The organism is Amycolatopsis sp. NPDC051371 (genome assembly GCF_040682155.1).
GTDB lineage: Bacteria > Actinomycetota > Actinomycetes > Mycobacteriales > Pseudonocardiaceae > Amycolatopsis.
In genome coordinates this window covers 1-54,986 of the sequence record NZ_JBFBAG010000034.1, presented here as the reverse complement: position 1 = coordinate 54,986, position 54,986 = coordinate 1, and the positions used below count along the sequence as shown (strand labels likewise).

Below are 54,986 nucleotides of genomic sequence, written 5' to 3'. Positions count from 1 at the left end.
GTGTCCCGGCTGCTGGCGTCCCGGTACCCGGTGCGGGCGCTGCTGGGCGTCGAACGGCGGTACGCCGAGCTGGCGGACGACCTCGCCGGGAGCGACGCGCCCCGGTACGCGGCTTCGGCCGAGACGATGGCCGACGTCGTCGGCTTCCACCTCAACCGCGGGATCCTCGCCATCGCCGACCGGCCGGCGCCGCTGACGGTGCCCGAAGTCGTCGCCGACGCCGGTACGATCGCGGTCCTCGAAGGCGTGGGGGACCACGAAAACCTCGGCGCGCTCTTCCGCAACGCGGCCGCGCTCGGCGTCGACGGTGTGCTGCTCGGACCCGGCTGTTCCGACCCGCTGTACCGGCGCAGCGTGCGCGTGTCGATGGGCCACGTCCTGCGCGTGCCGTTCGGGCACCTCACGGACTGGCCGGGCGGGCTCGACGACCTGCGGGCGCGCGGGTTCGCCGTCGCCGCGTTCACCCCGCGGCCGGGCTCGATTCCCCTGCGCGAGCTGCGGGCGCACGCGCCCGGGCGGGTGGCGCTGCTGTTCGGCGCGGAAGGTCCCGGACTGACCGAAACGGCGCTGGCGGCGGCTGATCACGCGGTCCGGATACCCATGCCGGCCGGAGTCGACTCCCTCAACATCGCGACGGCCGCCGCCGTGGCCTTCTACGAACTGGCGCGGGCCGACTAAGGTTCTGGTCTCGGGACGAGCGGGCGGCGCGAAAGGACACCATGGAGCTGCGGATCCGCGGTGAGCGCGCGGTGCTGGCCGGACCCGGTGGGGAGCAGGCGCGCGAGGTCGACCCGCACAAGCTCGCGATCGGCTCGGACCTCGCGCAGGCCCTGCACGAGTGGGCGCGCGTCGCGTCCGCCGTCTCAGCCGACTCCGGGGCCGAAGCGGGCGCGGTCGTCTCGCAGCGTGGCCGTCAGCTCGCCGGCCGGCTCGCCTCGGTGATGGGCACGACCGTGCGGTTCGTGGACCCGGTGACCGGCGCCGACACGGTCGTCGAACCGGCTCCGCGGGCCGAGGCGCGCAGCCGCCGGTTCGTCCGGTCGGTGCTCGGCCCGTCCGGACCGCCAGGGGAGCCGACTCCGTGGCTGACCGGGCTGACCGTCTCGGCGTTCATCGCGGCGGTGGTCGTGGTGGCCATGCTGGCGCTGGCCTCGACCCTGGTCCGCCAGACCAGTGGCTGGCTGGCCCTCGCGGGGTCGGTCATCGTGACGGCCGGGATCGCGCCGTCGCTGTGGCTGATCCGCCGCACCCCGATCCTGCGCTGGGTCGCGTACGGCGCGGCGGGCGGCGTCGTGATCGCGTGGGTCGGCGTGCTGGTGATCGCCCTTTAGCGATACCGGACGTAAGTGACGAGCGTGCCTTGGGCCCGCGTCCGGGTCTGGGAGCGGAAGACGTAACCGTGGTGGGCGGCGATCCGGGCGACGAGCTCGGGGGAGACGTCGAACTGGCCGATGAAGAAGCTGACGCTGTTCTTCCCGGTGAACTCCCCGGCCAGCCAGCCGACGCGGGTGGAACGGGGGAAGACCCGCAGCACCCACAACAGCGGGGGCACGCCGAGCAGCGTGAGGCTGAAGCCGATCGCGAACAGGTGTTCGTCGCCGGTGACCGCGGCCGTCACGCCGCTGCCGCCGAAGCAGAGCAGGGCCCACGCCGCCGGGACGATGAAGCCGGCGAACGACATCCGGAACTTCCGTGGCGCTCGCGGTGGTGCCGATGGGCGGCGCAGCAGCAGGATCAGGTCGGTGGGGTCGGTGAACTCCGCGACGGGCGAGAGACCTTCAGCGCCGGCGATCGCCGCGATCCGGGCCGGCGGCAGCTTCGCGTGCCGGACGCTCACCCACAGCTCGTTGCGGCCGTCGAGGTGGTTGCGCAGCCACTGCTCCCGGCCGGCCGCTTCCGCCGGGGGCTCGAAGACGGGCGGGCCGGGGAGGGTGTGCGGAGTGCCGAACACCAGCCCGGGACGGCACTTCACGAAGAGGTGCGACGTCTCGTTTCGCCCGGTGGTGCCCGGGCCGCCGTAGAAGTAGCCGTACCGCGAGGCGACCTCGGCCAGCAACTCCGTGGACAGCGAGACCGGGTGGGGGACGGCGGCTTGCGGCCGGCCGTCGAACTGCGCGTCCAGCCAGGGAAGGCGCGGGGAGCGGCCGGCGAGGACCCGCATCGCGACCGCGCCGGCGAGCAGCGAAAGCACGGCGCCGCCGATCAGCAGCAGTGGTCCGAGCGCCCAGTGCGTCAGCTGCCCCCAGGCCGCCGCGGCCACCACGCAGGCGGCGAACAGGACGGTCAGGCCGAACCAGACTTGTTGCCGGGTGATCCGCTGCGAGGTGCGCGGCCGCAACTCTTCCTCGGGCAGACCGGCGCGGCGCAGGAGCAGGAGCCGGTCCGTGGGGTCGGCGACCTCGGCCACCACCGCCATCCCGGCGGCCGCCCCGACCTCGCCGACGTCCGCCCGGCCCAGCCGCAGCCGGCGCAGGCTCGCCCAGAACTGCTCCTGCCCGGTCAGCAGTTTCGCGAGCCGGCGCCGGTCGGCGTCCGTGCCCGGCCCGCGGTCGAAGTGCGGCGGGAAGAACTGGGGCGCGAACTCGAACCGCAGGGAGCCGGCCTGGCCGGGCGGGATCTCGCGGTACCGGCGGGCGGCCGCGGTCTGCCGGACGGCGGCGGGGTCGAGCGCCCACCGCCGCGGCGAAACCTCGACCACCGGCGCGCCGGAGAACACCCCGAACTCCAGCTCACCCCGGCGGAGCAGCCAGGCCTGCTCGCCGGGGGACGCCGTCGCCGTCAGCACCGGAAATCACGCTGCATAATCGATCCACCCCTCAGCGTGACATCGTAACCTGACGGCATGCGGCAGCTCGACGCGTTGCGGAAGTTGTGCCTGGCCCTGCCCGAGGCGACCGAGCGGCTCAGCCACGGGTCGCCGGCGTGGTTCGTGCGCGGCAAGAAGACGTTCGTCATGTTCGCCGACGACCACCACGGCGACGGCAGGCTCGCCTTCTGGTGCCCGGCGCCGCCCGGGGCGCAGGAGGAGCTGGTGCGCACCGAGCCCGGGCGCTTCTTCCGGCCGGCGTACGTCGGGCACCGGGGCTGGCTGGGCGTGCGGCTGGACGTCGACGTCGACTGGGACGAGATCGACCGGATCGTGCGCGAGGCCTACCGGCAGGTGGCCCCGAAGACGCTCGCAGCCCAGCTGGACTAGCGCCCCAATGTGGCCTTCGGTGCGTTCAACGCACCGAAGGGCCCCTTGGGTGCGTTCAACGCAACCAAGGCCACATTGGGGCGCTTGGCTCTAGCCGCGCTGGGAGCGGACCCCGAGCAGCACGTCCTCCCAGGACGGCACGATCGGGTGGTTCTTCTTGGCCTTCGGCCGCGGCTGGTCGGCGGCGGTGTCGTCCTCGGGATCCGCCGGGACGCGGGGGATCTCGCGGGTGTCGTCGTCCGGGTCCGGCTCGGCGGCCGGCAGCTCGGCGTGGTCCTGCGGCGGCACCGAGTCCAGCGTCGGCTGGAACTCCGCGTCGCGGGCCGGGTCGAGGGCGCGGACCGTGCGGGGCGCGCGGTAGGCGTTCGGGTCGAGCAGGACCTCGGCGTTCTCGTCGAGCGCCACGACCGTGCCGCCGTGCGCCCCGGGCGAGAACGCCCAGTGCGCGCGGTTGTCCGACCGCCCCGCCTTCCACTGGAGCACGACGACCCAGCGGCCGTCGTCGCCCTTCCAGGAGTCCCAGGTGGCCTGCGAGTAGTCGTGCCCGCGGACGCCGAAGCCGTACGCGACGACCTCGCCGAGCGTCTGCACGTCGGGGCCGTCCTCGCGGACCGGGTGGGCGCTCTGGGCGAGCTCGGCGGTCCGGGACCGTTCGAGCAGGACGGGGTAGGCGTAGCGCTCTACGCGCTGCTCCGAGATCCCGGCGCCGCTCGCCACCTGCTGGACTGATTCGCCGGCGCGGATTCGCGCCTGGATCTCGCGTGGCCGCATCTGGCTCTCCAACTCGATTTCGATCTGGCCGAGGCGGGTGAGGTCACCCCGCGCCGCAGCGCGCAGTCTTTCATCGGCCGGGAGGAGGAAGCGCGTACCGCTCGCCGAGTCTTCGCACACGATGGACTTACCGTCCTCGTGCAACCCGACTACCCGAAGCGTGCGCATTGTTCGCCTTCCCCGATGCTTCACCGTTGTGGGTGCCCACGTTAGAACGGCGCGTCGGCTTGACGTGAGAGGCGCGCCGAGTCCGTGCAGAACTGCCCACTGTTCACTTTGCGACGTCCGCATCATGGATCACCCTGGTCGGCGGCTGCCGGGTGACACGCCGGACACGGTAAGTCACGATCGAGTGGATCAAGAAGGCGGCAGGTGGACCGTCACCGTGAGACCGCCCCGGCGGCCGGGCTGGGCGTCCGCGTACCCGCCGTGGGCCTGGGCGACCGACCGCACGATCGACAACCCGAGCCCCGCGTTCCGCGTGTCCCCGGTCCGCTCCGAGCCGACCCGGCGGAACGGCTCGAACAACGTCGGCACGGCTTCGGGCGGCACCACCGGACCCGAGTTCCGCACCTCCAGGGCCGGATCGCCGCGCACCTCGACGTACACCCAGCCGCCCGAAGCGTTGTACGTGATCGCGTTGACCACCAGGTTCGTCACCAGCCGCTCGAGCAGCACCGGGTCGCCCGCGACGACGCGAGGCCGCAGCCGCGTCTCCACCTTCACCCCCGCCGACGCCGCCTGCGCGGACGTCGCCCGGACCACCGCCGCCACCACTTCGTCGAGGCGCACCGGGGCGCGCGCGGTGAGCCCGCGGTCGCTGCGGGCCAGGATCAGCAGGCCTTCGATCATCCGCTCGCTGCGCTCGTTCGTGTGCAGCAGGTGCGTGCCGAGCTTCCGCAGCTCCGGCGTCACTTCGGGGTCGGCCATCGCGACCTCGACCAGCGTCCGCTGTACCGCCAGGGGCGTCCGCAGCTCGTGGGACGCGTTCGCGACGAACCGCTTCTGGCTGTCGAACGACTCCGCGAGCCGGTCGAGCATGCCGTCGAACGTGTCCGCCAGCTCCTTCAGCTCGTCGGGCGGTCCTTCCAGGTTGATCCGCCGGTCGAGCTTGCCCGCTTCCAGCCGTCGCGCGGTCGACGTGATGTCGTGCAGCGGCCGCAGCGCGCGGCCGGCCATCAGCCAGCCGAACAGCACGGCCAGCGCCGCCGTCGCGACCAGCGCGATCGCCGAGCCGACGACCAGCGTGGACAACGTCGAGTCGCGGTACTCGTCCAGCGAGCCGCTGACCAGCCGCATCGCGACGCCTGCGGCGGGCACCGTCTCCGCCGGGACGCCGTAGGTCAGGTCGGCCGAGCCGACCGTCGACAAGGCGACCCGGGCCGGGTCCGGCAGCGTGCTCTGCACCAGCAGGTAGTTGATCACCACGAGCACCAGCCCGGCGAGCAGGAACAGCGCGCCGTACCAGGCCGTGAGCTTCGCGCGGACCGAGAAGCCGTTCACGGCGTGCCGAACCGGTAGCCCGCGCCGGGCACGGTCTCGATCACCGGCGGGTCGCCGAGCTTCCGGCGCAACGTCATCACCGCGACGCGCACCGCGTTCGTGAACGGGTCCGCGTGCTCGTCCCACGCCTTTTCCAGCAGGTCCTCGGCGCTGACCACCGCGCCCTCCGCCCGCATGAGCACCTCGAGCACGGCGAACTCCTTCGGCGAGAGCAGCAGGAACCGGCCGTCGCGCGCGGCTTGGTGTCGAGGCAGGTCGAGGACGACGCCGTCGCGCTCCAGCACCGGCGGCAACGCGGGCCGCGCGCGCCGCGAAAGCGCCTGCACCCGGGCGACCAGCTCGGCGAACGCGAACGGCTTCGTCAGGTAGTCGTCGGCGCCGAGGCCCAGGCCCGCGACGCGGTCGGTGACGTCGGCGGCCGCGGTCAGCATCAGCACGCGGGCCTCGCCGCCGGCCCGGACCACCGCGGCGCAGACGGCGTCGCCGTGCACCTTCGGCAGGTCGCGGTCGAGGACCACGACGTCGTAGCCGTGCACGCCGACCCGCTCCAGGGCCTGTTCGCCGTCGTAACAGACGTCGACGGCCATCGAAAACCGCCGCAACCCCTCCGCCACGGAGTCGGCCAGCAGCCGTTCGTCCTCCACCACCAGCACCCGCACCCGCACAGTCTGCGCAGAAGGGCCATAAGGACCGCATAAGCGACGTCGCTTAGCGCGCCCGAATCCCCCGCTCCGTAGACCTGGCACCCAACCGAAGGAGAAAGGAGCGAGCCATGCGGACACGGATCGTCGTCGCGGCGCTCGGGGCGGCCCTGCTGCTCGGGGGCTGCGGCGCCAAGGGGGACGACGGCGACAAGGTCGCGTCGATCTCGACCCCGCCGAAGTCGGGTGGCCCCACCGCCGCCGACAACAGCGGCAAGAGCGACGAGGACAAGATGCGCGACTTCGCCAAGTGCATGCGCGAGCACGGCGTCGACATGCCCGACCCCAAGCCGGCCGGCGACGGCGGCGGCATGGCGATCACCCTGGGCGGCGACGGCGCGGACGCGTCGAAGATCGAGACCGCGCAGAAGGCGTGCAAGCACCTCATGCCCAACGGCGGCGAGATGAAGCCGCCGAGCGCCGAGGAACTCGACAAGATGCGCAAGGACGCCAAGTGCATGCGCGACCACGGCATCGACATGCCGGACCCCGACCCGACCGGCAAGGGCGCGACGCGGCTGGGCGGGCCGGGCGACGACCCGAAGAAGTTCGAAGCCGCCGCGAAGGCGTGCGGGCTGGGCATGAGCGCGAAGGCGGCTCCCGCGAATGAATGATGTGACCCACCTCAAGTCCCGCCGCCGCGGCCGGACGCGCTGGTTCGTCGCCGGCGCGGTCCTCGTCGTGGTGCTGGGCACCAGCTCGGTCGTGATCTTGACCCGGGTGTCGAGCGCGACACCCGTCAAGGAGGCCGCGCCACCGTCGGTCGAGACCGCCGAGGTCGTCAAGACCGACCTCAGCGAGGAGGAGGAAGCCGACGGCACTCTCGGCTACGGCGACGAGGAGACCGTCCAGGGCCGCAAGCCCGGCACGATCACGTCGCTGCCCGACGCCGGCGCCACGATCACCCGGTGCAAGCCGGTGTACGGCGTGGACGCGAAGCCGGTGCCGCTGTTCTACGGCACGCTGCCGTTCTACCGCGACCTCGCCACGGGCGCGGACGACGGCGCCGACGTCAAGCAGCTGGAGGAGAACCTCAAGGCGTGCGGCTTCGGGGGATCCGGCACGCCGGACAAGAAGTTCACCTCCGCGACGGCGGCCGCGCTGAAGAAGTGGCAGAAGTCGCTGGGGCTGGAGCAGACCGGCGCGTTCGGCCAGGGCGACGTCGTGCTCGCGGCGGGCGAGGTCCGCGTGTCGGCGCTGTCGGCCAAGCCCGGGTCGCCCGCCCAGGGCGAGGTGCTCAAGACGACCGGGACCGTCCGCTCGGTGCAGGTCAAGCTCGACGCGGCGAAGCAGGATCTCGCGCAGCAGGGCGCGAAGGCGTCGGTGACGATCAACGGGAAGACGTCGAAGGGCACGATCACCGAGGTCGGGAAGTCCGCGGTCGAGGGCAAGGACGCGGCGGGCCAGGACGACGGCAAGCCCAAGATCACCGTCTCGGTCCAGCTGGACGACCCGGCCGTCGCCGGCACGCTCGACTCGGCGCCGGCGACCGTCCGGTTCACCAAGGACGTCCACGAGGGTGTGCTCGCGGTCCCGGTCGGCGCGCTGCTCGCGCTCGCCGAAGGTGGTTACGCCGTCGAGGTCGACGAGAACGGTCAACGCCGGTTGGTGGGTGTCCGAACAGGACTGTTCAGTGGTGGCAAGGTCGAGGTCACCGGAGCCGGCCTGACCGCGGGCATGCGGGTGGTGACGACGTCGTGACGCCCGTGCTGCGCGTCCACGAGGTCACGCGCTCCTACCCCGGCGGGGTCGCCGCGCTCGACGGCGTCTCGCTTTCGTTGGAGGACGGCGAAATGGTGGCGATCGTCGGGCCGTCGGGGTCCGGCAAGTCGACCCTGCTGCACCTGATGGGCACGCTCGACCGGCCGTCGTCGGGCCGCGTCGAGCTGCACGGCCACGACGTCGCCGCGCTGCCGGACCGCAAGGTCTCCGCGCTGCGCTCGCGCTGGATCGGGTTCGTGTTCCAGCAGTTCTTCCTCGACGAGGGGATGAGTGCGGTGGACAACGTGTGCACCGGGCTGCTGTACGCCGGGGTGCCGCGGCGGCGGCGTCGCGAGCGGGCCCTGGCCGCGCTCGACCGCGTCAAGCTGGGACACCGGGCGTGGCACCGGCCCGGTGAGCTGTCCGGCGGGGAACGCCAGCGCGTCGCGATCGCGCGGGCGGTCGTCAACGAGCCGTCGATCCTGCTGGCCGACGAGCCGACCGGCAACCTCGACACCGGCACCGGCGCGTCCGTGCTTTCGCTGCTCGGCGAGCTGTCCGCGGACGGCACCACGATCGTCGTGATCACCCACGACCGGGAGATCGCCGCGGGCATGCCACGCCGGATCGAGCTGCTCGACGGCCGGCTGCGGCTGGACACCGGTCTGGTGGGTGCGCGATGACCTTGGTGACGTTGCCGGAACCGGCCCGGCTCAAGCCGCCGGACGTCGTCGCGCTCGGCGCCCACGGCATGCGCACGCGGCCGGTGCGTGCGGTGCTTTCCGCGCTGGGCATCGCGATCGGCGTCGCGGCGATGGTCGCGGTGCTGGCGATCCCGGCGTCCGGCGCGCAGGCCCTGCACGACCGGCTGGCCGCGCTCGGCACGAACCTGCTCACCGCCGGGCCGGGGCAGACGCTGTTCGGCGACGACGCGACCCTGCCCGACGACGCGGTCCCGATGGCCAAGCGGATCGGGCCGGTCGAGGCGGCCAGCGGTACCGGGAACACGTCGGCGAGCGTGCGGCGCAGCGACAAGATCGCGCCGGACGAGACGTCCGGGCTCGCCGTGTTCGCCGCCCGGCCGGACCTGCTGGGCGTGCTCGGCGGGAGGGTGCGGGTCGGTGCCTTTCTCGCGTCGGCGAACCAGGACTACCCGGTGACGGTGCTCGGTGCGCAGGCCGCGGCCCGGCTCGGGATCGACCACATCGACCCGGCGCGGCCGCCGCAGGTGCTGATCGGGACGCAGTGGTTCACGGTGGTCGGCATTCTGGCGCCGATGCCGCTGGCGCCGGAAATCGAGCGGTCGGTACTGGTCGGCTGGGACGTCGCGAAGCGGCTCCTCGGGTTCGACGGCCATCCGTCCACTGTGTACGTCCGGGCGAAGGAGTCCAAGGTGGACGGTGTCCGGTCAGTGCTGGGCGCGACGCTGAACCCCCAGGCGCCGAACGAGGTCGAGGTCCGCCGCCCGTCGGACGCGCTGGCCGCACAGAAGCTGACGGACACGACGTACAGCGCGCTGTTCTTGGGACTGGGCGGCGTCGCACTGTTGGTCGGCGGGGTCGGGGTGGCCAACACGATGGTGATTTCAGTGTTGGAACGCCGGCGCGAGATCGGCCTGCGCCGCGCGCTCGGGGCGACGAAACGCCAGATCCGCGGCCAGTTCCTGGCCGAGTCGGTGCTGCTGTCGGGCCTCGGCGGGCTGGCGGGGGTGCTGGCCGGGGTCCTGGTGACGGCGGGCTACGCGCTCAGCCAGGGGTGGCCGGCGGTGCTGCCGTGGGCGACGCTGGCCGGCGGAGTCGGAGTGGCGGCCCTGGTGGGGGCGATCGCGGGGGCTTACCCGGCGGTGCGGGCGGCCCGGCTGGCACCGACGCAGGCGCTGGCCTGACGCGCTCCGGCTTTGGTGTCAGGTCCGTGAAGGCCACCTTGAGGAACTCTATGTTCCTCAAGGTGGCCTTCACGGCTTTCGCGCGTCCCGGCGCCTGCACCGCGGGTGCTACCTCCGAGCGTGCTGTCCGGGCGGTTGAATGGGCGGCGAACCCGGCGGATGGTGACCCGGGACGCGGCGGAGTATTTCGGGCGCGGGCCACGGCCGGCCCGATCACGCCGGGCGAGATGGCCGACGTCGAATCGGCGGTCGGCGGAGGCGAACACCAGGTCAGTGGGGTTGCCGGTGCGCAGCTGTTGCTGAGCGCCGGGTAATCTCGGCCGGTCGAACACCGGCGAGTGGGGGTAAGGCGTGTCGGGGTGGTCCGGGCGGAAGCTCGTGGCGGGGCTCGCCGTGCTCGAAGTCGCCGCCGTTGTGCTCGTCCTCCTTCTCAAGCGGTTCGACGGCCTGGACCTCGAGGTCTACCTCGGCGGGGCCAAGGCGCTGGCCGAGCACGGCTCGCCGTACGACGCCTGGGTGCCGACCACCCACCAGATCCTGCTGCCGTTCACCTACACGCCGTTCGCCGCGGCCGCGTTCTGGCCCGGCACGCTGCTGCCCTTCGCCGTGACGATGAAGCTGCTCAGCATCGCCTCGATCGTCGCGACCGGCGTCGTCGCCTACCTCTACGTCGCGACGCTCAACGGCTCGCTCACCGATCCCACGAAGGTCACCGGCCGGACCGCGGCGGTCCTCGTCGCCATCGGCGCGCAGCTCGCCGGGGCCCTGCTCGAGCCCGTGCGCTCGACGCTCGGCTTCGGCCAGATCAACGCACTGCTCATGGTCCTGGTCGTGCTCGACGTCCTGCTCCCCGGTGACCGCGCGCGGACCAAGGGCCTGCTCATCGGCGTCGCCGCGGCGATCAAGCTGACGCCGGCCGTCTTCGTCGTCTACTTCCTGGTCCGCCGCGACTTCAAGTCGGCCGCACGGGTGGTCGCCGGGTTCGTCGCGGCCGGGGCGCTGCTGTGGCTGGTCCGGCCGTCGGCGTCCTTCACGTACTGGACGAAGCTCGTCTTCGACGCGGGCCGCATCGGCGGCGTCGACTACGTCGGCAACCAGTCGCTGAAGGGCCTGGTGACGCGGCTCGGCCTGCCGGAGACCGCAGGGAACGTCGTCTGGTTGCTGGCCGCGCTCGCCGTGATGGCCCTGGTCGCGGTGGTGATCGTGCGGGCGGGCGAGCCGGTGCTCGCGCTGACCGCGTGCGCGCTCGGCGGGCTGCTGGTGTCGCCGATTTCGTGGACCCACCACTGGACCTGGTGCGTGCCGGTCCTGGTCCTGGCCGGCTACTACGGCGCCCGCGCGTGGCGGACCGACCGGGTCGTGACGTGGTGGTCGGGCGCGGTCGTCGTGGCCGGGCTCGCGCTGTTCATCTGGGGCCCGATGTGGTTCGCGCCGCGCCCGGCGCCGTCGGCCGGCTGGTGGCTGGCGACGGAGTCCTACGAGCTCTTCGGCCTCGCGCTGCTGGTCCTGGCCGCCTTCGCCGCGCGGCGCCTGGGCAAAGCGAAGGCCGCGCCGAGGGAGTCCCTCGACGCGGCCCTCACGGACGTCTAGGTCAGCGTTCGATCAGCTGAGGCGTTCGACGACGTACTCGATGCTCTGCGTGAGCTTCGTGATGTCGTCCGGGTCGATGGCCGGGAACAGGCCGACGCGCAGCTGGTTGCGGCCCAGCTTGCGGTACGGCTCGGTGTCGACGATCCCGTTGGCGCGCAGCACCTTCGCCACCGCGGCGGCGTCGACCTCGTCGGCGAAGTCCACCGTGCCGACGACCTGCGAGCGCAGGTCCGGGTCCTTCACGAACGGCGTGGTGTAGCTCGTCTTCTCGGCCCACTCGTACAGCCGCGAGGACGAGTCCTTCGTGCGCGCGGTCGTCCACCCGAGGCCGCCCTGGCCGTTCATCCACTCGATCTGCTCGGCGAGCAGGAACAGCGTGGCCACGGCGGGGGTGTTGTACGTCTGGTCCTTGCGGGAGTTGTCCAGCGCGGTGGTCAGCGACAGGAACTCCGGGATCCAGCGGTCGCCGCCGCCGATCTCGCCGATGCGCTCGACCGCGGCCGGCGAGGCCAGCGCGATCCACAGGCCGCCGTCCGCGGCGAACGACTTCTGCGGCGCGAAGTAGTAGACGTCGAAGTCCTCGGCCTTGACCGGGAGGCCGCCGGCGCCGGAGGTGGCGTCGATCGCGACGAGCGCGCCGTCGGAGCCTTCGGGGCGCCGGACCGGCACCGCGACACCGGTGGACGTCTCGTTGTGCGCCCAGCCGACCAGGTCCGCGCCGGCTTCGTAGGCGATCTCGGGCGCGCTGCCCGCGTCGGCCTTGACGACGATCGGGTCGGCCAGGAACGGCGCGCCCTTCGTGACGGAGGCGAACTTCGAGGAGAACTCGCCGTAGGTGAAGTGCTGCGAGCGCTCGCGGACCAGGCCGAACGCGGCCGCGTCCCAGAACGCCGTGGTGCCGCCGTTGCCGAGGATCACCTCGTAGCCCTCGGGCAGGGAGAACAGCTCGGACAGCCCGGCCCGGACGCGCCCGACGAGGGACTTGACCGGCTTCTGCCGGTGCGACGTGCCGAGGTAGGTGGAGCCGGACTCCGCCAGGGCGCTCAGCTGCTCGGCGCGGACCTTCGACGGTCCGCAGCCGAAGCGGCCGTCGGCCGGCTTGAGGTCTGCGGGGATGGTCAACTCAGCGTCGGTCATGTCGCCAGTCTCTCAGGTCGGGATGCGGCTGGTGAAGGCGGTTCTCAGGTGTCCGGTATGTGGAACAACGGCTGTTCCGGGCACCGGGACGCCCGCACCCGACTGTAGGCGGCTGGTCCGACCGGCGGCTTCTCGTGGCACGCCGTGGGGGTAAAAACACGGTTCCCGGACGCCGTCGCGGCTGGTTGGCTCACCCGTGGAGTGGGCTCCGGCCGGGCGCCCCGCTCACCCACCCTGGGGGTGTGAGCGGGGCCCGGCAGGTCAGCGCCAGCCCTCGACGCCACCCGGCACCGGCGCGGCCGGGTCGTACGGGGTGCGCGTGAAGACGAACGTCGCGAGGTCGAGGTGCGTGGCGACGCCGTCGGAGTCGCGGCCCACTTCGAGCGTCTCCCCGGCGTAGTAGCCGTCGAGGCCGACGTAGGTGTCCCGGCCGGTGGCGCGGAAGCGCGAGCTGCGCCCGGCACCTTCGGCCGGGGACAGCAGGAGCAGCCCGTCACCCTGGACGCGCAGGTGGTACGGCGTCGGGCCCCAGTGCCAGAGCCCGGTGAGGGCGAGCAGCGCGGGGTCGACGGCCGAGGGCTGCCACTCGGCGGGCAGGCGCGGCTCCCGCTCGTCGGTCATCGTGATCAGGTCCAGGCAGAGCTGGGTGATGCCGACGCCGGACGTCGAGTTCGTGAGCACGAGCGCGCCGGTCTGCGCGACCGGGTCCACCAGGGTGACGGCGAGGAAGCCGGGCATCGAGCCGGTGTGCCCGGCCAGCCGCCGGCCCTGGTAGCGCACGAGCATCAGGCCGAGGCCGAAGCCGGTCGTCCAGACGTCGGTGTCGTCGACGGTGACCATGGTCCGCATCTGCTCGATGGTCTCCGGCGCGAGCACGCCGCCGTCGTGGCCGCCGAGGAACGCCGTCCAGCGGGCGAGGTCGGTGGCGGTGGACCACAGCTGCCCGGCCGGGGCCATCGCGCCGGCGTCGGGGCTCGGCTCCGGCAGGAGGACGTCGGCGAAGGGGTGCACGGCGAAGCCGTCGGCGTGCGCGCCGACCGGGTGCGGGGTGGTGCGGGTCATCCCGAGCGGGCCGAGGACCTCTTCGTCGAGCACGGAGAGCCAGCCCTTGCCGCGGTGGCGGGAGATGAGCTCGCCGAGCACGCCGTAGCCGACGTTCGAGTAGTGGAACCTCGCGCCCGGCCGGTGCTTGGTCGCGCCCTCGGCGAGGCTCCCGGCGAGCGCGTCCCAGTCGGCGCCGGGGGTGCGCTCCCACCACTGGCCGGGCGACTCGGAGGTCAGGCCGGAGGTGTGCGACAGCAGCTGGGCGACGGTGGCGGCGCCGAAGGGCGTGCCGGGGACGTGCTTTTCGAGCGGGTCGTTGAGGTCGAGCAGGCCTTCGTCGCGCAGCCGCATGACGGCGGTGGCGACGAGGGTCTTGGTGATCGAGCCCAGCCGGTACTGGGTGTCGGTGCCGGGTGGCCGGTCGCCGACGCGCCCGCGGCTCCCGGACCAGACGATCTCGCCGTCCCGCACGACGGCGGCGACGAGCGAGGGAGCGCGGCAGGCCGCCTGCTCGTGGGCGATCCGGCGGAGCAGGGCGTGTTCGGTCGACTCAAGCATGAAGGCATTCTGCCGCGCTCCGGCCGGCGAAGCAGGTCCCGGGCCTTCAGCCCAGCAGGTTGCGGGACATCGCCGTCGTCACCGCGGCCGTCCGGTCCGACACACCGAGCTTGCCGAACACCCGCAGCAGGTGCGTCTTCACCGTCGCCTCGCTGATGTGCAGCGACCGGCCGATGTCGGCGTTCGTGCCGCCCTTCGCCACCAGCCGGAGCACCTCCACCTCGCGCGCGGACAACGACTGCGGCTCCGGGTTGCGCACCCGGTTGACCAGCTTCCCGGCCACCGACGGTGCCAGCACCGTCTCGCCGCGCGACGCCGCGCGGATCGCGTTCGCCAGCTCCGTGCGCGACGCGTCCTTCAGCAGGTAGCCCGACGCTCCCGCCTCGACCGCGCGCAGGATGTCGGCGTCCGTTTCGAACGTCGTCAGTACGACGATCCGCCGTCCGGGCTGCTCGCGCAGGATGCGTTTCGTCGCGCCGACGCCGTCCAGCCCGGGCATCCGCAGGTCCATCAGCACGACGTCCGGCTGTGCCACGCGGTCGAGCGCGACGGCTTCTTCGCCGGAACCCGCCTCGCCGACCACCGTCAGGTCGGGTTCGGCTTCCAGCATGCCCCGGAGGCCTTCGCGGACGACGGGGTGGTCGTCGACGAGCATGATGCGGATCAAGCCGGCACCTCCAGGGTGAGTTCGGTGCCGCGCGGGCCACTCCGGACGCTCAGTGTCCCACCCACCTGCTCGGCCCGGGACCGCATGCCGCGCAGCCCGAAACCGTTGACGCCGTCCGGGTCGAAGCCGACGCCGTCGTCCCGGACGGACAGCCGCACCGCATCGTCCACAACGGACAGCCGGACCGACACCGACGACGCCGCCGCGTGGCGCCGGACGTTGTTCAGCGCCTCCTGCGCGCCCCGCAGCAGGACCACCTCGCCCGCCATGCCGATCGCCGGGAGTGCATCGTCCACTTCGTACTCGACCGGCACGCCTGTCTCGTCGGCGAGCCGGTCGGCCTGGCGGCGGACGGCGTCCACCAGGGATCCCACCGCGAGGTCGGCCGGCGCCAGTGCGGCGACCATCGTGCGGGCCTCGGCGAGGTTCTCCCGCGCGGTGCGGGCGGCCAGTTCGACGTGCCGCCGCGCCGCCGCCGGGTCGGTGTCCAGTTCGGACTCGATGGCCTCGGCGAGCGTGACGATGCTGGTGAAGCCCTGGGCCAGCGTGTCGTGGATTTCGCGCGCGAGACGTTCCCGCTCGGCCGCCGTGCCCGCCTCGCGGGAGAGCCGGGCGACCTCGGCCTGGCTCTCCTCGAGCCGGTCGATGAGGTCCGCCCGCGCCCGGCTCTCCTCGATGACGTGCAGGATGAACTTGCCGGACAAGATCCCGAACACGACGAGGATCGCGGTCATCGGCAGCAGGATGTGCAACGCCGGGCCCCGCAGCCCGTCCGCGGCGATCGCCGAGAGCGGGCTGAGCAGGATCACCAGCGTCGTGAGCACCGCGGCCGGCCGGAACTCGAGCGTCGAGAACAGCAGCGGGCACACCATGAACAGGATGAAGCTGGCCGTCGTGTTGGCGAACATCGCCACCGCGACCAGCGCCACGACCACCAGGGCCAGCGTCCAGCGCTGCGGGAGGTGCCCGTCGTCGCGCACCACCCGCCGCCCCCACAGCAGGTAGGTCAGGGCCAGGGCCGTCAGCGCGCCGACGGCGGTCACCGTCCGGACCGGATCGGTCTCGTCCAGCAGCACCAGCGTCGTAGTGGCCAGGTAAGCGACCGCGAAGAGGATCTCCCAGAGCCAGTTGAACCGGTCCCAGGCGTCCTTCACTTCGTGTCGGTCCACCGGAAGCTCAGCCGCGCCAGCACCGCGCCCACCACGCACCAGATCCCCAGCACCAGTGCCACCCGCGGGAGTTCCCATGACCCAGCCATCTCCATTCCGACCGCGCCGTCCGGCAGGAACACCGACCGGAAGCCCTGGCAGATCCACTTCAGCGGGAAGAACGACGCGATGTCAACCATGATCTTCGGCAGGTTCGTGATCGGCGTGACGAACACGCCGGAGATGAACTGCAGCACCAGGTACAGCATCTGCACGACGGCGACCGCGCCGGTGGTGGACTTCGCGAGCGAGCTGAGCGCGATCCCGAGCAGCGTGCACGAAACGATCCCCAGCACGAACACCCAGAGCAGCGTCAGCCACTTCTCCGGTTCGGTGGGTAGCTTCAGCCCGAAGAGCAGCACGGCGACCGCGGACATCAGCACGGTCTGCGCCAGGCTGGACACCGCGACCAGCACCATCTTGCCGATGAAGTAGGACGACGACGGCATCGGCGTGCCGCGAAGGCGTTTGAGCGCCCCGGTTTCCCGGTCGGCCGAGACGCCGGTCGCGATGCTGTTGAACGACGTCGAAACGATGCCCGAGCCGATCATCCCGGCCGCCAGCAGCTGCCCGGACGTGACGCCGGCCAGCGCGGTCGGACCGTCCAGGATGGACCCGAGCAGGATCATCAGGACGGCGGGCAGGGAAAAGGTGAAGACCACCTGTTCCTTGTGCCGGAAGAACTGCCGCAGTTCGGTGCCGCCGCGGGCGAGGCCTAGCGACAGCGGGCCCGGAAGAGCGAGCGTGGTCATGCCTTGTCTCCGATCAGGTCCAGGTAGATGTCCTCCAGGCTCGGCCTGGTCACGGTCAGTCCGGCGAGCTCCCTACCTCCAGCAGAGAGCTCGTTGACGAGCTTGGTCGGGTACGCGGTGCGCTCGACGTGCTCACCGCGTTCGTCGGTCCACCGCACGGTGGCCTCGGCGGCGGCGCGGCCACCCAGGTTCTGCGGGGTGTCCTGCGCGACGATCTCGCCGCGCGCGATCACCGCGACGCGGTCGGCGAGCGCTTCGGCCTCGTCGAGGTAGTGGGTGGTGAGGAGGATGGTGGTGCCTTCGGCGGCGAGCTCGCTGATCAGCGTCCAGAAGTGCCGCCGCGCTTCGGGGTCGAAGCCGGTGGTCGGCTCGTCGAGGAAGAGCAGCTCGGGCCGCCCGATGACGCCGAGCGCGACGTCGACGCGGCGCCGCTGTCCGCCGGAGAGCGACTTGACCCGCGCTTTGGCCTTCTCGGTGAGCCCGACCTTCTCGATGACCTCGTCGGGGTCGCGCGGGTCGGGGTAGTACTTGGCGAAGTGCCGCACGGTCTCGGCGACGGTCAGCTCGGCGGCGTCGTTGGCGGTCTGGAGGACGATCCCGATCCGCGACCGCCAGGCGCGTCCGGCCTTGCCGGGGTCCTCGCCGAGGACGGTGACCTCGCCGGCGGTCCGCTGCCGGTGCCCTTCGAGGATCTCGACGGTCGTGGTCTTGCCGGCGCCGTTCGGGCCGAGCAGGGAGAAGACCTCACCCCGCGCGATGTCCAGGTCGAGCCCGGCCACCGCGAGGTGACCGGGGTACTGCTTGCGCAGGCCGCGCACGCTCACTGCTGTGGTCATGGCTCAAGCTTGGTCGCTCGGAGCGGGCGACGGGAGCTTCGCTCAGCTGAATCCGGCTGTCCACCGATCGGTGGACAGAGTCGTCAGCCGGGGCGCGGCTTGGTTTCCCGTGGAACCACGGAAACGCTGTCATACAAGCGAAAAGTCGCCGGATGCATGAACGCCGGCCGGCCGCCAGCCGCCGCGCGAGTGAACGACACTGTTGACAAGTTGTCTAACATGACAGAATGTCTCACAAGTGGGTGACCGCCAGCGACGGTGTCCGCCTCTCGGTCCACATCGACGGCCGGGAAGACGGGCCCACGGTCGTGCTCGTGCACGGCTACCCGGACAACAGCTCGATGTGGGGTGGGGTAGCCGCCGAGCTGAGCGCGAAACACCGCGTCGTCACCTACGACGTCCGCGGGGCCGGACAGTCGGACAAGCCGCCGGGACGCGCGTCCTACCGGCTGGACCAGCTGGCCGACGACCTCCGGGCGGTCGTCGACTCCGTCCAGCCCCAGGGCCGGGTTCACCTCGTCGCCCACGACTGGGGCTCGATCCAGACCTGGCACGCGGTCACCGGTGACGGCCTGCGCGGCCGGATCGCCTCCTACACGTCGATCTCCGGGCCGAGCCTCGACCACGCCGGCGCGTGGTTCCGCGCGCAGCTCACCCGCCCGTCGCCGAAGCGCCTCAAGAACGCGCTGAGCCAGTTCCTCCACTCGTGGTACATCCTCGCGTTCCAGGTCCCGCTGATTCCGAACTTGCTCTGGCGCACCGGTCTGCTGGGCGCGCAGATCCAGCGCATGGAGCCGGACGCCGCGAAGGCGGACAAGAGCGACGGCATCCACGGCCTCGAGCTCTACCGCGCCAACATGTTCACCCGGCTGTCCCGGCCCGCGCCGCGCGCCGCCGACGTCCCGGTGCAGGTCCTGGCCCCCACCGGCGACGCCTACGTCACCACGCCGCTGCAGACCGAGATCGCGCGCTGGGTCCCCGACCTGCGGATCCGCCCGATCGTCGGGACGCACTGGGTGACCCGCGCGAAGCCGAAGGTGGTCGCGGGGGCCGCCGCCGAGCTGATCGAGTACGTCGAAACCGGCACCGAGAGCCGGGCGCTGAAGAAATCGCGGGTGGGGACGAAGAGGTTCGAGCACAAGCTCGTCGTCATCACCGGCGCCGGCAGCGGGATCGGCCGGGCCACCGCACTCGCCTTCGCCGCCGAAGGGGCCGACGTCGTCATCACCGACATCGATCCGGCGGCCGCCGCGGAAACCTTGAAGCTCCTGGAAGACCACGGGGTTGCGAAGTACACAGTGGACTCGTCGGACGGCGAGGCCGTACACCGCTTCGCTCGCGATGTGCGCGAGCACCACGGCGTACCGGACATCGTGGTCAACAACGCCGGCATCGGCCTGTCCGGCCCGTTCCTCGACACGTCCGTCGAAGACTGGGAACGCGTCATCGACGTCAACCTCTGGGGCGTGATCCACGGCTGCCGCGCCTTCGCGCCGATGCTCGCCGAACGCGCCGAAGGCGGCCAGATCGTCAACCTCGCGTCGGCCGCCGCCTACCTGCCGTCGAAGATCCTCACCGCCTACGCGACGACGAAGTCCGCCGTGCTGACGTTGAGCGTCTGCCTGCGGGCCGAGCTGGCCGAGCACCACATCGGCGTCACGGCGGTGTGCCCGGGCATCGTCAAGACCAACATCACCAACACGACCCGGTTCGTCGGAGTGTCCGAAGAGGAGCAACGACGGCGTCGGGCGCAAAGCTCGAAGCTCTACGCGCGACGCGGGTTCGGCCCGGAAGGCGTCGCGAAGGACATCCTGCGAGCCGTGGAGAAGGACACCGCCATCGCGCCGTCCACACCGGAGGCCAAGGCCGCGCTGGTCCTTTCGCGACTGACGCCCGGGCTGCTGCGCAAAGCGGCGAAGCTGGATCTGACGCCGTGAGCCGCCCGCGGCGGATGTCGCCGCAGGCCCGCCGGGACGACCTGATCCGCGCCGCGCTCGACCTGTTCGGCTCGCGGGCGCCGGAGCTGGTCACCGTGGACGACATCGTCTCGCGCGCCGAGGTGTCGCGGCCGTTGTTCTACCGGTACTTCTCCAGCCTGCGCGAGCTGCAGGTAGAGGCGCTGCGCACCGTCACCGACGGGCTCATCGACGGCCTGGCCGGCCTCGAAGAGGGACCGCCGGAGACCAGGCTGCGCGCGGCCGTCCGCGGCCTGATCGACGTCGCCGACCACTACCGCGCGGGTTACATCGCGTTGCTGCGCAGCGGTTCGGTGATCGCGACGTCCGAAACGGACGCGGCGATCGACGAGGTCCGCAACCGCGCGGTGGCCCTGATCCTGGACGCCCTCGGCGTCACGGACCCCTTGCCCTTGCTCTCCCTCACGCTGCGCTGCTGGACTGCGGTGGTGGAGGGGGCACTGCTGAGCTGGCTGCAGGAGCGCAGCGTCGCGCGTGACGACCTGGACAGCTGGCTGGTCGACCAGCTCACCGCCATGCTCGAGGCCACCGCGAAGCACGAACCGGCCGGTCCGTGAAGGCACCGGCCGGCTCGTAGCGGGTCAGTGCTTGGTGACCAGTTCCCAGCCCTCGACGTCTTCCGGGGTGCGGGGCGCCGGGCCGACGTACTTGGCCGACGGCCGCACCAGGCGTCCGGTGCGCTTCTGCTCGAGGATGTGCGCGGCCCAGCCGGCGGTGCGCGCCGAGCTGAACATCGACGGCATCATGTGCGGGGGGACCTGCGCGAAGTCCAGGATGACCGCGGCCCAGAACTCGACGTTCGTCTCGATCGGGTGGTCCGGGCGCCGCTCGCGCAGCTCCTTCAGCGCCGCCTGCTCCAGCGCGGCGGCCGCCTCGTAGCGGGTCGAGCCGAGCTCCTGGCAGGTGCGGCGCAGCACGCGCGCCCGGGGGTCTTCGGCCCGGTAGACGCGGTGGCCGAAGCCCATCAGGCGTTCCTTGCGGTCGAGGATGCCCTTGACCAGGCCGGCGGGGTCGCCGGTGCGCTCGACCTCTTCGATCATCGGCAGCACGCGCGCCGGGGCGCCGCCGTGCAGCGGGCCCGACATCGCGCCGATGGCGCCGGACATGGCCGCCGCGACGTCGGCGCCGGTGGACGCGATGACGCGGGCGGTGAAGGTCGACGCGTTGAGGCCGTGCTCGGCGGCCGACACCCAGTAGGCGTCCAGCGCCCGGACGTGCGCCGGGTCGGGCTCGCCGCGCCAACGGATGAGGAACCGCTCGGTGATCGAGTGGGCCTCGTCGACGCGGGTCTGCGGCACGGCGGGCTGGCCGATGCCGCGCGCCGACTGCGCGACGTAGGACAGCGCCATCACCGAGGCGCGGGCCAGTTGCTCGCGGGCCTCTTCGTCGGTGATGTCGAGCAGCGGGCGGTAACCCCAGATCGGCGCGAGCATGGCCAGCGCGGCCTGGACGTCGACCCGGACGTCGCCGGTGTGCACCGGCAGCGGGAACGGCTCGGCGGGCGGGAGGCCGTGGCCGAACCGGCCGTCCACGAGGAGGCCCCATACGTCACCGAAGGTCACCTTCCCGGCGAGGTCCTCGATGTCGACGCCGCGGTAGCGCAGCGCACCGCCGTCCCGGTCGGGCTCGGCGATCTCGGTGTGGAAGGCGACGACGCCCTCCAGACCCGGTCGGAAGCCGTCGTCGGGTTCGCCGGACGGCTGTGGCTTGCTGATCGTGGAGGTAGTCACTGTTTCGCGGAACCTTTCGGTGCGCTTTTTTCCCCGTCTTGGTGGTGGTGCTCGCGGACGGAATAGCGCACGGAAAGCGCGCACCATCGCACGGATGGATAGACCTTGCTCCCTCGATCGCCGGGGGGCAATCGAAAGAAGCGGTGGTTTCGGTCACGATTACGAGAACGATTCAGTCACCGAGGCCGTACAACAGGAGAATTTCCGCCACGCAGTGTGACGAAGGCCAGGTTAAAGGTATGTTTCCGAACCAGGCGATGCGGTGGTCCGGGTGATAGACCTGAGCGATGCACCTCAGCCCGCAGGAGCGCGACAAGCTGCTCGTCCACGTGGCGGCCGACGTCGCGCGGAAGCGGCTGGACCGCGGCGTCCGGCTGAACTACCCGGAAGCGGTCGCGCTGATCACCGACCACGTCCTCGAAGGAGCCCGCGACGGGCGCACGGTCAGTGAGCTCGTCGCGAGCGGCCGGAGCGTGCTCTCCCGTGCGCAGGTGCTCGACGGCGTCCCCGAAATGGTGGACTCCGTGCAGGTCGAAGCCACGTTCCCGGACGGCACCAAGCTCGTCACCGTGCATGACCCGATCGTCTGAGGAGGGCCGGATGCACCCAGGTGAGATCATCCCCGGTGACGAACCGGTCGAGCTGAACCCCGGCCGCCCGCGGGTCCGGCTGCTCGTGCGCAACCTCGGCGACCGGCCGGTGCAGGTCGGCTCGCACTACCACTTCGCCGCGGTGAACCCCGGCCTCGAATTCGACCGCGACGCCGCCCGCGGCCACCGGCTCGACGTCCCGGCCGGCACGTCGGTGCGGTTCGAACCCGGCGTCGAACGCGAAGTCGATCTCGTGCCGCTCGCCGGTGCGCGCCGCGTCCCCGGGCTGCGATCCGAATTCTCGGGATCCTTCGAGGTACTCCCTCCCGCCGAGAAGGCATAGGAGCAGTCTGAAATGCCGCAGATCGACCGCGAGCGCTACGCCGAACTGTTCGGCCCGACCACCGGCGACCGCATCCGGCTCGCCGACACCGACCTGCTGATCGAGGTCACCGAAGACCGCTCGATGGGGCCCGGCGGCTCGGGCGACGAAGTGCTCTTCGGCGGCGGCAAGGTCATCCGCGAATCGATGGGCCAGGGGATGGCGACCCGCGCCGAGGGCGCGCCCGACCTGGTCATCACCGGCGCCGTCATCCTCGACCACTGGGGCGTCGTCAAGGCCGACGTCGGCGTGCGCGACGGCCGGATCGTGGGCATCGGCAAGGCGGGCAACCCGGACACGATGGACGGCGTCGACCCGGCCCTGGTCATCGGGCCGTCGACGGAAGTCCTGGCCGGCAACGGCAAGATCCTCACCGCCGGCGGCATCGACTGCCACGTCCACTTCATCTGCCCGCAGCTCGTCGACACGGCGCTGGCCGCGGGACTGACCACTTTGGTCGGCGGCGGCACCGGGCCCAACGAGGGCACGAAGGCGACCACCGTCACGCCCGGCGCGTGGAACCTCGGGCGGATGCTGTCCGCCATGGACGGTTACCCCGTCAACGTCCTGTTGCTGGGCAAGGGGAACACCGTCCGGCACGAGGCGCTGCGCGAGCAGCTCGCCGCCGGCGCCGGCGGCTTCAAGCTGCACGAGGACTGGGGCACGACACCCGCGGCGATCGACGCCTGCCTGACCGTGGCCGACGAGTCCGGCGTCCAGGTCGCGATCCACACGGACACGCTGAACGAAGCGGGCTTCCTGGAGTCCACTGTGGACGCCATTGGTGGCCGCTCGATCAACGCCTACCACACCGAAGGCGCCGGCGGCGGGCACGCGCCGGACATCATCGAGGTCGTCTCGCTGCCGAACATCCTGCCGTCGTCGACCAACCCGACCCGGCCGCACACGGCGAACACCCTCGACGAGCACCTCGACATGCTGGTCGTCTGCCACCACCTCAACCCGTCGGTGCCCGAGGACCTCGCGTTCGCGGAGAGCCGGATCCGGCCGTCGACGATCGCCGCCGAGGACGTGCTGCACGACCTGGGCGCCATTTCGATGATGAGCTCGGACTCGCAGGCGATGGGCCGCATCGGCGAGGTGATCATCCGGACGTGGCAGACCGCGCACGTGATGAAACGCCGTCGCGGTGCCCTGCCCGGCGACGGCGCGGCCGACAACCTGCGCGCGCGTCGCTACGTCGCCAAGTACACGATCAACCCGGCCATCGCGCACGGCATGGAGACCGAGATCGGCTCGGTCGAGGTGGGGAAGCTCGCCGACCTGGTGCTGTGGGAGCCGAAGTTCTTCGGCGTCCGGCCGCACGTGGTCCTCAAGGGCGGCTTCCCGGCGTGGGCGGCGATGGGCGACGCGAACGCGTCCATCCCGACGCCGCAGCCGGTCATGGCGCGCCCGATGTTCGGGGCGAACATCGGTGCCGCGCTGAGCCTGCACTTCGTCGCACCGTCCGCTTTGGACAGCGGCTTGCGGGAGACGTTCGGCATCACGCGTCCGCTCGTCGCCGTGTCGAACACGCGCGCGCGAACCAAAGCGGACATGGTGCTCAACGATGCCACACCGGACGTCCGCGTCGAGCCGGACAGCTTCGCGGTGCACGTCGACGGCGAGCTGATCGAGCCGCAGCCGGTGACGGAGTTGCCGATGGCCCAACGGTACTTCCTGTTCTGATGGACCTCTCGGCGTTGATCCTCGCGGACTCCCGCTTCCCCGGTGGCGGGCACGTCCACAGTGGCGGGCTGGAGGAGGTCGTCTCCCGTCGGTTGGTGACTTCGGTCCGCGATCTTCCGGGATTCCTCTCCGGACGGTTGCGGACGGCGGGTTTCCTGGCCGCGGTCTTCGCTTCCGCGTCGGCACATGCGGCTTCGCGTTCCGTCGCGAGTGGACACTGGTCGCGGTTGGACGCCGAGCTTGACGCACGGACGCCGTCGCTCGCGCAACGAGAGGCCTCCCGCGCGCAGGGGCGGGGCACCGCTCGGGCTGGGAAGATCGCTTGGCCGTCTCCCGTCTTGGACAGGCTGCTGGCCGAGACTCCGCGGCCGCACCACCCCGTGATGCTGGGCGCGCTGGTCGGGGTTGCGGGCGGTTCGCCGTACGACGCCGCGATGGCCGTGGCCTACCTGGCGGTGAGCGGGCCGGCGAGCGCGGTGGTGCGGCTCCTGGGTCTGGATCCCTTCGCTGTCAACGCCGTCGTGGCCCGGTTGGATCTCGCTTCGGTTTGTTCGGAGGCGGCGGCCGTGGCGGGGGACGACCCGGCGTCGCTGCCTTCGCCGGGGTCGCCCGCGTTGGATCTGTTCGCCGAGGCGCACGCCCGGCACCACCAGGAAGAGGTGCGTCTCTTTGCCAGCTGAAGGTCATGGACACGGTCACTTTCACGAGGTCAACTTCGACCCGGCGGCCGCCGAACCCGACCACTACGACGCGGCGCCGACGGCCGGACGCGCGTACCGCATCGGCATCGGCGGTCCGGTCGGCTCGGGCAAGACGGCGCTGACCGCGGCCCTGTGCCGCGCCCTGGGCGACGAGGTCGAACTGGCCGTCGTCACGAACGACATCTACACGACCGAGGACGCGGACTTCCTGCGGCGGGCCGGAGTCCTGGACCCGGCCCGGATCGAGGCGGTGCAGACGGGCGCGTGCCCGCACACCGCGATCCGCGACGACATCACCGCGAACCTGGACGCGGTCGAGCGCCTGGAAGAGAAGTTCCCGGGCCTGGACCTGGTGATCATCGAAAGCGGCGGCGACAACCTGACGGCGGTGTTCAGCCGCGGGCTGGCCGACAGCCAGATCTTCGTGGTGGACGTGGCGGGCGGCGACAAGGTGCCGCGCAAGGGCGGCCCCGGCGTCACGACGGCGGACCTGCTGGTGATCAACAAGATCGACCTCGCGCACCTGGTCGGCGCGGACATGGCCGTGATGACGTCGGACGCGCACCGCATGCGGGGTGCGCTGCCGGTCATCACGCAATCCCTTGTGGACACTCCGGACGCACCCGACGTCGCGGCCTGGGTGCGTTCCCTGCTGTGAAGGCCCACGCCCGGCTGACGGCGTGCTTCGACGGCACGCGCACGGTGCTGCGCGAGCTGCGTTCGATGGCGCCGTTGACGTTGTTCCCCCGCCGGGGCCGCGGCTCGACGGCGGTGGTGCACCTGGTCAACTCGGCGACGTCGCCGTTGGGTGGCGACGACTTGCTGCTTTCGATCCACGTCGGTCCGGGCGCTTCTCTGCGGCTTTCCGGGGTGGCGGCCACCCTCGCTCTGCCCGGTCTGCACGGCGAAGGTTCGCTGTCCACGGTTTCGGTGGTCGTCGAGGAGGGTGGCTCGGTGGAGTACCTGCCGGAGCCGACGGTGGTCACTTCCCGCGCTCGGCACACGGCGGTGTTCAGTGCTTCCTTGGCCGCGGACGCTTACCTGCACACGCGGGAGGTGCTGGTGCTGGGGCGGGCCGGGGAGCGTCCGGGGTCGTTGACGACTTCGTCTTCGGTGACCCGGGGGTCCGCGCCGGTGCTGCGTCAGACGTTGTCGATCGGCGATTCCACTTCGGACGGAAGCTTGGCGGTGCTGGCGGGCCGCCGGGTGCTCGCGACGGACCTGGTGGTGGGCGGCCCGGAGCTGCCGGCGGCGTCGGGCGAGTGGTGGTCCCGAAGCCCTCTCGCAGCAGGCGGCATCCTCACGACGTCCTTGGCACCGGACGCGGTCACGGCCCTGCGCCCGTTCCAAAGTTCGTGAAGGCCACCGCTCGCCGGAGAAGACCCCCTGCGCCTTCTCCGGCGAACGGCCTTTGGTAATCACAATTTTCACAAACTAGTCAGCCGGGTAGGATCTGGCAATCCCTCGGAAGGAGGAGAGAACCGGTGGCTCGCACGTACGGCGGCGTCGCACCCGAGCAGCGCCGCGCCGACCGCCGTCAGCGCCTGCTCACGGCCGGCCTCGAGCTCTTCACCTCCACCGGCTTCCGGCACACGAAGATCACCGAGGTGTGCGCCCGGGCCGGTGTGTCGACGCGCAACTTCTACGAGGAGTTCACCGGCAAGGAGGACGTCCTCCGCACCCTCCACGACCAGATCAACAGCCTCGCGCTCGCCCACGTCACCGCCGAGCTCGACAAGGTCGCCGACGCCGACGCCATGACCCGCATCGCGACGCTGCTGGACGTCTTCATCGCCACGGTCACCGCGGATCCCCGGATGCCGCGCCTCACCTACGTCGAAGCCGTCGGCGTCAGCGCCGAACTGGAGGCGCAGCACCAGGTGTGGGTCGACCGCTGGGCGAACTTCATCGCCGCCGAGGCGAGCCGCGCCGCCGAGCACGGCGTCGCGCCGGTCCGGGACTACCGGCTGACGGCGATCGCGCTGGTCGGCGCGGGCACCGGGCTGCTGCGCGAATGGCAGGCGCACGACCCGCCGCTGCCGGTCGAGGAGGTCGGCGGCGAGCTGCGCGCCATGATGCTGGCGGCCATCATGCGGCCGGAAAAGATCTTGGAAACACCAGGCAACCCGTGGGCCCGCTCCGGCGTGGAAGAGTCGAGCCGGGCGGGGGCACAGGGGGGAACCCGGCGAACGTGAAGGCCCGGTACCTGCGGCGGACGCAGGTACCGGGCCTTCACGGACATTACGCCTGGCGCGGCGTCGGCAGGCCCAGCGGAACCGGGCCCGTCGTCCGGCAGACGTCGTGGCAGCTGTTGTCGAGTGTGCAGCACAGGGAGCAGATCGGGCCGTCCTGCTTCGCGCAGTCGGCGACGTCCGGCAGTTCGTACGGGTCGCCGCAGACCGAGCAGGTGTGCGTCGCCCGCAGGTCGGCGTCGACGTCCGGCCCGGCGACCGTGTTCGGCCGGGCCAGGTAGTACTTCCCGCGGGTGGCGACGGCCAGCGTCGGCACCAGGACGATCGCGATGACCAGCGCGAGCAGCGGACTGAACGCCGCGAGGAACGGCCCGAACGCGCCGAAGTAGGCCACGATCGACACCGCCGACGCGACGACCATCGAGCCGAACCCGACCGGGTTGATCTTGTGCAGGTAGGCCCGCTTGAACTCGATGTAGCGCGGCGAGAGCCCGAGCGGCTTCGCGATCACCAGGTCCGCGCACACCGCGCCGATCCACGCGATCGCGACGTTCGAGTAGAAGCCGAGGATCTTGTTCAGGAAGCCGAAGGCGCCGAACTCCATCAGCGCGAGCGCGATCCCGCAGTTGACCAGCACGTACCAGACGCGCCCGGGGTGCTTGTGGAGCACGCGGGAGAAGAAGTTCGCGAACGACAGTGAGCCGGAGTAGGCGTTCGTCGTGTTGATCTTGATCTGCGAGACGACGACGAACAGCGCGGCGAACGTCAGCGCCACCGGGCCGAGCGCGGGTTTCACCGCTTCGAGGTACGGCGCGATCGGCTCCAGCGCGTGCGTCTTCCCGACGACGCCGAGCGCGAGGAACGCCAGCAGCGCGCCGCCGATCTGCTTCGCGGCCCCGAGGATCACCCAGCCGGGTCCGGCGGCGAGCACCGCGGCCCACCACGACCGCTTGTTCTCCGCCGTCTTCTCGGGCATGAACCGCAGGTAGTCGGCCTGCTCGCCGATCTGCCCGATCAGCGACAGCGCGACGCCCATGCCGAGGCCGAACCCGATCGCGGAGAACCCGGAACCGGCGCCTTCGGTGCCCCCGAAGTGCGCGAACTCGGCGAACTTGCCCGGCTCGCGGACCAGCACGACGACGAACGGCAGCACCAGGCCGATGATCCACAGCGGCTGCGTCCAGGTCTGCATCTTCGCGACCGCGCCCATGCCGTAGAGCGCGAAGGGCAGCACGATCAGCGTCGCCAGCAGGTAGCCGACCGGGAGCGGGATGCCGAGGGCGAGCTGGAAGGCCTGGCCCATGATCGAGCCTTCGAGCGAGAAGAAGATGACGGTGAAGCTCGCGTACACGAGCGACGTCAGCGTCGACCCGAAGTAGCCGAAGCCGGCTCCGCGGGTCAGGAGGTCCATGTCCACTCCGGACTTCGCGCAGGCGGCCGCGATGGGCACGCCGGTCGTGAAGATGACGACGGCCGCGGCCAGGATCGCGAGGACCCCGGACGTGAAGCCGTAGGAGAGGACGATGCTGGCCCCGATCGCGAAGTCGGCGAGGTAGGCGATGCCGCCCAGCGCCGTCGTCGCGACCACGAACGGTGACCATTTCCGGAAGGAATGAGCGGCGAAGCGCAGTGAGTAGTCCTCGCGGTTTTCGTTCGCCGCGAGCGGGGCGTACCGGCGTTTCGGGGGAGCGGTTTCTTCCGCGTTGGACAGGGTCTCGGTCATGCCTGCCTCCGGGTGGTGGGGAACGGGCCGAAGGTAGGCGGTTCCTGTATCGATCCTGGTCCGGCGGGTAACGCGCGAGTTACGGCTTGCTGACTAGCGGTTACGGGAGGATGGCGGGGAATGGGTGTCGGGTGTCACCGTTCAGTGGGTTCCGCCGCAGCTCGGAAGGCCCTAACGTGCCTAAGGCCGAAGTCGACTGATGCCCCGACCGGGCGTGGAGGTTTGGCGATGACGCCGAGGATCGAGCACCAGGTGGAAGACGCTGTGGTACGCCTGCCCGGAATGCGGGTCGCGTACGACGGTGCGGCGTTCGACGAGTCCGCGCTGGCGGCCACGTGGACCGACCAGTTGCAGGGGTGGCTGAACCAGGCTGTCGCCGCCGGGATCGCCGAACCGAACGCGATGGTGCTGGCGACAGCGGACGCCGAAGGCCGGCCGTCGTCCCGCACGGTCCTGTGCAAGGGCCTCGACGACCGCGGCGTGGTGTTCTACACGAACTACACGTCGGAGAAGAGCCACGACCTGACCGCGACGCGCTACGCATCGGTGACGTTCCCCTGGTACGCGCTGCACCGCCAGGTCCACGTCCGCGGCGAGGTCGAGAAGGTCGGCGTCAAGGAGACGGCGGAGTACTGGGCCCAGCGCCCCCGTGGTTCGCAGCTCGGGGCGTGGGCGTCCCCGCAGTCCCGGGTGGTCGACGGCCGCCGCGCGCTGGACAACGCTTTGAACGGCATCGAACGGCGGTTCGCCGACGTCGAGCAGATCCCGGCCCCACCGCACTGGGGTGGCTGGCGGATCCGCCCGGACCTGGTCGAGTTCTGGCAGGGGCGCGAGGACCGCATGCACGACCGGCTGCGGTACGTCCGGAACGACGACGGCTGGAACATCGAGCGCGTGGCGCCGTAAGTTCGCGCTTTGTGCACAGCCCGGCCGTGATGTGGACAGCCACGTCACGGCCGCGGCTTTTCCGGCCTTTTCGTCGGGCCGCCCCGATACGCTGGACAAGGGCACGCCCCCCAGGGAGGGCGGGGGCTGCTTGGCGGGGCGCTGCTCGGCGGGGGCTGCTTGGCGGGGGCTGCTTGGCGCAGCCGCGCGCGGAGCCGGGTGTCGCGAATGAGTCATTGGGGGCGCCGGGTGTCGCGAATGAGTCATTGGGGACGTGTGGCGGGGGTTGGCGACGTCGTGAACGACTCTTTCCTGTCGTCCAGCGTCGTGAACGACCCTTTCATGACGTCTGGTGGCAGGGCTCCGGCAAGTCGTCACGGTTCGGGGTGCCGGCGGTTCGCCAAAGGTCTTGAATGAGTCATTCAGGACCTCCCAAGACCTGAATGACTCATTCAAGACGCCACCGCACCCGCCGACGCCGCCGGAAGACCCGCCGAGCCATATCCGGCCACCGACTTTGCCGGCCCCTGCCAGGGCCGCCCCTGCCAGGGAGAGCGGGGCGTACTCCCTGGCGACGGAAATCACGCGACCCGAGATAGTTAGCCCAGCTAAACTCATCCGTTGTGACTTCTGAGCCCGAGACCTTGCCGCCCCGTCCGGGTGGTGTCCGCAAGCTCCTCGGCCGCATCATCGTCGACACCCGGCCGCTGAAGATCCCCGCCTTCCGGCGGCTCTGGCTGTCCACTGTGGTCACCGCCGTCGGCACCCAGCTGACCGCCGTCGCCGTGCCGAAGCAGGTCTTCGACCTCACCGGGTCCTCCGCCTACGTGGGCCTCACCGGGCTCGTCGCCCTCGTGCCGCTGCTGATCTTCGGGCTCTGGGGCGGCGCCGTCGCCGATGCCGTCGACCGGCGGAAGCTGCTCGTCGTCACCAACGTCCTCGTCGCCATCACCTCCGCGCTGCTGTGGCTGCAAGCGTTCCTGAACTTCGGCTCGGTGTGGCTCGTGCTCGCCTTGCTGGCCGTCAACCAAGCCCTCTTCGCGATCAACATGCCCACGCGCGGCGCCGTCGTCGCGCGGCTCGTGCCCGGTGAGCTGCTGCCGTCGGCCAACGCGCTGAGCTCGACGATGTCGACCTTCGGCGCCGTCTTCGGCCCGCTGCTCGCCGGCGCGCTCATCCCGGTCCTCGGCCTTTCGACGCTCTACCTCATCGACGTCGTCGCCCTCACGATCACGCTGCTCGCGGTCTGGCGGCTGCCGGCGCTCCCGCCGCTGAACGGCCCGTCGCGGCGCGCGGGCGTCAGCGACGTCATCGAAGGTTTCCGGTACCTCGCGACGAAGAAGGTGCTGCTCGCCTCGTTCGTCGCCGACATCATCGCGATGGTCTTCGGGATGCCGCGCGCGCTGATCCCGGAGATGGCCGAGCGCACGTTCGGCGATCCACCCGGCGGGGGCCCCGCGCTCGGCTGGCTCTACGCCGCTCTGCCCGCCGGCGCGATGCTGATCGGCCTGTTCTCCGGCTGGCTGACGCGCATCCCGCGCCAGGGCGTGGCGGTGGTCGTGTCGATCTGCGCGTGGGGCGCGGCGGTCGCGGCGTTCGGGCTCGCGCACTCGCTGTGGCTCGCGGTCGTCTTCATGGCGGCGGCCGGTGCGGCCGACATGGTCAGCGCGGTCTACCGGATGGCGATCCTGCAGGTCGCGACCACCGACGAGATGCGCGGCCGGCTCCAGGGCGTGTTCACGGTGGTGGTCGCCGGCGGCCCCCGGATCGCCGACCTGGTCCACGGCTGGGGCGCGGCCGCGTTCGGCACTGCGGCCGCGGCGACCGTCGGCGGCCTGCTGGTCATCGTGGCGGTGTGCGCGTCGATGTTCCTGCTCCCGGCGTTCTGGCGGTACCGGGCTCCTACCGCGTAGGCCGTGGAATAGAACTAGCGGAGCGAAGCTCCTCCCCTGAGGGTGGCGGCGGGGCGGGGCGGGCTAGGGTGCCGGATATGCGTACCCTCGCCGTCGTTTTGGTCGCTTTTGCCGCTTTGACCGCCTGCTCTTCGGGCGACGAGCCGTCGAAGGCGCCGTCGTCCTCGAAGCCGTCGTCGTCGGCGCCGAAGCCGAGTTCGACCGCCGCGGCGGCGTCGCTGGACCCGTGCAAGCTGCTGCCCGCGGCCGCCGTGTCGAAGGCGCTGTTCCTGGACAACCTCCAGGCGGTGGCGGGCCCGGTCCAGGACAACGCGGCCAACGGCGGCAAGGCCCGCAGCTGCGAGTACCAGCTGAACGGCAAGGCCGCGGGCGCGCTCGCGGTGACCCGCTACGAAGGCCGCCAGGCGAAGCCGGCCGACATGGTGGCGTCGATCAAGAAGGCGAAGGCCGGCGCGCAGGACGTCGCCGGCTTCCCGGACGGCGCGGTGTTCTACGTCGACGAGCAGAAGACGGCCACCCTCGCCTCGGCCGAGCTGGTCTCGGGCACGCCGGTCCTGGTCAACTACACCGGCCCGGCGAAGATGACCGCCGAGCAGATGGCCCCGCTGGTCAAGACGGCCCTCGACGCCAGCTGACGCTCACCGGCGCAGAGCCGCCAGCTCGACCGGGCTGTGCGCCGAGAACACCTTGACCTCGTCCTGGTGCTCGCGGGCCAGCTCGTGCAGCCGCTCGAGGTTCGCCAACCGCGCCTTGCGGTCCGTCTGGACGAGGTTCTGGAACGCCGTCATGCCCGGCGGGCAGTGCGGCGCGACCGGGTCCAGCTGGCCGTGGAAGAAGTACGCGTCGCCGGCGTGCAGCAGCCAGCCGTCGCCGGTGTCGACCGCGACGCCCGTGTGGCCGCGCGTGTGACCCGTGAGCGGGACCAGCAGGATCTCCTCCGGCAGCCCCTTGAGCGATCGGATCGCCTCGAAGCCGAACCACGGCTCGCCCAGCTCGTCGTACGTGCTCCACAGCGGGCGGTGCGCAAACTGCACAGTCCGATAGCGGTTCTTCTCGGCCGCGTTCGATGGCGACGTCGCCGCGCGGTGCTCCTCGGTACGGACGTGGACAACGGCGTTCGGGAAGTCCGCCAGCCCGCCCGCGTGGTCGACGTCGAGGTGCGTCGCGACGATGTGCCGGACGTCGTTGGGGTCGAGCTTCAGCGCCTCGATCTGCGCGACGGCCGTCTCGGCGGCCTCGACCCGCGCGCCGACCATCGCCATGAACGGCTTGCCCAGCCACTCGCCGGGGCGGGCCACTGCCTGGCTGCCGAACCCGGTGTCGACGAGCACCAGGCTGTCGCCGGTCTCGATCAGCAGGCAGTGCGCGACCAGCTCCGCCCGCCGCAGCCGGCCGGGCTCGCCGTCGAGCAGCTTGCCGCCCGCCGGACGCATCGATCCGCAGTTCAGGTGGTGCACCTTCATACCCTGCTCCTGGAGCTCAGCCGGAGGAACTCGGTCTCGTCGTGCGCGGCGAAGACGGTCACCTCGTCGCCGTGCTCCTGAACAAGCTGGCGCAGGCGGCGGTGATTGTCCAGCCGGGCGCCCTTGACCGTCTCCATGCGGCCCTCGAACCACTTCAGGCCGGGTGGGCAGTGCGGCGTGGTGTCGACCTGCCCGTGGAAGAAGTACGAGTCACCGGCGTTGAGCAGCCAGCCCTCGCCGGTGTCGACGGCGACCCCGGCGTGGCCGCGCGTATGGCCGGAGAGTGGGACCAGCAGGATCTCCGGCGGCAGGCCGTCGAGCTGCCGGACGGCGTCGAAGCCGAACCACGGTTCGCCGGTGTCCGCATAGGACGTCCACTGTGGACCGTGAGCGAACTGGATCGTGCGGTAGCGGCCGCGTTCGGCGGCGTCGCGCGGCTCCTGGAACGCGCGCAGCTCTTCGGCGTAAACGTGCACGCGCGCCCACGGGAAGTCGATGAGCCCGCCGGCGTGGTCGAGGTCGAGGTGGGTCAGCACGATGTCGCGGACGTCCGCCGGGTCGTGGCCGAGCGCGCGGATCTGGGCGATCGCCGTCTGCGCGGGATCCTCGACCGGGTTGGACTGGCGGACGAAACCCGCGCCCAGCCAGGCGTTCCGGTCGACGGCGGCCGGTGTGCCCATCCCGGTTTCGACGAGCACGAGGCCCGTGTCGGTTTCGAGCAGCAGGCAGTGGCAGACCATGGTGGCGCGCCGGAACACGCCCGGCCGGCCGTCGATCAGCCCGCCGCCGAGCGGGCGCATGGTGCCGCAGTTCAGGTGGTGGACGCGCATCAGGAGAACTCCCGGTCGAGGGTGGCGTGCAGGTGGGTGGCGACGGCGCGCAGGGGCGTGAGGTCGCGGCGGGTGCGGGCCAGCAGCAGCCCGCCTTCGATCGCGGCGAGCACGACGGTGGCCAGCTCGTCCGCGCGGTTCGGCGGAAGCTGTTGTCCCGCAAGGTAGTCACGAAGGATTTCGTGCCACGACGAATAGCCGTCGGCGCAGGCTTCCCGGATCGGCTCGCTTTCCGCGGCGGCGTCGAGTGCGACCGTCGCGAGTGGACACCCGCGCTGGAAGTCCGACTCGGTCAAGAAGCCCGCGAGCGCTTCGACGGCGCGGTCGACCGCGGTCGGCGCGTCGGGCGCGTCACGCAGGATCGCTTCGAGGAGCGAGCCCGTGCGCTCGCTGGAAAGCCGGACGGCTTCGGCGGCGAGCTGTTCCTTGCCGCCGGGGAAGTGGAAGTAGAGCGACCCCTTCGGTGCGCCCCCGGCCGTGGTCAGCTGGGTGAGGCCGGTGGCGTGGTAGCCCTGCGAGTGGAACAGGTCGGCGGCGGTGTCGAGCATCCGCTGCCGCGTGTCGGTGCGACGGACCATGGCGCCGACTGTAGCTCAAACTATGACGACCGGTCTAGTGAGTCTGCTTCTCGGTAAGGTCATCTCATGGGCAACCCGACCGGTCAGCAGTTCGAGATCACCCGCGGCAACGCGCGCGCCGTCGTCACCGAGATCGGCGCGGGGCTGCGCGCGTTCGAGGTCGGCGGAGTGCCGTACGTCGAGGAGTTCCCCGAAGACGCGAAGCCGCCGAAGGGGGCCGGGCAGGTGCTGCTGCCCTGGCCGAACCGGACCAAGGCCGGCAAGTGGACGTTCCAGGGTGAGGAGCAGCAGCTCGAGATCACCGAGGAGGCGCGTGGCAACGCCATCCACGGCCTGACCCGCCACCTCGAGTGGGAGCTGCTGGAGCACGCCGAGTCGTCGATCACCCTGGCCGTCGACGTCGAGGTGCAGCCGGGCTGGCCGGTGCCGCTGCGCGCGACCGTCACCTACGAAGTCGCGCCGCGCGAGCTGACGATCACCCACGAGATCCGCAACGAGGGCGAGCAGCCGATCGGTGTCGGCGTCGGGACGCACCCGTACTTCCGGATCGGCGACGTCCCGACCGACGAGCTGACCCTCACGCTGCCCGCGGGCCGCGTCCGGCCGTACCTCGGCGACGAGCAGATGCCGTACGCGCCGGAGCAGGACGTCGAGGGTACGGAGTACGACTTCCGCGCCGGGCGGGTGCTGGCGGGCGTCGACCTGGACACGGCGTTCGGCGGGCTTTCGCCGGCTTCGGACGGGACGCACCACTTCGTCCTGGCCCACGAGGACCAGCGGCTGGTGGTCTGGACCGGCCCGGACTTCCACTGGGCGCAGGTGTTCACGCCGGACGACCTGGTCGGGCGCGGTCGCGCGGTGGCGATCGAGCCGATGACCTGCCCGGCGGACGCGCTCAACACGGGCACGGACCTGATCGAGCTCGAGCCGGCGGCGTCGTGGTCGGGCAGCTGGGGCATCCGAGTCGGGTGAAGCGGCTGAGCGTCGCCGACGCGGGCGAAGTGCTGACGCTGCAACGCGCGGCGTACATCACCGAAGCCCGCGCGCACGACGACTGGGACCTGCCGCCGCTCCTGGAGACCCTGGACGAGACGCGGGCGGCGCTTTCGTCGTGTTTGTCCTGGGGCATCCGGGAGAACGACCGGTTGGTCGCGTCAGTGCGCCTGACGGTGACGGGCGACGTCGGCGTGATCGGCCGGCTGGTGGTGGCGCCGGACCGGCAGGGGTGCGGTCTGGGCGGCGGGCTGCTGGCTTTCGCCGAGTCGGCGGCCCCGCCGTCGGTGATGGTCTTCCGGTTGTTCACCGGGGCGAAGAGCGTGGGGCCGTTGCGCCTGTACGCGAAGCACGGCTACCGCGAGACGCACCGGACGCCGGAGAACAACCACGAACTGGTGCACTTGGAGAAGGCCCGCGTGCGGCCGCCCGAGTGAGTTCGTTAGCGTGGCGAACTATGGCGAAGGCAATTGTCGGGGGCCATGTCGTCCCCATCGACGGTGATCCCATCGAAGGCGGCACGGTCCTGATCGACGACGGGAAGATCGTCGCGGTCGGTACCGAGGCGGACGTCGACATCCCGGAGGATGCCGAACTCGTCGACGCGGCGGGCACCTGGGTGCTGCCCGGCTTCATCGACGCCCACGCCCACCTCGGCGTCCACGAGGACGGCGAGGGCTGGGCCGGCAACGACACCAACGAGATGACCGACCCGAACGGCGCCCGCTTCCGCGCCGTCGACGGCATCGACCCCTACGAGCCCGGCTTCGACGACGCGCTGGCCGGCGGCGTCACGAGCGTCGTCATCAAGCCCGGGTCGGGCAACCCGATCGGCGGCCAGACGATCGGCGTCAAGACCTGGGGCCGCAGCATCCTCGACATGATTTTCGCGGAGCACGTCAGCGTGAAGAGCGCGCTCGGCGAGAACCCGAAGCGCGTGTACGGGGAGAAGAAGCAGACGCCGTCGACCCGGCTGGGTGTCGCGGCGATCCTGCGCGAGGCCTTCACGAAGGCCCGCAACTACCAGGCCAAGCGCGCGCACGCGGAGTCCGAGGGCAAGCCGCACGAGGTCGACCTGACGCTGGAGACGCTGTCGAAGGTCCTCGACGGCGAGCTGTACTGGGACCAGCACGTCCACCGCGCGGACGACATCGTGACGGCGCTGCGGCTGGCCGACGAGTTCGGCTACAAGCTGGTCATCAACCACGGCACCGAGGGCCACCTGATCGCGGACCTGCTGGCCGAGCGGGACGTGCCGGTGATCCTGGGGCCGCTGTTCACCACGAAGTCCAAGGTGGAGCTGCGCAACCGGACGTTGCGGTCGGCCGGCATCCTGGCGCGGGCGGGCGTCAAGATCGCGATCACGACGGACCACCCGGTGATCCCGATCAACTTCCTGGTGTACCAGGCAGCCCTGGCGGTCAAGGACGGCCTCGACCCGGCGACGGCGCTTCGCTCGCTGACCGTCAACCCGGCGTCGATGCTGGGTCTCGACGGCCAGATCGGCTCGCTGAAGCCGGGCCTGGACGCGGACGTGGTGCTGTGGTCCGGAGATCCGCTCGATGTGATGAACCGGGCCCTGCGCGTGTTCGTTCGGGGCGACGAGGTGTATCACTTCGACGAGACTCTGGGCGAGGGCGTGTCGAAGGACCGCCGCTACCGCGAGACCCGCTGAGTTTCGGACGGCACGCCGGTTACCGGGCGGTTCCGGCGTGCCGTTCGATCAGGGTGAGCACGTGATCAGAGACGTGACTGACGTGATTGAGCCCGTGACTCGCGTGTTTGGGGCCGGAACTCGCGAGTTCCGGCCCCAAACACGCGAGATCCGGCTCTGATCACGCCGGACCCGTTTCCGATCACGCGAGTCTCAAGCCTTCTTCAGCTCCCGGGCGATGACCAGCCGCTGGATCTGGTTCGTCCCCTCGAAGATCTGCGGCACCTTCGCCTCCCGCATGTACCGCTCCACCGGGAAGTCCCGCGTGTACCCGGCCCCACCCAGGACCTGCACCGCGTCGGTGGTCACCTTCATCGCCCCATCGGTCGCCACCAGCTTCGCGATCGACGCCTGCCGCTGGAACGGCAGCCCGCGGTCACGCCGCCGAGCCGCCTCCAGGTAGCACGCCCGCGAAGACTCCACGATCGCCGCCATGTCGGCCAGGAGGAACTCGATCCCCTGGAAGTCGATGATCGACCGGCCGAACTGCGACCGCCCCTTCGCGTACGCCACCGCCTCGTCCAATGCCGCCTGCGCCAGGCCCACCGCGCACGCCGCGATGCCGAGCCGGCCGGAACTCAACGACGACAGTGCGATCCGCATGCCCGCTCCTGCCGGACCCACCAGCCGGGAAGCCGGCACCCGGGCGCCGTCGAAGATTAGCTGGGCCGTCGGGGAGCCGGTCAAGCCCATCTTGCGTTCGCGTGGGGCCGCCGACAGGCCGGGAGTCGCCCCGTCGACCAGCAGACAGGAGATCTCTTCCGGGCCCGTGCGGACCATCGTCGTGTAGAAGTCCGCCACCCCCGCGTGCGTGATCCACGCCTTCGTGCCGTTCACGACGTAGTCCGGGCCGTCGAGACGCGCGCGCGTCGAAAGCGCCGCCGCGTCCGAGCCCGCCTGCGTCTCCGAGAGCGCGTACGCCCCCAAGAGCGAGCCTTCGAGCATGTCCGGGAACCACTCGTCGCGCTGCTCGTCCGTGCCGTACTCCGACAGCGCGTAGCAGGACATCGTGTGCACCGACAGTCCGACGCCGACCGTCATCCACGCCGTGGCGATCTCCTCCAGGACCTGCAGGTACACCTCGTACCGCACGTCGCCGCCACCCCAGCGCTCCGCGTACGGCAGCCCCAGCAGGCCGGACTTGCCCAGCAGGCGGAACTGCTCGCGCGGGAACTGCTCGGCTTCCTCGGCCGCCGCCGCGCGGGGCGCCAGCTCGTCACGGGCGATCTCCCGGGCCAGCGCGACCAGGTCTTCGGCGTCCGAATCCGGCAGCAGGCGTTCGGCGGGCATCGTTGTCCTCCAAAGCGGTACTGAAAACAGTACTGTGGGCCCGCTTAGAGTACAGTACGACAGGCCTGGGGTGGCCGGAAGACGTAGGAGATAGTGAGCCGATGCCCCCCGAACCCCGCCGGAAGCCGACCGCGCGCCAGCGCGCCCTGCTCGGCGACCTCGAGGCGCTCTTCCTCGCGGAGGGCTTCGCCGGCTTCACCCTCGACGACCTCGCCGGCCGCCTGCGCTGCTCGAAGTCGACGCTCTACGCGCTCGCGCCGAGCAAGGAGCAGCTCGCCTTCAAGGTCGTCACCCACTTCTTCCGGGGCGCCGGCGAGCGGATCGAGGAGCGGATCGCCGGGATCGACGACGCCCGCAAGCTCATCGGGGAATACCTGGCCGGCGTCGCCGAGAACCTGAACCGGGCGTCGCCGTCGTTCATGCGCGACCTCGCCGAGTTCGGCCCGGCCCGCGAGGCCTACCAGGTCAACAGCCGGTTCGCCGCCCAGCGGCTCCGCCAGTTCATCGACAAGGGCGTCGCCGACGGCGTCTTCCGCGACGTCCACGCCCGGCTCGTGGCCGAGATGACCGGGCTGATCGTCGAAGGCATCCAGACCGGCGTGCTCGGTCAGCGGATCGACGTTTCCGACGCCGAAGCGTTCACCGCCCTGGGCGAACTGCTCCTCGGTGGGCTGAACAAATAGCGGACAGGAATTGTCAGGCCATCCTGGATAAACTCCCCGCGTGATCGTCGTAGGCGGAGAAGCTCTGGTCGACCTGGTTCCCGGCGACCCCCTGGATTCCACTGTGGACGGTGGGTTGCGCGCGCTGCTGCCGCGGCTCGGTGGCGGGCCCTACAACGTCGCGCTGTCGGCCGGCCGCCTCGGCGTGCCGACGGCCTTCCTCTCGCGCGTGTCCACCGACCGCTTCGGCGACGCGATGGTCGAGCGCCTGCACGCTTCGGACGTCGAGACGTCCCTGCTGCAGCGCGGCGACGAGCCGACGACGCTCGCCGTCGTCGCCCTCGACGCGAAGGGCGCCGCACGCTACACGTTCTACGTCGAAGGCACGGCCGACCGGCTCGTCGCGGACCCGGGACCGCTGCCGGAGAACGTGACCGCGCTCTCACTCGGCACCCTCGGGATGGTCCTGGAGCCCGGCGCGTCGGCGTACGAAGCGATGCTGCGGCGCGAGGCGGCGCGCGGCGTGCTGACCGTCCTCGACCCCAACATCCGCGAGGCGCTGATCACCGACCCGGCCGCCTACCGCGCCCGGTTCACCTCCTGGCTGCCCGACGTCCGGCTGCTCAAGATCTCCGACGACGACGCCGCGTGGCTCACCGCTGGCGCCGACCCGGTCGCCGCCGCGAAGACGTGGATCGAGTCCGGTGTGGACGCCGTGGTGCTCACCCGGGGCGCCGACGGCGTCGCGGTGATCACCGCCGCAGGTGAGCTGGCCCACGTACCGTCGCGGAAGGTCACCGTGGTGGACACCATCGGCGCCGGCGACACCGTCCAGGGCGCCCTGCTGGCCTGGCTGCACACCCGCGAGGTCACCGACCTGGCCTCTCTCGACGCGGGAGCGTGGCGCGAAGCGCTGGAATTCGCGGCGAAGGCGGCGTCAATCACCGTTTCGCGGAGCGGAGCCGAGCCGCCCACGTCCGCCGATATGGCGTCCGCCGTGTGAACCTGGTCCCAAAGGGGCCCCCGGGAGCAACGCCACCGCTGCGCGAACCCACGTTCCTCGACTAGCGTAGAGAGGCATTCTTCATACCCCAGCGGGGCGGTGTGCAGCGAGGCGCCAGTGTTTCCTCGCGTGAACACGTGGCTACCTGTGGAACCCGCAGGCGCCGCCGTCCCCGTGCCGAACGTGAGAGGGACTTGTATGTCCGACGCGACGACTGCGGGGCAGTCCGGCGGCGAAACCGCGAAGCTGACCCTGCCGAGTGGCGAGCACGAGTTCAAGATCGTCCACCCGGTCGAGGGCGCGCCCGGGATCGAACTGGGGAAGCTGCTGGCGCAGACGGGGTACATCACCTACGACCCCGGTTTCGTCAACACCGGCGCCGCGTCGTCCGCCATCGCCTACATCGACGGTGACGCCGGGATCCTCCGCTACCGCGGTTACCCGATCGAGCAGCTGGCCGAGAAGTCGACCTTCGTCGAGGTCTCCTACCTGCTGATCTACGGCGAACTGCCGACCGAAGCCCAGCTGGCCGACTTCACCGAGAAGATCCAGCGGCACACGCTGCTGCACGAGGACCTGAAGGCGTTCTTCAGCGGCTTCCCGCGCGACGCGCACCCGATGCCGGTCCTGTCCAGCGCGGTGTCGGCGTTGTCGACCTTCTACCAGGACTCGCTCGACCCGTTCGACGAGCCGAACGTGGAGCTGTCCACGATCCGCCTGCTCGCCAAGGTCCCGACCCTGGCCGCGTACGCGTACAAGAAGTCCGTCGGCCAGCCGCTGCTGTACCCGGACAACTCGCTCGGCCTGGTCGAGAACTTCCTGCGGATGACGTTCGGCTTCCCGGCCGAGCCGTACGAGGTCGACCCGGACGTCGCGAAGGCGCTCGACCTGCTCTTCATCCTGCACGCCGACCACGAGCAGAACTGCTCGACCTCGACCGTGCGCCTGGTCGGCTCGTCCGAGGCGAACCTGTTCGCCTCGATTTCGGCCGGCATCAACGCGCTGTTCGGCCCGCTGCACGGCGGCGCGAACGCCGCGGTGCTCGACATGCTCGAGGGCATCAAGAACGACGGCGGCGACGTCGCCAAGTTCGTCGAGCGGGTGAAGAACAAGGAAAAGGGCGTGAAGCTGATGGGCTTCGGGCACCGGGTCTACAAGAACTACGACCCGCGCGCGAAGATCATCAAGAACACCGCCGACGAGATCCTCGGCAAGCTGAAGGGCGGCGACCAGCTGCTCGACATCGCCAAGAAGCTCGAAGAGGTCGCGCTTTCCGACGACTACTTCGTTTCGCGCAAGCTGTACCCGAACGTGGACTTCTACACCGGCCTGATCTACCGGGCGCTGGGCTTCCCGACGAAGTTCTTCACGGTGCTGTTCGCGCTCGGCCGGCTCCCGGGCTGGATCGCGCACTGGCGCGAGATGATCAACGACCCGGCCACCAAGATCGGCCGTCCGCGGCAGATCTACACCGGCCACGCGTCGCGGGACTACACCCCGATGTCGGAGCGCTGACCCTCATAGCGTGAAGTAAGCGCCCCGTCGTGCATCCGCACGGCGGGGCGCTTATCGTTGGGCCGCGTGACCAAAGAAGCACCCGTCGTCCTGTGGTTCCGCCGCGACCTGCGGCTGGGTGACCACGCCGCCCTGCTGGAAGCGTCGGAGCACAGTAAGCACGTCCTCGCGCTGTACGTGCTCGACGAGGCGCTGCTGAAGCCGGGTGGCGCGCCGCGAGAGGCGTTTCTCTACGGGTGCCTGGAGAAGCTGAACGAGCAGCTCGGCGGCCGGCTGATGCTGGTGCGCGGCGAACCGGCGGCCGAGGTCGTCAAGGCCGCGAAGACGATCGGTGCCGCGGCGGTGCACGTCAGCGCGGACACCGGCCCGTATGGCCGCCGCCGGGACGCCGAAGTCGCGAAAGCGTTGGCGGAGAACAACATCGACTGGGTCGAGACGGGCTCGTCGTACGCCGTGACACCGGGGCGTGTCACCAAGCCGGACGGCGATCCCTACCGCGTGTTCACGCCGTTCTACCGGGCCTGGACCGCGCACGGCTGGCACTCTCCCGCCGACACCGGACCGTCCCTTGTGGACTGGGTCAAACCGCCGCGCTCGCTGAAGATCCCGAAGCCGCCCGAGGTTTCCGCGACGCTGCCGGAGCCGGGTGAGCAGGCCGCGTTGGACGTCTGGCACGAGTTCCTCGACGACGGCATCGAGACCTACGACGAAGACCGCGACCGGCCGGACCGCGAAGGCACGACACGGCTTTCGCCGTACCTGCGCTGGGGCTGCGTCCACCCGCGGACGCTGCTGGCCGACCTGGAGGGTGACGACCGCGTCGGCGCGAAGTCGCTGCGCAGCGAGTTCTGCTGGCGCGAGTTCCACGCCGATGTCCTGTGGCACCGCCCGGAAACCGCGCGCAAGAACTACGACAAGCGGTTCGACGCGATGATGCACGACGACGACCGCGAGGCCTTCGAGCGGTGGTGCGCGGGCAAGACGGGCTACCCGATCGTCGACGCCGGGATGCGGCAGCTGCTGGCCGAGGGCTGGATCCACAACCGCGTCCGGATGGTCGTCGCGAGCTTCCTGGTGAAGGACCTGCACCTGCCGTGGTGGGTCGGCGCGCGGCACTTCATGAAGCACCTCGTGGACGGTGACCTCGCGTCGAACCAGCTGAACTGGCAGTGGGTCGCCGGCTCCGGCACCGACGCGGCGCCGTACTTCCGGATCTTCAACCCGACCACGCAGGGGGAGAAGTTCGACCCGAACGGCGACTACGTCCGCAAGTACGTCCCGGAGCTGCGGCCGGTCGCGGGGAAGGCCGTCCACAAGCTGAAGGAGCGCCCCAAGGACTACCCGGAGCCCATGGTCGACCACGCCCACGAGCGCCAGGTTTCCTTGGAGCGGTACGGCAAGATCACGTCGTGATCAGCCGCGCAGCGCCTCCGACAGCTTGATGCGGCTGCCGATGCGCAGCACGCTGTTGCCGTAGATCTTGCCGCCCAGCCAGGTGAGCAGCGCGACGAGCGCGGCCGTCAGCCCGAGCGACAGCGCGATCTCCCAGCCCGCCGCCGCGCCGGTCGCGATGCGGGCCGGCATCAGGATCGGCGAGAACAACGGGACCAGCGAGATGGCCTTCGTCGCCGTACCGGACGGGTCCTGCAGCAGCAGGTTGAACCCGGTGACGAACCCGACGATCAGCACGATGTTGAGCGGCCCGACCACCGACTGCGTGTCCTCCTGCCGCGACACCAGCGACCCCAGCGCGCCGTAGATCGTGGCGTACAACAGGAATCCGAGCAGGTACCAGAGCAGGCCCCACAGCATCGCGCCGGTGGCGAAGCCGGACAGTGTGAACACCCCGGTCACCGACGCCGCGACCAGGCCGGCCGCGGCCAGGATCACCAGCTGCGTCAGCCCGACCAGGCCGAGCCCGATCACCTTGCCCAGCAACAGCTGCCACGGCCGCACGCTGGCGAGCAGGATCTCCACGACCCGGCTCGACTTCTCCTCGACGACGCCCTGGGCGACCATCATCCCGTAGGTGATGATGCTGATGTAGAGGAGGAACGCGACGATCAACCCCACGACGAGCCGTTGCGTTTGGTCCGCGGGCTCCGGCGAGATCGGGTCGTCCTGCACGTGGGTGCCGTCGACCTGGGCCATCACGTCGGCCGGCTCGAGCTGGGCGGACGACAGCACGCCGTCGAGCACCTGCTGCTGCGCGACCTGGTCGAGCACCTTGCGCAGTTGACTGTCCAAAGAGGACTTGTAGGTGGCGGTCAGCTTCGCCGCGCTGCCCGAGACGAGCGCGTCGAGGTCGCCGTCTTCGACCTTCTGGCGGCCCTCGGCCGGGTCGGTGATGGTGACCGTCGAGATCTGCCGGCCGGACTGCGCGGCTTCGACCTGCAGCTGCCGCGCGATCCCGGTCGCCTGGCCGGTGAGCCCGACCGTGCTCTTGTCCGCCGACCCCGCCAGCGACGTCTGGAAGCCGACGTACCCCAGTAGCAGCACCAGCATCACGACGGTGCCGACGACGAACGAACGTGTGCGCAGCCGGGTGTTCAGCTCGCGCTTCATGACGAGCCAGACGGCCCGCCGGCCGCTCAGCTTCCTCATCGCGGGACCCCCTCTTCTGAGACCGCGTCGCGGAACAGTTCGGTCAGCGACCGGTGACGGCGGCTGAATTCGGTGACCGGCCCGGTGGCCAGTGCCGCGGCGAGCACGGCCTGGTCGTCGGCGCTCGGGTCGAGGTCGAGCACGGTGGTGGTGCCGTGGTTCTCCAAAATGCGCACGCCGGGCAGGCCCGCGGCCCAGCCTTCGGGCGCGGACGGCGCGGTGACGACGAGCTTGCTGCTCGCGCCGGCGGTCAGCTCGGCGACGGTGCCGACGGCGACCATCCGCCCGTCGCGGATGATCCCGACGCGGTCGCACAGCCGCTCGACGAGGTCGAGCTGGTGGCTGGAGAACACGACCGGCACCCCGGCCGCGGCCTTCTCGCGCAGCACGCCGCTCATGACGTCGACGGCCAGCGGGTCGAGGCCGGAGAACGGCTCGTCGAGCACCAGCACGGCCGGGTCGTGCACGAGCGCGGCGGCCAGCTGGACGCGCTGCTGGTTGCCGAGGCTCAGCTTCTGCACCTCGTCCTTGCGGCGCTCGGCCAGGCCGAGCCTGCCGATCCAGTTCTCGGCGTTGCGGTGGGCCTCGTTCGCGCTGAGGCCGTGCAGCTCGGCGAGGTAGATCAGCTGCTCGAGGACCTTCATCTTCGGGTAGAGCCCGCGTTCCTCGGGCATGTAGCCGATGTGGGTGCGCGCTTCGTGCGTGATCTTTTCGCCGCGGAACCGGACCTCGCCGGCGTCGGCGGCGAGCACCCCCAGCGCGATCCGCATGGTCGTGGTCTTGCCGGCGCCGTTGCTGCCGACGAAGCCGAACAGCTCCCCGCCGCGGACGTCGAACGTGACGCCGTCCAGCGCGACCTTCGTGCCGTAGCGCTTGGAGATCCCGTCGATCTCCAGGGTCCCCTCAGTCATTCCCCATCCCCTCTTCGAAGTCTTCGGGGTCGTCGTCCGGCAGCGACCAGCCCAGCACGACGGTGGGGATGGTCGTGCCGGTGACCAGGAGCGCGGACATCATCAGCGCGCCGCGGAACCCGCCGTCGGCGGTGTCCGAGACGACCACGAGGTAGATCAGCGAGGCCACCATCAGGTAGCTGAGCGCCTGGTAACCGATGTAGGTGACGCGGTGGCGCCACTCGCGTTCGCGTTCGTCGAGCAGCCGCGAGAAGCCACCGCACATCCGGCCGGTGAGGATCCGCAGGAGGAAGAACGCGACCCCGCCGGCGACGATGCCGGCGCCCCACAGCCCGAAGAAGAGCCCGTCGTCGATCTTGGTGAAGACGGCGGCGGTGCCGACCAGCACCAGATCGGCGGCGCTCAACACGGCGGTCAGCGCGCGCCGGTGCTTCCGGTCACGCCAGCCGGGCAGCCGGCGCGACTTGTGCTCTTCCCAGTCGTCCAGCTTGTCGAGCTGGTGTTCCCAGTAGGCCGCGAGCCGGCCCGGTTGCTCGGTCATGCTCCCCCCTCGCGGTAGACCTGAGTGGACAGTGGCGTGAACGGCGCGCGGCTGAACACCGCTTCGACCGGCAGGTCGAAGACCGCGCAGATCCGGAAGGCCAGGTCCAGGCTCGGATAGTGATCGCCCCGCTCGAGAGCGCCGATGGTCTGCGGATTGACCTCGACGGCGCTCGCGAGAGCGGCCCTGCTCAGCCCGCGCTCGGCTCGGAGCACGGGGAGCCGGTTGTAGATCGGCAGCTCTTTGCCGCGTCTGACCGGACTCATGGGGTTACTGTTGCAAAAACGCAACGGGTCGTCAAGTTAAGTGAACATCAAGGCCGGTTGTGCACAGGGCGGGCGTGATGTGGACAGGTCTGGTCTCCGGCCGCTGGAACGAGGTTGTTGTCGGTGGGCGCCGATACACTGGACGTGGGCACGCCCCCAGGGAAGGGCGGGGGTCCGTCTGGCGGCCCCGAGTCAAGCGAGCCCGGCGAGGGACTTGTCGACAAGCTCCGCCACCCGCGCCTGCGCAGCGTCAGCGTCCGCCGGGATCAACGCCAGCCGCGTCCGGCGCTCCAGCACGTCCGCCACGTCCAGCGCCCCCTCGTTGCGGACCGCCCACACGACCTCGGCCGCCGTGATGTCCGAGCCCGGGGCCACCGGGGCCGCGAACTCCGCGTCCAGCTCGCCCAATGCCGCCACCCGCGGTGCCTCCGTGCCGTAGCGCGCCACCAGCCGCGGCGAAGCGTCCACAAGGGACAGGTGCGGCCGCGAAGCCGCCCCCAGCAACGGCAACCGTGCCGTCCGGCAAGGCGAAGTGCTCAGACCGGCCAGGCGAACCGCCGAGTCGACCGCGTCCTCCGCCATCCGGCGGTACGTGGTCAGCTTCCCGCCGACCACCGTCAGCAGCCCGTCGGAGCCCACCAGGACCGCGTGCTTGCGGGACAGGTCCGCCGATCGTCCGCCCGTCCCCTCGACCAGCGGGCGCAGGCCGGCGAACGACCCGGCCACGTCGGCCCGGGTCAACGGCCGGGCCAGTACCGAGGAGGCCAGCGACAGCAGGAAGTCCACATCGGACTCCGGAACCACTGGGACATCCGGGATCGAGCCCGAGATCGGCTCGTCCGTGAGTCCCAAGTAGACCCGGCCGTCCGGCTGGGGGAGCAGGAACACGAACCGGTTCGTCTCGCCCGGCACCCCGATGTTCACCGACGTCGTGCCCATCGGCACGGTCCCCGGCGCGAGCACCAGGTGCGAACCCAGCGACGGCCGGAGCCGGACCGCGCCGGTCAGCGTCCCCGCCCACACACCCGTCGCGTTGATCACCTGGCGCGCGTGGATCTCCAGCGAGTCGCCCGAAACGCCGTCGACGGCCGCGACCCGATCCGCCGAGAGCGACGTGGCCGAGAGGCGCGTCAAGATCCGGGCGCCGAACGACGCCGCCGTCCGCGCCAGGGAAACCACCAGACGCGCGTCGTCCACCAAAGCGCCGTCGTAAGCCAGCAAGGCGCCGCGCAAGCCGACCGGCGAGAGCCCGGGAGCCAGGGCCAACGCCTCCGCGACCGGGATCGAGCGTGGCCGCGGCAGGACTGACGACGGGGTGCGCGCCGCCCGGCGGAGGCCGTCGCCGGCCCGCAAGCCGGCCGCCACGAGCGCCTGCTGGGCGCGGGATGTGCTGGGGTACAACGGGAACAGCTGCGGCATCGCCCGGGTGAGGTGCGGTGCCGTGCGCGTCATCAGGATGCCGCGCTCGACCGCACTCTCGTGCGCCAGGCCGAACTCGCCGTGCGCCAGGTACCGCAGGCCGCCGTGCACGAGCTTCGACGACCAGCGGGACGTCCCGAACGCCAGGTCGTGCGCCTCGACGAGCGCCACCGACAACCCGCGCGAAGCCGCGTCCAGGGCGATGCCCGTGCCGGTGACGCCGCCGCCGACCACGACGACGTCGACGCGCTCGCCCGCCGCCAGCTCCGCGAGTTCGCGTTCGCGGCGCCGCGCGTTGAGCGAGCCGGACGTCATGGCTTCAGCGCCGCGTCGAGCACGTGCGTGAACTCCGCCAGCAGCGCCGCCTCGCCGACGTCCGCCGTGGCCGGTCGCAGCGAGAACGCGAACGACTGGACCACCAGCAGCACCGACCGGGACTGCGCCGCGACCGGCGCGCGCCGGATCGACCCGTCCTGGTGGCCGGCCTCCAGCAGCTGGTGCAGCGCCTGCTCGGCGAACTTCTGCGTCGCGCCCAGCCGCTCCACGATGTACGGGAGGACCAGCTCGGGGTCGACGTCGAGCAGCGTGCGGAACAGCGGGTCGGCCGCCAGCGCGCGGACGCCGGCCGACGCGATGAGCACGAGCCGCTCGCGGCTGTTCGCGGCCTCGGCGCCGCATTCGCTCGCCGTGCGCAGCAGCCCGCTGAATTCGCGGGTCATCAACGCGGCGAGCACGCTGCGGACGTCGGGGAAGCGGCGGTAGACCGTCATCCGGCTGACGCGTGCGGTGCGGGCGATTTCGGCGAGTGTGGTGCGGCGCACACCGACGGCCAGCACGCACGAGCGCGCGGCGTCGAGCAGCACGTCATCGGCCACTCGGGTCGCCGTCTGGCGGTTGCGGGTGTCCGCGAGCGCGGAGGATCCCGCGGTCTCCATAGTGTGACGTTTCACGTCCATGTGTCACACTGTATCGGTGAACGCGCTCATTGACCACCGCCTTCGACGGTCCTGGACCCCGGAAGCCGCCGACGCCGCCCGGCTGCCCGCGCGGGCGGCCAAGTGGCTTGAACAGCGTATAGGCCAGACGGCTCCCGGTGCTGCCCCAGCGGGCGATTTGCCGGTGGAAATACCGTCACCGAAACTGGACGAATCTGCTGTCAAAGCGCTGTCGCACGTCGTGGGCGCGGAGAACGTGCTGGTCGACGCCGCGGCCCGGTTGGCGCGCGCGACCGGACTGTCCTACCTCGACTTGCTGCGCCGCCGTTCGCCCTCAGTGGACTTCCCGGTGCCCGACGCGGTCGTGCTGCCCGCCGACCCGGACGAGGTCCAAGCGGTACTTGACGCGTGCGTCCGCCACGACGTCGGCGTCGTGCCCTTCGGCGGCGGCACCTCGGTCGTCGGCGGGGTCGCGGCGCTGCGCGGCGAGAAGGCGTCGGTGATCGCGCTCGACCTCGTCCGGCTCGACGCGCTGGTGTCGGTCGACGCCGAGTCGCGCCTCGCCGTCCTGCAGGCCGGCGTCCGCGGTCCCGAGGCCGAGCGCCTCCTCGGCGAGCACGGCCTGACGCTCGGGCACATCCCGCAGTCGTTCGAGCGGGCCACGATCGGCGGCTTCGCGGCGACGCGCTCGGCGGGGCAGGCGTCGTCGGGCTACGGACGCTTCGAAGACATGGTCGCCGGCGTGCGGCTGGCCACCCCGCGCGGCGAGTGGAAGCTCGGGGTCGCGCCGGCGTCGGCCGCCGGGCCGGACCTGCGCCAGCTCGCGGTCGGCAGCGAGGGAACGCTCGGCGTGATCACCGAGGTCTCGCTGCGAGTGCGCCCGGCGCCGCCGGTCAAGCGGTACGAGGGCTACGCGCTGCCGAGCTGGGAAGCGGGCCGGGAGGCCGTCCGCGACCTCGCGCAGAACCACGTGCTCGCCGACATCACCCGGCTGTCGGACGGGGACGAAACCGAAGTCTCCCTGGCGCTGAACGCCGGTCTCAAGACGACGGCGCTGCGCCGGTACCTCGCCGCGCGCGGGGTGCGGCGGCCGTGCTTCCTCATCGTCGGCTGGGAAGGCACGGCCCACGACGTCGCGGTGCGGCGCCGCGAGACGACGCGCCGGCTGAAGGCGTCGGGCGCCGTGCGCGTCGGCAAGGCGCTCGGCGAGTCCTGGCGGCACGGCCGGTTCGGCGGCCCGCGGCAGCGCGACGCCCTGATGGACCAGGGCGTCTGCGTCGAGACGCTGGAGACCGCGGCCTATTGGTCCACTGTGGACGAACTGCGCGACGACGTCCGGGCGGCGCTCACGGCGTCGCTGGGCCGGTCGATCGTGATGTGCCACATTTCGCACGCGTACGAGACGGGCGCGTCGCTGTACTTCACGGTGCTGACGGCGCGGGATGAGGCCGACCCGGTCGGTCAGTGGCAGCGCGCAAAGGCGGCGGCGTGCGAGGCGATCACCGGGCTGGGCACGATTTCCCACCACCACGCCGTCGGCGTCGACCACGCGCCGTACTTGCAGGCGGAGATCGGGTCGCTGGGCGTCGAGGTGCTGCGCGCGGCGAAGTCCGCGGTGGACCCGACCGGGATCCTCAACCCGGGGAAGCTGGTCTGAGCACTTCGCAGGGGACGCCGTGGCCGTCCGCGGCGACGCCGTCGAGCTTCGCCGCGTCGGCCTGCGGGACGTGGGTGGTGCGCACCGGCTTGCCGTCCACCAGCAGCGGGTAGCGGATCGGCGCGGCGCCGACGTACGTGTGGACCTCGGTCAGGCGGGTGCCGTCTTCGAGCGTGATGTCGGGTTCGGTCAGCCGGGCCAGGTGGTAGCGCGTGCCGCGGCCCTCGCAGCGATCGAGTACGGCCAGCTGGTCCGGCGTCACGAACCAGATGGCGTGCTCCTCGACGCCGTCGAGCGCGGTGAGGGTGGCCGGGCGCTGGTCGTCGACCACGCGGAAACCGGCCGCCCACACCGCGGCGAGCCCGGCGCAGCGCGCGTGCGCGACGACGACCGGGCCTTCGAGCCCGAGCCGCCCGCGCAGCCAGGTGATCTTCGACGGGTTCGCGTTCGAGCCGTACGCCAGCACGGCCATCCGGTCGCGCCAGCCGCCGGGCGCGGTGTCGAGCGGGTGCCCGACACCGTCGACGTGCACGAACGAATGACCCGGCCGGGTGCCCGGGTAGGGCTCGGCCGGGTATTCGTCGTCGGTGAAAAGGGTCAGAAGGTCACCACGCTGCGCAGGACGTCACCGTGGTGCATGCGCTCGAAGGCCTGCTCGACGCCGTCGACGCCGATGCGCTCGGTGACGAACTTGTCGAGCGGCAGCCGGCCCTGCAGGTAGAGGTCCACGAGCATGGGGAAGTCGCGGCTGGGCAGGCAGTCGCCGTACCACGACGACTTGAGCGAGCCGCCGCGCGAGAAGAAGTCGATCAGCGGCAGGTCGTTCAGGCGCATCTCCGGCGTCGGGACGCCGACGAGCACAACCGTGCCGGCGAGATCGCGTCCGTAGAAGGCCTGCCGCCAGGTCTCCGGGCGGCCGACGGCGTCGATCACGACGTCCGGGCCGAAGGAGTTCGTGGCGTCCTGCATGGCCTCGACGACGGCTTCTTCGCTGAGGTTCGTGCTGTTGACGGTGTGCGTGGCGCCGAAGTCCTTGGCCCACTCCAGCTTCCGGTCGTCCCTGTCGATCGCGACGATCGTGGTGGCGCCGGCCAGCTTCGCGCCCGCGATGGCCGCGTCGCCGACGCCGCCGCAGCCGATGACCGCGACCGAGTCGCCCCGGGTGACGGCGCCGGTGTTGATGGCCGCGCCGAGCCCGGCCATGACGCCGCAGCCGAGCAGCCCGGCGACCGCGGGTTCGGCCTCGCGGTTGACCTTCGTGCACTGTCCGCTGTGGACGAGGGTCTTCTCGAGGAAGGCGCCGACGCCGAGCGCGGGGGACAGCTTGGTGCCGTCCTGGAGGGTCATCGGCTGGGTGGCGTTGAACGTCGAGAAGCAGTACCACGGCTTGCCGCGCTTGCACGCGCGGCAGGTGCCGCAGACGGCACGCCAGTTGAGGATGACGTAGTCGCCGGGCTCGAGATCGGTGACGCCCTCGCCGACCGCCTCGACGACGCCGGCGGCTTCGTGGCCGAGCAGGAACGGGAAGTCGTCGTTGATCCCGCCCTCGCGGTAGTGCAGGTCGGTGTGGCAGACCCCGCAGGCCTGCACGTTCACGACGGCCTCGCCCGGCCCGGGATCGGGCACGAGCACGGTCTCCAGCGAGACGGGCTCGCCCTTCGCCCGCGAAACGACCCCCTGGACCTCGTACGGCATGCGAATCCACCTTCCGGCTTTGCTGGTTCTGCCCGCAGCTAATCACGGATCACGCGGAGATGGCGACATCCGCATGAGTGAGGTTCGGTGATTCATGCGCAACGTGTTGCGTTATTCGCAACTGAGTGCGGCACGGGGGCCCGGTGTCTTGAATGAGTCATTCAGGTCTTCGGAGGTCCTGAATGACTCATTCAGGACGTTCGGCTGCTCGACCGCCGGTGAGCTGCGCGTGCCTCCGGCCCCCGGTTTCCACGCTACCCGGCGGTACCGACAGTTCCGGGCGGCTCCGGGAGGTCCATCGACGCCAGCCGGGCCGGGTCGGCCACCGCCGCGATCCCGGCGATCCGGCCGTCCACCACCGTGAACGCCACCACCGACAGCGGGCTGCCGTCCTCGCGCCACGCCACGACTCCCGGCAGGCCGCCGACGAGGACCGCCCGGCCGCCCGAGGCCGCGCCGAACCGGGCGCCCGCCGCGACGTTCGTCGCGCCCAGCACCACCACCACGCCGTCCGGGGTGTCGACCGTCAGGCGGACCTCCGGATCCAGCACGCGCAGCAATCCCTCGAAGTCGCCGTCGCGGGCCGCTCGCAGGAACGCGCCCACCACCTCTCGCTGCTCCCGGCCCGCGGCGGGTGGCTGCGAAGGCGTCCGCACCTTCCGGCGGGCTCGGCTCGCGAGCATCTTCGACGCGCCGGGGGTCTTGCCGAGGATGCGGCCGATCTCCTCGAACGGCACCGCGAACAGGTCGTGCAGCACGAACGCCAGCCGCTCGCCCGGCCCGAGCGACTCCAGGACGACCAGCAGCGCGAGCCCGATCGAATCCGCGAGCGCGACGTCGTCCTCCGGCGCGGGGCTTTCGTCCACCGCCACGACGATCTCGTCGTACGGCGCTTCCGGACGTGACCGGCGCGAGCGCAGGACATCCAGGCTGATCCGGCCGACCACCGTGGTCAGCCAGCCGTCGAGGTTGTGGATGGTCTCGGCGTCCTGGCGCGACAGCCGCAGCCAGGCCTCCTGGACCACGTCCTCGGCGTCCGCGTGCGAGCCGAGCACCCGGTGGGCCACCGCGCGCAGCCGGTCGCGCTGCGCCTCGAAGGCCTCGGTCAACGTGTCGGGCATGTCGTTACCTTCCTCGGTTCCGCTCCGTCGTGGGGATGACGGGCCCGGAGGGGCCGAGGTAACCGATGGAGGACCGATGGAAGCACGGCTGAAGGACTCGGGGAATCCCGAGGTGTTCGGAGCGATCCAGCAGATCATCAAGGCGGTGCGGGCCGGCGGCGTCGACCCGCGGGTGCTGGAGCTGGTCCACCTGCGGGCCAGCCAGATCAACGGCTGCAGCCCCTGCGTTTACGGGGGAGTCCAGTCGGCGAAGAAGCACGGCGAGACCGAAGAACGGCTGCACAACGTGGTCGCGTGGCGTGAGACGCCGTTCTACACGGAGCCGGAGCGGGCGGCGCTCGCGCTGACGGAGGCCGCGACCCGCCTCCAGGACGGCGAGCCCGGGGTGACCGACGAGATCTGGGAGGCGGCGGCGAAGCACTTCGACGAGCCGCAGCTGTCGGCGATCACCCTGAACATCGCGCTCACCAACTTCTTCAACCGGATCAACCGCACGACGCGGCAGCAGGCCGGAGCGACCTGGTGAGCACGGCGGGGCACCCGTCCGGCGCCCCGCCGAGCCCGGTCAGGCCGGGGTGATGATGTACGCGATGCCGCCGGGGCCGCTCGCGACGGTCCCGTCGGCGCGGTACCGCTTGGTCCGCTGCCAGATCTTCTCGAACTGGTCGCGCTTGTAGATGTTCCGCACCCGGTCGTTGCTGCTCGACGCCGGGTCGTTCGCGATCACGTCGCCGTCCTTCGTGAAGCCGACGACCACCATGATGTGCCCGGCCGTCCCGTACCCGGCGCCGTCGAGCTCCTCGGACAGGAACGACTGCGACGTGATCACCGGGATGCCGCGGGCGATGTAGGTCTCCAGCTCGTTCAGCGAGTGCAGCCGCGTGATGTGCCCGCGCAGCCCGCGCGACGCCGCGTATGCCGTGTTGAACGGCCAGTTGCCGGTGCCGTCGTAGGCGTGGTCGTAGGTGTAGCGCGCCGCGAACGCCACCGACGGGTCGACGTAGTCCGCCGGGATCCAGGACATCTCCGCCGCCGACGGCTTCTTGCCCCAGTACTCGGCCACCATCTCGGTCGACGTCGGGCTGCACCAGGCTTCGCCGCCCCCGCCGTACTGGGGGAACTGTCCCTTGTGGAGGTTCTGCGCGTACGCCGGCACCTTCAGCTCGATCCCGGTGGCGCGACCCGGCTTCGTCGTCTGCACGTCGAAGCGGTCCGGCACCGCCGAGGTCATCGCGCCCAGCGACGTCACCGACGGCGTCGCGTGCGAGCCCTTTTCCCGGTAGAGGCTGATCCGCAGCTTGTACGACTTCAGCGTGACGCCGGTCTTCATGACCAAGGTGTCGACGTCCACCGCTGCGTTCGCGTCGTCCTGGCCGTCGACGCTGGTGCGCAGGATGTCGGCGTCGCCGCTGGCCCAGCGGCCCATCACGTACCACGCGGTTTCGGCGCCGGCCGACGTCCGGCCCTGCGCCTCGACCTGCAGCCAGGTCTTCGCCGGCGTCTGGGCGTTCCAGGACGCGACCAGCTGCGTCGCGCCGAAGCCCTCCCGGTACGACGGAGACGTCCACTGGCCGTACTCGTACGTCTTCGTGGTGCCGAGCTCCGGCTCGGTGTGCTCGACCGTGCCGGCCGGGCGCGTGATGCGCAGGCCGTCGTGGGTCAGCGCGAGCCCGGCGAAGTCGCCTTCGTGGAAGCGGCCGCCGTTCCACTCGTGGTAGTCGATCGCCTCGTCGTCGCGGGGCCGGGCCGGCGCGGCCTCGGCGACTTGCGCGGTTACAGCTGTTAACACAACCACTGACAATAAGGTGAACAACTTGCGTACGCGCATCCCGGCTCCCTGATAGACCCACCCAGTAGCCAGGGATTTTCGCCGCTCGGGCCAGGTATGTAAACAGGTACCTACAGGACGGCCTGCGTCTGTGTCACTTTCGCGACCAACTTGCCGTCGTCGTCGTGGATCTCCGTCTCCACCACGACGAACTTGCGGCCGGCGTGCAGTGGTCTGGACGACGCAACGGCGTAGCCCGAACGCACGGCGCGCAGGAAGTTCGTCTTCGACTCGACGGTCGTCGTGCCCTGGGCGCCCTCGGGGAGGTTGAGGAACGCGCACACGGCGCCGGTCGAGTCGGCCAGCGCCATGAGCGCGCCCCCGTGCAGCGCGCCGCCGAGCGTGCAGAGGCTCTCGTCCCACTTCAGCCGGCTGCGGACGAGCTCACGCCCGTGCTCCAGCACCTCGACGCCGAGGCGCTCGGAGAACGGCATGGTGCGGTGGAAGAGCTGCGTGCCCTCGGGATCGGTCATGCCCCGCAGCCTGCCCGAAGACCGGCCGCGGGGCGATTACCTCCGGGGTAGTCGTGAGTGAGAAACAGGGTTATAACACTGTTTCTGTAACACCACCCGCAGCCCCGCGGGGGGTCGAGCCGCCCCGCGGCGGTGTGGTGGGGGGGGGGCCCCACCCC

57 protein-coding genes (1 of these 57 running past the window's edge) are annotated in these 54,986 nt (G+C 71.1%); 30 read left to right on the top strand and 27 right to left on the bottom strand.

Annotation, left to right across the window (positions count from 1 at the left end; genetic code table 11):
• Nucleotides 1-678 carry the 3' portion of an RNA methyltransferase gene (locus tag AB0M59_RS34910; RefSeq protein ID WP_364623979.1) on the top strand. Its footprint begins 129 nt before the window's first position, so only the last 678 of its 807 coding nucleotides appear in the window; the start codon falls outside the window, past its left edge; its stop codon occupies nt 676-678.
• A gap of 41 nt (nt 679-719) precedes the next feature.
• Nucleotides 720-1,331, top strand: a complete 612-nt coding sequence (locus AB0M59_RS34905; protein WP_364623977.1) for a DUF2537 domain-containing protein — start codon at nt 720-722, stop codon at nt 1,329-1,331.
• Here the strand turns inward: AB0M59_RS34905 and AB0M59_RS34900 are convergent.
• The gene (locus AB0M59_RS34900; RefSeq protein ID WP_364623975.1) at nt 1,328-2,785 is read right to left on the bottom strand and encodes a hypothetical protein; all 1,458 of its coding nucleotides are present in this window, start codon (nt 2,783-2,785) and stop codon (nt 1,328-1,330) included. The two genes, AB0M59_RS34905 and AB0M59_RS34900, sit on opposite strands and share 4 nt — an antisense overlap.
• A gap of 57 nt (nt 2,786-2,842) precedes the next feature.
• Between AB0M59_RS34900 and AB0M59_RS34895 the strand changes: the two genes are divergently transcribed.
• Nucleotides 2,843-3,196: an MmcQ/YjbR family DNA-binding protein gene (locus AB0M59_RS34895; RefSeq protein ID WP_364623973.1), complete on the top strand. Its 354-nt coding sequence runs from the start codon at nt 2,843-2,845 to the stop codon at nt 3,194-3,196.
• A 90-nt stretch (nt 3,197-3,286) separates the two neighbouring features.
• Here AB0M59_RS34895 and sepH read toward each other — a convergent pair whose 3' ends face one another.
• The 3 genes from sepH to AB0M59_RS34880 form a co-directional block, all read right to left on the bottom strand.
• Complete coding sequence (gene sepH / locus AB0M59_RS34890) at nt 3,287-4,135, bottom strand: septation protein SepH (RefSeq protein WP_364623971.1); 849 nt, start codon at nt 4,133-4,135, stop codon at nt 3,287-3,289.
• A 189-nt stretch (nt 4,136-4,324) separates the two neighbouring features.
• Nucleotides 4,325-5,470 (bottom strand): ATP-binding protein, encoded by a 1,146-nt coding sequence (locus AB0M59_RS34885; protein ID WP_364623969.1) that lies wholly within the window; start codon nt 5,468-5,470, stop codon nt 4,325-4,327.
• Nucleotides 5,467-6,129, bottom strand: coding sequence for a response regulator transcription factor (locus AB0M59_RS34880; RefSeq protein ID WP_364623967.1), 663 nt, complete (start codon nt 6,127-6,129; stop codon nt 5,467-5,469). Before AB0M59_RS34880 ends, AB0M59_RS34885 begins: the two co-directional genes overlap by 4 nt.
• Before the next feature lie 113 nt (nt 6,130-6,242).
• Here AB0M59_RS34880 and AB0M59_RS34875 point away from each other — a divergent pair, with 113 nt between their 5' ends.
• Genes AB0M59_RS34875 through AB0M59_RS34850 form a run of 6 tightly spaced genes read left to right on the top strand, consistent with a single transcriptional unit; the run spans nt 6,243 to nt 11,347 of the window.
• A complete protein-coding gene (locus tag AB0M59_RS34875) occupies nt 6,243-6,785 on the top strand; it encodes a hypothetical protein (RefSeq protein ID WP_364623965.1) in 543 nt (180 codons plus the stop codon).
• Nucleotides 6,778-7,872 carry a peptidoglycan-binding protein gene (locus AB0M59_RS34870; protein WP_364623963.1) on the top strand — a complete coding sequence of 365 codons (1,095 nt, stop codon included), beginning with the start codon at nt 6,778-6,780 and terminating at the stop codon, nt 7,870-7,872. Before AB0M59_RS34875 ends, AB0M59_RS34870 begins: the two co-directional genes overlap by 8 nt.
• Nucleotides 7,869-8,555, top strand: a complete 687-nt coding sequence (locus AB0M59_RS34865) for an ABC transporter ATP-binding protein (RefSeq protein WP_364623961.1) — start codon at nt 7,869-7,871, stop codon at nt 8,553-8,555. The genes AB0M59_RS34870 and AB0M59_RS34865 overlap by 4 nt, the downstream gene beginning before the upstream one ends.
• Nucleotides 8,552-9,757, top strand: coding sequence for an ABC transporter permease (locus AB0M59_RS34860; RefSeq protein WP_364623959.1), 1,206 nt, complete (start codon nt 8,552-8,554; stop codon nt 9,755-9,757). Before AB0M59_RS34865 ends, AB0M59_RS34860 begins: the two co-directional genes overlap by 4 nt.
• A gap of 50 nt (nt 9,758-9,807) precedes the next feature.
• On the top strand, nt 9,808-10,071 hold the full coding sequence (locus AB0M59_RS34855; RefSeq protein ID WP_364623957.1) for a hypothetical protein: 264 nt from the start codon (nt 9,808-9,810) through the stop codon (nt 10,069-10,071).
• Between the two features lie 37 nt (nt 10,072-10,108).
• On the top strand, nt 10,109-11,347 hold the full coding sequence (locus AB0M59_RS34850; RefSeq protein WP_364623955.1) for a glycosyltransferase 87 family protein: 1,239 nt from the start codon (nt 10,109-10,111) through the stop codon (nt 11,345-11,347).
• 12 nt (nt 11,348-11,359) lie between these two features.
• Here AB0M59_RS34850 and serC read toward each other — a convergent pair whose 3' ends face one another.
• The 6 genes from serC to AB0M59_RS34820 form a co-directional block, all read right to left on the bottom strand.
• Complete coding sequence (serC, locus tag AB0M59_RS34845; protein ID WP_364623953.1) at nt 11,360-12,484, bottom strand: phosphoserine transaminase; 1,125 nt, start codon at nt 12,482-12,484, stop codon at nt 11,360-11,362.
• A 261-nt stretch (nt 12,485-12,745) separates the two neighbouring features.
• Nucleotides 12,746-14,086: a serine hydrolase domain-containing protein gene (locus AB0M59_RS34840; RefSeq protein WP_364623951.1), complete on the bottom strand. Its 1,341-nt coding sequence runs from the start codon at nt 14,084-14,086 to the stop codon at nt 12,746-12,748.
• 46 nt (nt 14,087-14,132) lie between these two features.
• The gene (locus AB0M59_RS34835; protein ID WP_364623949.1) at nt 14,133-14,753 is read right to left on the bottom strand and encodes a response regulator transcription factor; all 621 of its coding nucleotides are present in this window, start codon (nt 14,751-14,753) and stop codon (nt 14,133-14,135) included.
• Nucleotides 14,750-15,907 (bottom strand): sensor histidine kinase, encoded by a 1,158-nt coding sequence (locus tag AB0M59_RS34830; RefSeq protein WP_364624098.1) that lies wholly within the window; start codon nt 15,905-15,907, stop codon nt 14,750-14,752. Before AB0M59_RS34830 ends, AB0M59_RS34835 begins: the two co-directional genes overlap by 4 nt.
• Nucleotides 15,904-16,713, bottom strand: coding sequence for an ABC transporter permease (locus AB0M59_RS34825; protein ID WP_364623947.1), 810 nt, complete (start codon nt 16,711-16,713; stop codon nt 15,904-15,906). Before AB0M59_RS34825 ends, AB0M59_RS34830 begins: the two co-directional genes overlap by 4 nt.
• Nucleotides 16,710-17,549 carry an ABC transporter ATP-binding protein gene (locus tag AB0M59_RS34820; protein ID WP_364623945.1) on the bottom strand — a complete coding sequence of 280 codons (840 nt, stop codon included), beginning with the start codon at nt 17,547-17,549 and terminating at the stop codon, nt 16,710-16,712. Before AB0M59_RS34820 ends, AB0M59_RS34825 begins: the two co-directional genes overlap by 4 nt.
• Nucleotides 17,550-17,791: 242 nt before the next feature.
• On the opposite strand from AB0M59_RS34820, the gene AB0M59_RS34815 reads away from it, so the two are divergent.
• On the top strand, nt 17,792-19,486 hold the full coding sequence (locus AB0M59_RS34815) for an SDR family oxidoreductase (protein ID WP_364624096.1): 1,695 nt from the start codon (nt 17,792-17,794) through the stop codon (nt 19,484-19,486).
• A 14-nt stretch (nt 19,487-19,500) separates the two neighbouring features.
• Nucleotides 19,501-20,082 carry a TetR/AcrR family transcriptional regulator gene (locus tag AB0M59_RS34810; RefSeq protein ID WP_364624094.1) on the top strand — a complete coding sequence of 194 codons (582 nt, stop codon included), beginning with the start codon at nt 19,501-19,503 and terminating at the stop codon, nt 20,080-20,082.
• A 24-nt stretch (nt 20,083-20,106) separates the two neighbouring features.
• Here AB0M59_RS34810 and AB0M59_RS34805 read toward each other — a convergent pair whose 3' ends face one another.
• Nucleotides 20,107-21,255 carry a citrate synthase 2 gene (locus AB0M59_RS34805; RefSeq protein ID WP_364623943.1) on the bottom strand — a complete coding sequence of 383 codons (1,149 nt, stop codon included), beginning with the start codon at nt 21,253-21,255 and terminating at the stop codon, nt 20,107-20,109.
• A gap of 287 nt (nt 21,256-21,542) precedes the next feature.
• Between AB0M59_RS34805 and AB0M59_RS34800 the strand changes: the two genes are divergently transcribed.
• From AB0M59_RS34800 to AB0M59_RS34770, 7 genes are all read left to right on the top strand, one after another.
• Nucleotides 21,543-21,845 (top strand): urease subunit gamma, encoded by a 303-nt coding sequence (locus AB0M59_RS34800; RefSeq protein WP_155540714.1) that lies wholly within the window; start codon nt 21,543-21,545, stop codon nt 21,843-21,845.
• A gap of 10 nt (nt 21,846-21,855) precedes the next feature.
• Nucleotides 21,856-22,188 (top strand): urease subunit beta, encoded by a 333-nt coding sequence (locus AB0M59_RS34795; protein WP_364623941.1) that lies wholly within the window; start codon nt 21,856-21,858, stop codon nt 22,186-22,188.
• 12 nt (nt 22,189-22,200) lie between these two features.
• Nucleotides 22,201-23,916, top strand: a complete 1,716-nt coding sequence (locus tag AB0M59_RS34790) for an urease subunit alpha (protein ID WP_364623939.1) — start codon at nt 22,201-22,203, stop codon at nt 23,914-23,916.
• The gene (locus tag AB0M59_RS34785; protein WP_364623937.1) at nt 23,916-24,596 is read left to right on the top strand and encodes an urease accessory UreF family protein; all 681 of its coding nucleotides are present in this window, start codon (nt 23,916-23,918) and stop codon (nt 24,594-24,596) included. The genes AB0M59_RS34790 and AB0M59_RS34785 overlap by 1 nt, the downstream gene beginning before the upstream one ends.
• A complete protein-coding gene (gene ureG, locus AB0M59_RS34780) occupies nt 24,586-25,275 on the top strand; it encodes an urease accessory protein UreG (RefSeq protein ID WP_364623935.1) in 690 nt (229 codons plus the stop codon). The genes AB0M59_RS34785 and ureG overlap by 11 nt, the downstream gene beginning before the upstream one ends.
• A complete protein-coding gene (locus AB0M59_RS34775) occupies nt 25,272-25,976 on the top strand; it encodes an urease accessory protein UreD (protein WP_364623933.1) in 705 nt (234 codons plus the stop codon). Before ureG ends, AB0M59_RS34775 begins: the two co-directional genes overlap by 4 nt.
• A gap of 125 nt (nt 25,977-26,101) precedes the next feature.
• A complete protein-coding gene (locus AB0M59_RS34770) occupies nt 26,102-26,812 on the top strand; it encodes a TetR/AcrR family transcriptional regulator (RefSeq protein ID WP_364623931.1) in 711 nt (236 codons plus the stop codon).
• Between the two features lie 46 nt (nt 26,813-26,858).
• Here AB0M59_RS34770 and AB0M59_RS34765 read toward each other — a convergent pair whose 3' ends face one another.
• Nucleotides 26,859-28,532, bottom strand: a complete 1,674-nt coding sequence (locus tag AB0M59_RS34765) for a hypothetical protein (protein ID WP_364623929.1) — start codon at nt 28,530-28,532, stop codon at nt 26,859-26,861.
• A gap of 228 nt (nt 28,533-28,760) precedes the next feature.
• Between AB0M59_RS34765 and pdxH the strand changes: the two genes are divergently transcribed.
• From pdxH to AB0M59_RS34750, 3 genes are all read left to right on the top strand, one after another.
• A complete protein-coding gene (pdxH, locus tag AB0M59_RS34760) occupies nt 28,761-29,438 on the top strand; it encodes a pyridoxamine 5'-phosphate oxidase (protein ID WP_364623927.1) in 678 nt (225 codons plus the stop codon).
• A 623-nt stretch (nt 29,439-30,061) separates the two neighbouring features.
• Nucleotides 30,062-31,330 (top strand): MFS transporter, encoded by a 1,269-nt coding sequence (locus tag AB0M59_RS34755; protein ID WP_364624092.1) that lies wholly within the window; start codon nt 30,062-30,064, stop codon nt 31,328-31,330.
• Between the two features lie 77 nt (nt 31,331-31,407).
• Nucleotides 31,408-31,965: a DUF3558 family protein gene (locus AB0M59_RS34750; protein ID WP_364623925.1), complete on the top strand. Its 558-nt coding sequence runs from the start codon at nt 31,408-31,410 to the stop codon at nt 31,963-31,965.
• Between the two features lie 3 nt (nt 31,966-31,968).
• Here AB0M59_RS34750 and AB0M59_RS34745 read toward each other — a convergent pair whose 3' ends face one another.
• From AB0M59_RS34745 to AB0M59_RS34735, 3 genes are read right to left on the bottom strand one after another with little or no spacing between them, the layout of a single operon-like run.
• The gene (locus tag AB0M59_RS34745; RefSeq protein WP_364623923.1) at nt 31,969-32,793 is read right to left on the bottom strand and encodes an MBL fold metallo-hydrolase; all 825 of its coding nucleotides are present in this window, start codon (nt 32,791-32,793) and stop codon (nt 31,969-31,971) included.
• Nucleotides 32,790-33,623 carry an MBL fold metallo-hydrolase gene (locus tag AB0M59_RS34740; protein ID WP_364623921.1) on the bottom strand — a complete coding sequence of 278 codons (834 nt, stop codon included), beginning with the start codon at nt 33,621-33,623 and terminating at the stop codon, nt 32,790-32,792. The genes AB0M59_RS34745 and AB0M59_RS34740 overlap by 4 nt, the downstream gene beginning before the upstream one ends.
• Nucleotides 33,623-34,201: a TetR/AcrR family transcriptional regulator gene (locus AB0M59_RS34735; RefSeq protein WP_364623919.1), complete on the bottom strand. Its 579-nt coding sequence runs from the start codon at nt 34,199-34,201 to the stop codon at nt 33,623-33,625. The genes AB0M59_RS34740 and AB0M59_RS34735 overlap by 1 nt, the downstream gene beginning before the upstream one ends.
• A gap of 66 nt (nt 34,202-34,267) precedes the next feature.
• On the opposite strand from AB0M59_RS34735, the gene AB0M59_RS34730 reads away from it, so the two are divergent.
• From AB0M59_RS34730 to AB0M59_RS34720, 3 genes are read left to right on the top strand one after another with little or no spacing between them, the layout of a single operon-like run.
• The gene (locus tag AB0M59_RS34730) at nt 34,268-35,173 is read left to right on the top strand and encodes an aldose 1-epimerase family protein (RefSeq protein ID WP_364623917.1); all 906 of its coding nucleotides are present in this window, start codon (nt 34,268-34,270) and stop codon (nt 35,171-35,173) included.
• Nucleotides 35,140-35,631 carry a GNAT family N-acetyltransferase gene (locus AB0M59_RS34725; RefSeq protein ID WP_364623915.1) on the top strand — a complete coding sequence of 164 codons (492 nt, stop codon included), beginning with the start codon at nt 35,140-35,142 and terminating at the stop codon, nt 35,629-35,631. Before AB0M59_RS34730 ends, AB0M59_RS34725 begins: the two co-directional genes overlap by 34 nt.
• 20 nt (nt 35,632-35,651) lie before the next feature.
• The gene (locus AB0M59_RS34720) at nt 35,652-36,869 is read left to right on the top strand and encodes an amidohydrolase (RefSeq protein WP_364623913.1); all 1,218 of its coding nucleotides are present in this window, start codon (nt 35,652-35,654) and stop codon (nt 36,867-36,869) included.
• Nucleotides 36,870-37,061: 192 nt separating this feature from the next.
• On the opposite strand, the gene AB0M59_RS34715 is transcribed toward AB0M59_RS34720, so the two are convergent.
• Nucleotides 37,062-38,198 carry an acyl-CoA dehydrogenase family protein gene (locus AB0M59_RS34715; RefSeq protein ID WP_364623911.1) on the bottom strand — a complete coding sequence of 379 codons (1,137 nt, stop codon included), beginning with the start codon at nt 38,196-38,198 and terminating at the stop codon, nt 37,062-37,064.
• A 101-nt stretch (nt 38,199-38,299) separates the two neighbouring features.
• Here AB0M59_RS34715 and AB0M59_RS34710 point away from each other — a divergent pair, with 101 nt between their 5' ends.
• From AB0M59_RS34710 to AB0M59_RS34695, 4 genes are all read left to right on the top strand, one after another.
• Nucleotides 38,300-38,881 carry a TetR/AcrR family transcriptional regulator gene (locus tag AB0M59_RS34710; RefSeq protein WP_364623909.1) on the top strand — a complete coding sequence of 194 codons (582 nt, stop codon included), beginning with the start codon at nt 38,300-38,302 and terminating at the stop codon, nt 38,879-38,881.
• A gap of 40 nt (nt 38,882-38,921) precedes the next feature.
• The gene (locus tag AB0M59_RS34705) at nt 38,922-39,863 is read left to right on the top strand and encodes a carbohydrate kinase (protein WP_364623907.1); all 942 of its coding nucleotides are present in this window, start codon (nt 38,922-38,924) and stop codon (nt 39,861-39,863) included.
• Between the two features lie 198 nt (nt 39,864-40,061).
• Nucleotides 40,062-41,378, top strand: a complete 1,317-nt coding sequence (locus tag AB0M59_RS34700; RefSeq protein WP_364623905.1) for a citrate synthase — start codon at nt 40,062-40,064, stop codon at nt 41,376-41,378.
• Nucleotides 41,379-41,444: 66 nt separating this feature from the next.
• Entirely contained in the window at nt 41,445-42,791 is a 1,347-nt protein-coding gene (locus tag AB0M59_RS34695) for a deoxyribodipyrimidine photo-lyase (RefSeq protein WP_364623903.1), read from the top strand.
• Here AB0M59_RS34695 and AB0M59_RS34690 read toward each other — a convergent pair whose 3' ends face one another.
• The 6 genes from AB0M59_RS34690 to AB0M59_RS34665 form a co-directional block, all read right to left on the bottom strand.
• On the bottom strand, nt 42,792-43,982 hold the full coding sequence (locus AB0M59_RS34690) for an ABC transporter permease (protein WP_364623901.1): 1,191 nt from the start codon (nt 43,980-43,982) through the stop codon (nt 42,792-42,794).
• Nucleotides 43,979-44,893 (bottom strand): ATP-binding cassette domain-containing protein, encoded by a 915-nt coding sequence (locus tag AB0M59_RS34685; RefSeq protein ID WP_364623899.1) that lies wholly within the window; start codon nt 44,891-44,893, stop codon nt 43,979-43,981. The genes AB0M59_RS34690 and AB0M59_RS34685 overlap by 4 nt, the downstream gene beginning before the upstream one ends.
• Nucleotides 44,886-45,434 (bottom strand): hypothetical protein, encoded by a 549-nt coding sequence (locus AB0M59_RS34680; RefSeq protein ID WP_364623897.1) that lies wholly within the window; start codon nt 45,432-45,434, stop codon nt 44,886-44,888. Before AB0M59_RS34680 ends, AB0M59_RS34685 begins: the two co-directional genes overlap by 8 nt.
• On the bottom strand, nt 45,431-45,700 hold the full coding sequence (locus AB0M59_RS34675; protein ID WP_364623896.1) for a helix-turn-helix transcriptional regulator: 270 nt from the start codon (nt 45,698-45,700) through the stop codon (nt 45,431-45,433). Before AB0M59_RS34675 ends, AB0M59_RS34680 begins: the two co-directional genes overlap by 4 nt.
• Before the next feature lie 192 nt (nt 45,701-45,892).
• Entirely contained in the window at nt 45,893-47,434 is a 1,542-nt protein-coding gene (locus AB0M59_RS34670; protein WP_364623895.1) for a glycerol-3-phosphate dehydrogenase/oxidase, read from the bottom strand.
• Nucleotides 47,431-47,994 carry a helix-turn-helix domain-containing protein gene (locus AB0M59_RS34665; RefSeq protein WP_364624090.1) on the bottom strand — a complete coding sequence of 188 codons (564 nt, stop codon included), beginning with the start codon at nt 47,992-47,994 and terminating at the stop codon, nt 47,431-47,433. Before AB0M59_RS34665 ends, AB0M59_RS34670 begins: the two co-directional genes overlap by 4 nt.
• Nucleotides 47,995-48,091: 97 nt before the next feature.
• Here AB0M59_RS34665 and AB0M59_RS34660 point away from each other — a divergent pair, with 97 nt between their 5' ends.
• A complete protein-coding gene (locus AB0M59_RS34660; protein ID WP_364623893.1) occupies nt 48,092-49,711 on the top strand; it encodes an FAD-binding oxidoreductase in 1,620 nt (539 codons plus the stop codon).
• Here AB0M59_RS34660 and AB0M59_RS34655 read toward each other — a convergent pair.
• From AB0M59_RS34655 to AB0M59_RS34645, 3 genes are all read right to left on the bottom strand, one after another.
• Nucleotides 49,689-50,243, bottom strand: coding sequence for a gamma-glutamylcyclotransferase family protein (locus AB0M59_RS34655; protein WP_364623892.1), 555 nt, complete (start codon nt 50,241-50,243; stop codon nt 49,689-49,691). The two genes, AB0M59_RS34660 and AB0M59_RS34655, sit on opposite strands and share 23 nt — an antisense overlap.
• Before the next feature lie 65 nt (nt 50,244-50,308).
• Entirely contained in the window at nt 50,309-51,406 is a 1,098-nt protein-coding gene (locus AB0M59_RS34650; RefSeq protein WP_364623890.1) for an S-(hydroxymethyl)mycothiol dehydrogenase, read from the bottom strand.
• A 254-nt stretch (nt 51,407-51,660) separates the two neighbouring features.
• Complete coding sequence (locus AB0M59_RS34645; RefSeq protein WP_364623888.1) at nt 51,661-52,527, bottom strand: sigma-70 family RNA polymerase sigma factor; 867 nt, start codon at nt 52,525-52,527, stop codon at nt 51,661-51,663.
• A 76-nt stretch (nt 52,528-52,603) separates the two neighbouring features.
• On the opposite strand from AB0M59_RS34645, the gene AB0M59_RS34640 reads away from it, so the two are divergent.
• A complete protein-coding gene (locus AB0M59_RS34640) occupies nt 52,604-53,053 on the top strand; it encodes a carboxymuconolactone decarboxylase family protein (protein ID WP_364623886.1) in 450 nt (149 codons plus the stop codon).
• Between the two features lie 39 nt (nt 53,054-53,092).
• Here the strand turns inward: AB0M59_RS34640 and AB0M59_RS34635 are convergent, their stop codons facing one another.
• Complete coding sequence (locus AB0M59_RS34635; protein WP_364623884.1) at nt 53,093-54,355, bottom strand: peptidase C39 family protein; 1,263 nt, start codon at nt 54,353-54,355, stop codon at nt 53,093-53,095.
• A gap of 71 nt (nt 54,356-54,426) precedes the next feature.
• Entirely contained in the window at nt 54,427-54,828 is a 402-nt protein-coding gene (locus AB0M59_RS34630; protein WP_364623882.1) for a PaaI family thioesterase, read from the bottom strand.
• Nucleotides 54,829-54,986 lie beyond the last annotated feature (158 nt).

Coding starts and splice junctions, on each gene's coding strand:
- serC (WP_364623953.1), bottom strand. CDS start 12,484: ATGACCGACGCTGAGTTGACCATCCCCGCAGACCTCAAGCCGGCCGAC.
- AB0M59_RS34750 (WP_364623925.1), top strand. CDS start 31,408: ATGCGTACCCTCGCCGTCGTTTTGGTCGCTTTTGCCGCTTTGACCGCC.
- AB0M59_RS34800 (WP_155540714.1), top strand. CDS start 21,543: ATGCACCTCAGCCCGCAGGAGCGCGACAAGCTGCTCGTCCACGTGGCG.
- AB0M59_RS34640 (WP_364623886.1), top strand. CDS start 52,604: ATGGAAGCACGGCTGAAGGACTCGGGGAATCCCGAGGTGTTCGGAGCG.
- AB0M59_RS34735 (WP_364623919.1), bottom strand. CDS start 34,201: ATGGTCCGTCGCACCGACACGCGGCAGCGGATGCTCGACACCGCCGCC.
- AB0M59_RS34650 (WP_364623890.1), bottom strand. CDS start 51,406: ATGCCGTACGAGGTCCAGGGGGTCGTTTCGCGGGCGAAGGGCGAGCCC.
- AB0M59_RS34730 (WP_364623917.1), top strand. CDS start 34,268: ATGGGCAACCCGACCGGTCAGCAGTTCGAGATCACCCGCGGCAACGCG.
- AB0M59_RS34645 (WP_364623888.1), bottom strand. CDS start 52,527: ATGCCCGACACGTTGACCGAGGCCTTCGAGGCGCAGCGCGACCGGCTG.
- AB0M59_RS34765 (WP_364623929.1), bottom strand. CDS start 28,532: ATGACCGAGACCCTGTCCAACGCGGAAGAAACCGCTCCCCCGAAACGC.
- AB0M59_RS34630 (WP_364623882.1), bottom strand. CDS start 54,828: ATGACCGATCCCGAGGGCACGCAGCTCTTCCACCGCACCATGCCGTTC.
- AB0M59_RS34855 (WP_364623957.1), top strand. CDS start 9,808: ATGTTCCTCAAGGTGGCCTTCACGGCTTTCGCGCGTCCCGGCGCCTGC.
- AB0M59_RS34715 (WP_364623911.1), bottom strand. CDS start 38,198: ATGCCCGCCGAACGCCTGCTGCCGGATTCGGACGCCGAAGACCTGGTC.
- AB0M59_RS34785 (WP_364623937.1), top strand. CDS start 23,916: ATGGACCTCTCGGCGTTGATCCTCGCGGACTCCCGCTTCCCCGGTGGC.
- AB0M59_RS34675 (WP_364623896.1), bottom strand. CDS start 45,700: ATGAGTCCGGTCAGACGCGGCAAAGAGCTGCCGATCTACAACCGGCTC.
- AB0M59_RS34875 (WP_364623965.1), top strand. CDS start 6,243: ATGCGGACACGGATCGTCGTCGCGGCGCTCGGGGCGGCCCTGCTGCTC.
- AB0M59_RS34840 (WP_364623951.1), bottom strand. CDS start 14,086: ATGCTTGAGTCGACCGAACACGCCCTGCTCCGCCGGATCGCCCACGAG.
- AB0M59_RS34690 (WP_364623901.1), bottom strand. CDS start 43,982: ATGAGGAAGCTGAGCGGCCGGCGGGCCGTCTGGCTCGTCATGAAGCGC.
- AB0M59_RS34825 (WP_364623947.1), bottom strand. CDS start 16,713: ATGACCACGCTCGCTCTTCCGGGCCCGCTGTCGCTAGGCCTCGCCCGC.
- AB0M59_RS34700 (WP_364623905.1), top strand. CDS start 40,062: ATGTCCGACGCGACGACTGCGGGGCAGTCCGGCGGCGAAACCGCGAAG.
- AB0M59_RS34790 (WP_364623939.1), top strand. CDS start 22,201: ATGCCGCAGATCGACCGCGAGCGCTACGCCGAACTGTTCGGCCCGACC.
- AB0M59_RS34810 (WP_364624094.1), top strand. CDS start 19,501: ATGTCGCCGCAGGCCCGCCGGGACGACCTGATCCGCGCCGCGCTCGAC.
- AB0M59_RS34895 (WP_364623973.1), top strand. CDS start 2,843: ATGCGGCAGCTCGACGCGTTGCGGAAGTTGTGCCTGGCCCTGCCCGAG.
- AB0M59_RS34680 (WP_364623897.1), bottom strand. CDS start 45,434: ATGACCGAGCAACCGGGCCGGCTCGCGGCCTACTGGGAACACCAGCTC.
- AB0M59_RS34870 (WP_364623963.1), top strand. CDS start 6,778: ATGAATGATGTGACCCACCTCAAGTCCCGCCGCCGCGGCCGGACGCGC.
- AB0M59_RS34685 (WP_364623899.1), bottom strand. CDS start 44,893: ATGACTGAGGGGACCCTGGAGATCGACGGGATCTCCAAGCGCTACGGC.
- AB0M59_RS34860 (WP_364623959.1), top strand. CDS start 8,552: ATGACCTTGGTGACGTTGCCGGAACCGGCCCGGCTCAAGCCGCCGGAC.
- AB0M59_RS34635 (WP_364623884.1), bottom strand. CDS start 54,355: ATGCGCGTACGCAAGTTGTTCACCTTATTGTCAGTGGTTGTGTTAACA.
- AB0M59_RS34795 (WP_364623941.1), top strand. CDS start 21,856: ATGCACCCAGGTGAGATCATCCCCGGTGACGAACCGGTCGAGCTGAAC.
- pdxH (WP_364623927.1), top strand. CDS start 28,761: ATGACGCCGAGGATCGAGCACCAGGTGGAAGACGCTGTGGTACGCCTG.
- AB0M59_RS34905 (WP_364623977.1), top strand. CDS start 720: ATGGAGCTGCGGATCCGCGGTGAGCGCGCGGTGCTGGCCGGACCCGGT.
- AB0M59_RS34740 (WP_364623921.1), bottom strand. CDS start 33,623: ATGCGCGTCCACCACCTGAACTGCGGCACCATGCGCCCGCTCGGCGGC.
- AB0M59_RS34745 (WP_364623923.1), bottom strand. CDS start 32,793: ATGAAGGTGCACCACCTGAACTGCGGATCGATGCGTCCGGCGGGCGGC.
- sepH (WP_364623971.1), bottom strand. CDS start 4,135: ATGCGCACGCTTCGGGTAGTCGGGTTGCACGAGGACGGTAAGTCCATC.
- AB0M59_RS34710 (WP_364623909.1), top strand. CDS start 38,300: ATGCCCCCCGAACCCCGCCGGAAGCCGACCGCGCGCCAGCGCGCCCTG.
- AB0M59_RS34670 (WP_364623895.1), bottom strand. CDS start 47,434: ATGACGTCCGGCTCGCTCAACGCGCGGCGCCGCGAACGCGAACTCGCG.
- AB0M59_RS34720 (WP_364623913.1), top strand. CDS start 35,652: ATGGCGAAGGCAATTGTCGGGGGCCATGTCGTCCCCATCGACGGTGAT.
- AB0M59_RS34820 (WP_364623945.1), bottom strand. CDS start 17,549: ATGACCACAGCAGTGAGCGTGCGCGGCCTGCGCAAGCAGTACCCCGGT.